The sequence below is a fragment of the Kitasatospora sp. YST-16 genome (assembly GCF_026802215.1).
GTDB lineage: Bacteria > Actinomycetota > Actinomycetes > Streptomycetales > Streptomycetaceae > Kitasatospora > Kitasatospora cineracea.
In genome coordinates this window covers 735205-791855 of sequence record NZ_CP113837.1, presented here as the reverse complement: position 1 = coordinate 791855, position 56651 = coordinate 735205, and the positions used below count along the sequence as shown (strand labels likewise).

The 56651-nt window shown below is 73.7% G+C and carries 49 protein-coding genes and 2 pseudogenes (2 of these 51 only partly in view); 29 read left to right on the top strand and 22 right to left on the bottom strand.

Features of this window, described 5'->3' with window-relative positions; all coding sequences use genetic code 11:
* Window positions 1–1264, bottom strand: a pseudogene (locus tag OU787_RS34760) (heavy metal translocating P-type ATPase); its annotated part reaches 32 nt to the left of the window's first position; the annotation flags it as partial.
* Window positions 1265–1370: 106 nt separating this feature from the next.
* On the opposite strand from OU787_RS34760, the gene OU787_RS03660 reads away from it, so the two are divergent.
* Window positions 1371–1802, top strand: a complete 432-nt coding sequence (locus tag OU787_RS03660; RefSeq protein ID WP_268658525.1) for an ArsR/SmtB family transcription factor — start codon at window positions 1371–1373, stop codon at window positions 1800–1802.
* A gap of 33 nt (window positions 1803–1835) precedes the next feature.
* Here the strand turns inward: OU787_RS03660 and OU787_RS03655 are convergent, their stop codons facing one another.
* From OU787_RS03655 to OU787_RS03645, 3 genes are all read right to left on the bottom strand, one after another.
* Window positions 1836–3101, bottom strand: a complete 1266-nt coding sequence (locus OU787_RS03655; RefSeq protein WP_268658524.1) for an APC family permease — start codon at window positions 3099–3101, stop codon at window positions 1836–1838.
* Window positions 3102–3285: 184 nt separating this feature from the next.
* Window positions 3286–4437 carry a hypothetical protein gene (locus OU787_RS03650; RefSeq protein ID WP_268658523.1) on the bottom strand — a complete coding sequence of 384 codons (1152 nt, stop codon included), beginning with the start codon at window positions 4435–4437 and terminating at the stop codon, window positions 3286–3288.
* A 67-nt stretch (window positions 4438–4504) separates the two neighbouring features.
* Window positions 4505–4843: a hypothetical protein gene (locus OU787_RS03645; protein WP_268658522.1), complete on the bottom strand. Its 339-nt coding sequence runs from the start codon at window positions 4841–4843 to the stop codon at window positions 4505–4507.
* Between the two features lie 424 nt (window positions 4844–5267).
* Between OU787_RS03645 and OU787_RS03640 the strand changes: the two genes are divergently transcribed.
* Entirely contained in the window at window positions 5268–6512 is a 1245-nt protein-coding gene (locus OU787_RS03640) for a S53 family peptidase (protein ID WP_268658521.1), read from the top strand.
* 63 nt (window positions 6513–6575) lie between these two features.
* On the opposite strand, the gene OU787_RS03635 is transcribed toward OU787_RS03640, so the two are convergent.
* Entirely contained in the window at window positions 6576–7424 is an 849-nt protein-coding gene (locus OU787_RS03635; protein WP_030463400.1) for an NmrA family NAD(P)-binding protein, read from the bottom strand.
* 86 nt (window positions 7425–7510) lie between these two features.
* Between OU787_RS03635 and OU787_RS03630 the strand changes: the two genes are divergently transcribed.
* Both OU787_RS03630 and OU787_RS03625 read left to right on the top strand, forming a co-directional pair.
* Window positions 7511–8227 (top strand): TetR/AcrR family transcriptional regulator, encoded by a 717-nt coding sequence (locus OU787_RS03630; protein WP_268658520.1) that lies wholly within the window; start codon window positions 7511–7513, stop codon window positions 8225–8227.
* Between the two features lie 224 nt (window positions 8228–8451).
* Window positions 8452–9219: an NPP1 family protein gene (locus OU787_RS03625; RefSeq protein ID WP_268658519.1), complete on the top strand. Its 768-nt coding sequence runs from the start codon at window positions 8452–8454 to the stop codon at window positions 9217–9219.
* A 103-nt stretch (window positions 9220–9322) separates the two neighbouring features.
* Here OU787_RS03625 and OU787_RS34755 read toward each other — a convergent pair whose 3' ends face one another.
* A complete protein-coding gene (locus OU787_RS34755) occupies window positions 9323–12766 on the bottom strand; it encodes a discoidin domain-containing protein (RefSeq protein WP_442788419.1) in 3444 nt (1147 codons plus the stop codon).
* A 79-nt stretch (window positions 12767–12845) separates the two neighbouring features.
* Window positions 12846–14627, bottom strand: coding sequence for a discoidin domain-containing protein (locus OU787_RS03610; RefSeq protein WP_268658518.1), 1782 nt, complete (start codon window positions 14625–14627; stop codon window positions 12846–12848).
* A 552-nt stretch (window positions 14628–15179) separates the two neighbouring features.
* On the opposite strand from OU787_RS03610, the gene OU787_RS03605 reads away from it, so the two are divergent.
* Window positions 15180–16403, top strand: a complete 1224-nt coding sequence (locus OU787_RS03605) for an MFS transporter (protein WP_442788621.1) — start codon at window positions 15180–15182, stop codon at window positions 16401–16403.
* A 333-nt stretch (window positions 16404–16736) separates the two neighbouring features.
* Window positions 16737–17177, top strand: a complete 441-nt coding sequence (locus tag OU787_RS03600) for an SMI1/KNR4 family protein (RefSeq protein WP_268658516.1) — start codon at window positions 16737–16739, stop codon at window positions 17175–17177.
* Window positions 17178–17196: 19 nt separating this feature from the next.
* Here the strand turns inward: OU787_RS03600 and OU787_RS03595 are convergent, their stop codons facing one another.
* From OU787_RS03595 to OU787_RS03580, 4 genes are all read right to left on the bottom strand, one after another.
* Complete coding sequence (locus tag OU787_RS03595) at window positions 17197–17703, bottom strand: nucleotidyltransferase domain-containing protein (protein WP_268658515.1); 507 nt, start codon at window positions 17701–17703, stop codon at window positions 17197–17199.
* Between the two features lie 80 nt (window positions 17704–17783).
* Window positions 17784–18371: a signal peptidase II gene (locus tag OU787_RS03590; protein WP_268658514.1), complete on the bottom strand. Its 588-nt coding sequence runs from the start codon at window positions 18369–18371 to the stop codon at window positions 17784–17786.
* A gap of 189 nt (window positions 18372–18560) precedes the next feature.
* Window positions 18561–19025, bottom strand: a complete 465-nt coding sequence (locus OU787_RS03585) for a hypothetical protein (protein WP_268658513.1) — start codon at window positions 19023–19025, stop codon at window positions 18561–18563.
* Window positions 19026–19169: 144 nt separating this feature from the next.
* Window positions 19170–21278: a cellulose binding domain-containing protein gene (locus OU787_RS03580; RefSeq protein WP_268658512.1), complete on the bottom strand. Its 2109-nt coding sequence runs from the start codon at window positions 21276–21278 to the stop codon at window positions 19170–19172.
* A 567-nt stretch (window positions 21279–21845) separates the two neighbouring features.
* Here OU787_RS03580 and OU787_RS03575 point away from each other — a divergent pair.
* Window positions 21846–23035: pseudogene (locus OU787_RS03575) on the top strand (IS110 family transposase).
* A gap of 8 nt (window positions 23036–23043) precedes the next feature.
* Here OU787_RS03575 and thpR read toward each other — a convergent pair.
* Together thpR and OU787_RS03565 are read right to left on the bottom strand one after the other, a co-directional pair.
* Window positions 23044–23631: an RNA 2',3'-cyclic phosphodiesterase gene (gene thpR / locus OU787_RS03570; protein WP_268658511.1), complete on the bottom strand. Its 588-nt coding sequence runs from the start codon at window positions 23629–23631 to the stop codon at window positions 23044–23046.
* Between the two features lie 58 nt (window positions 23632–23689).
* Window positions 23690–24238 (bottom strand): hypothetical protein, encoded by a 549-nt coding sequence (locus OU787_RS03565; RefSeq protein WP_268658510.1) that lies wholly within the window; start codon window positions 24236–24238, stop codon window positions 23690–23692.
* A gap of 524 nt (window positions 24239–24762) precedes the next feature.
* On the opposite strand from OU787_RS03565, the gene OU787_RS03560 reads away from it, so the two are divergent.
* Entirely contained in the window at window positions 24763–25947 is a 1185-nt protein-coding gene (locus OU787_RS03560; protein WP_268658509.1) for an ATP-binding protein, read from the top strand.
* A gap of 130 nt (window positions 25948–26077) precedes the next feature.
* Complete coding sequence (locus OU787_RS03555) at window positions 26078–26710, top strand: LuxR C-terminal-related transcriptional regulator (RefSeq protein ID WP_268658508.1); 633 nt, start codon at window positions 26078–26080, stop codon at window positions 26708–26710.
* 337 nt (window positions 26711–27047) lie between these two features.
* Here OU787_RS03555 and OU787_RS03550 read toward each other — a convergent pair whose 3' ends face one another.
* Complete coding sequence (locus OU787_RS03550; protein ID WP_268658507.1) at window positions 27048–27572, bottom strand: SMI1/KNR4 family protein; 525 nt, start codon at window positions 27570–27572, stop codon at window positions 27048–27050.
* A 307-nt stretch (window positions 27573–27879) separates the two neighbouring features.
* Here OU787_RS03550 and OU787_RS03545 point away from each other — a divergent pair, with 307 nt between their 5' ends.
* Entirely contained in the window at window positions 27880–28851 is a 972-nt protein-coding gene (locus tag OU787_RS03545) for an EcsC family protein (RefSeq protein WP_268658506.1), read from the top strand.
* 60 nt (window positions 28852–28911) lie between these two features.
* Here the strand turns inward: OU787_RS03545 and OU787_RS03540 are convergent, their stop codons facing one another.
* On the bottom strand, window positions 28912–29466 hold the full coding sequence (locus OU787_RS03540; protein ID WP_268658505.1) for a polysaccharide deacetylase family protein: 555 nt from the start codon (window positions 29464–29466) through the stop codon (window positions 28912–28914).
* 546 nt (window positions 29467–30012) lie between these two features.
* Window positions 30013–30705 carry a hypothetical protein gene (locus OU787_RS03535; RefSeq protein WP_268658504.1) on the bottom strand — a complete coding sequence of 231 codons (693 nt, stop codon included), beginning with the start codon at window positions 30703–30705 and terminating at the stop codon, window positions 30013–30015.
* Between the two features lie 337 nt (window positions 30706–31042).
* Between OU787_RS03535 and OU787_RS03530 the strand changes: the two genes are divergently transcribed.
* Window positions 31043–32374 (top strand): hypothetical protein, encoded by a 1332-nt coding sequence (locus tag OU787_RS03530; protein ID WP_268658503.1) that lies wholly within the window; start codon window positions 31043–31045, stop codon window positions 32372–32374.
* A 180-nt stretch (window positions 32375–32554) separates the two neighbouring features.
* On the opposite strand, the gene OU787_RS03525 is transcribed toward OU787_RS03530, so the two are convergent.
* Window positions 32555–32824 (bottom strand): GlsB/YeaQ/YmgE family stress response membrane protein, encoded by a 270-nt coding sequence (locus OU787_RS03525; protein ID WP_014134349.1) that lies wholly within the window; start codon window positions 32822–32824, stop codon window positions 32555–32557.
* Between the two features lie 283 nt (window positions 32825–33107).
* On the opposite strand from OU787_RS03525, the gene OU787_RS03520 reads away from it, so the two are divergent.
* From OU787_RS03520 to OU787_RS03500, 5 genes are all read left to right on the top strand, one after another.
* A complete protein-coding gene (locus OU787_RS03520) occupies window positions 33108–34103 on the top strand; it encodes a hypothetical protein (protein WP_268658502.1) in 996 nt (331 codons plus the stop codon).
* Window positions 34104–34237: 134 nt separating this feature from the next.
* Window positions 34238–35029: a hypothetical protein gene (locus OU787_RS03515; protein WP_030464280.1), complete on the top strand. Its 792-nt coding sequence runs from the start codon at window positions 34238–34240 to the stop codon at window positions 35027–35029.
* A 223-nt stretch (window positions 35030–35252) separates the two neighbouring features.
* The gene (locus tag OU787_RS03510) at window positions 35253–35696 is read left to right on the top strand and encodes a MarR family winged helix-turn-helix transcriptional regulator (RefSeq protein WP_268661798.1); all 444 of its coding nucleotides are present in this window, start codon (window positions 35253–35255) and stop codon (window positions 35694–35696) included.
* Window positions 35693–36550, top strand: a complete 858-nt coding sequence (locus tag OU787_RS03505) for an ATP-binding cassette domain-containing protein (RefSeq protein WP_030912994.1) — start codon at window positions 35693–35695, stop codon at window positions 36548–36550. The genes OU787_RS03510 and OU787_RS03505 overlap by 4 nt, the downstream gene beginning before the upstream one ends.
* Window positions 36510–37373, top strand: coding sequence for an ABC transporter permease (locus OU787_RS03500; RefSeq protein ID WP_268658501.1), 864 nt, complete (start codon window positions 36510–36512; stop codon window positions 37371–37373). Before OU787_RS03505 ends, OU787_RS03500 begins: the two co-directional genes overlap by 41 nt.
* 37 nt (window positions 37374–37410) lie before the next feature.
* Here the strand turns inward: OU787_RS03500 and OU787_RS03495 are convergent, their stop codons facing one another.
* Window positions 37411–37851, bottom strand: a complete 441-nt coding sequence (locus OU787_RS03495) for an SsgA family sporulation/cell division regulator (RefSeq protein WP_030464284.1) — start codon at window positions 37849–37851, stop codon at window positions 37411–37413.
* A 326-nt stretch (window positions 37852–38177) separates the two neighbouring features.
* Between OU787_RS03495 and OU787_RS03490 the strand changes: the two genes are divergently transcribed.
* A complete protein-coding gene (locus OU787_RS03490) occupies window positions 38178–39398 on the top strand; it encodes a PucR family transcriptional regulator (protein WP_268658500.1) in 1221 nt (406 codons plus the stop codon).
* A gap of 48 nt (window positions 39399–39446) precedes the next feature.
* Here OU787_RS03490 and OU787_RS03485 read toward each other — a convergent pair whose 3' ends face one another.
* Entirely contained in the window at window positions 39447–39917 is a 471-nt protein-coding gene (locus OU787_RS03485) for a hypothetical protein (RefSeq protein WP_268658499.1), read from the bottom strand.
* 168 nt (window positions 39918–40085) lie between these two features.
* Window positions 40086–40559, bottom strand: coding sequence for a hemerythrin domain-containing protein (locus tag OU787_RS03480; RefSeq protein WP_030463656.1), 474 nt, complete (start codon window positions 40557–40559; stop codon window positions 40086–40088).
* A gap of 95 nt (window positions 40560–40654) precedes the next feature.
* On the opposite strand from OU787_RS03480, the gene OU787_RS03475 reads away from it, so the two are divergent.
* The 3 genes from OU787_RS03475 (at window position 40655) to OU787_RS03465 (ending at window position 46479) form a co-directional block, all read left to right on the top strand.
* Window positions 40655–41893, top strand: a complete 1239-nt coding sequence (locus OU787_RS03475; protein WP_268658498.1) for an MFS transporter — start codon at window positions 40655–40657, stop codon at window positions 41891–41893.
* Between the two features lie 247 nt (window positions 41894–42140).
* Window positions 42141–45617, top strand: coding sequence for a carbohydrate binding domain-containing protein (locus tag OU787_RS03470; protein WP_268658497.1), 3477 nt, complete (start codon window positions 42141–42143; stop codon window positions 45615–45617).
* A gap of 73 nt (window positions 45618–45690) precedes the next feature.
* Window positions 45691–46479, top strand: a complete 789-nt coding sequence (locus OU787_RS03465; RefSeq protein ID WP_268658496.1) for a helical backbone metal receptor — start codon at window positions 45691–45693, stop codon at window positions 46477–46479.
* Between the two features lie 81 nt (window positions 46480–46560).
* Here OU787_RS03465 and OU787_RS03460 read toward each other — a convergent pair whose 3' ends face one another.
* Entirely contained in the window at window positions 46561–47331 is a 771-nt protein-coding gene (locus tag OU787_RS03460) for a TetR/AcrR family transcriptional regulator (RefSeq protein WP_232795188.1), read from the bottom strand.
* Between the two features lie 156 nt (window positions 47332–47487).
* Here OU787_RS03460 and OU787_RS03455 point away from each other — a divergent pair, with 156 nt between their 5' ends.
* The 6 genes from OU787_RS03455 to dmpG are packed head-to-tail and all read left to right on the top strand — an operon-like array spanning window position 47488 to window position 53680.
* Window positions 47488–49050 (top strand): bifunctional 3-(3-hydroxy-phenyl)propionate/3-hydroxycinnamic acid hydroxylase, encoded by a 1563-nt coding sequence (locus OU787_RS03455; protein ID WP_030463651.1) that lies wholly within the window; start codon window positions 47488–47490, stop codon window positions 49048–49050.
* 44 nt (window positions 49051–49094) lie between these two features.
* On the top strand, window positions 49095–50036 hold the full coding sequence (locus tag OU787_RS03450; RefSeq protein WP_268658495.1) for a VOC family protein: 942 nt from the start codon (window positions 49095–49097) through the stop codon (window positions 50034–50036).
* Complete coding sequence (locus OU787_RS03445; RefSeq protein ID WP_268658494.1) at window positions 50036–50878, top strand: alpha/beta fold hydrolase; 843 nt, start codon at window positions 50036–50038, stop codon at window positions 50876–50878. The genes OU787_RS03450 and OU787_RS03445 overlap by 1 nt, the downstream gene beginning before the upstream one ends.
* Before the next feature lie 17 nt (window positions 50879–50895).
* The gene (locus OU787_RS03440; protein WP_268658493.1) at window positions 50896–51729 is read left to right on the top strand and encodes a 2-keto-4-pentenoate hydratase; all 834 of its coding nucleotides are present in this window, start codon (window positions 50896–50898) and stop codon (window positions 51727–51729) included.
* On the top strand, window positions 51726–52673 hold the full coding sequence (locus OU787_RS03435; protein WP_268658492.1) for an acetaldehyde dehydrogenase (acetylating): 948 nt from the start codon (window positions 51726–51728) through the stop codon (window positions 52671–52673). The genes OU787_RS03440 and OU787_RS03435 overlap by 4 nt, the downstream gene beginning before the upstream one ends.
* Window positions 52670–53680, top strand: a complete 1011-nt coding sequence (gene dmpG / locus OU787_RS03430; protein WP_268658491.1) for a 4-hydroxy-2-oxovalerate aldolase — start codon at window positions 52670–52672, stop codon at window positions 53678–53680. The genes OU787_RS03435 and dmpG overlap by 4 nt, the downstream gene beginning before the upstream one ends.
* A gap of 3 nt (window positions 53681–53683) precedes the next feature.
* Here the strand turns inward: dmpG and OU787_RS03425 are convergent, their stop codons facing one another.
* On the bottom strand, window positions 53684–54361 hold the full coding sequence (locus OU787_RS03425) for a (2Fe-2S)-binding protein (RefSeq protein ID WP_268658490.1): 678 nt from the start codon (window positions 54359–54361) through the stop codon (window positions 53684–53686).
* 102 nt (window positions 54362–54463) lie between these two features.
* On the opposite strand from OU787_RS03425, the gene OU787_RS03420 reads away from it, so the two are divergent.
* From OU787_RS03420 to OU787_RS03410, 3 genes are all read left to right on the top strand, one after another.
* Entirely contained in the window at window positions 54464–54877 is a 414-nt protein-coding gene (locus OU787_RS03420; RefSeq protein WP_268658489.1) for a hypothetical protein, read from the top strand.
* 89 nt (window positions 54878–54966) lie between these two features.
* The gene (locus OU787_RS03415; RefSeq protein WP_268658488.1) at window positions 54967–55938 is read left to right on the top strand and encodes an aldo/keto reductase; all 972 of its coding nucleotides are present in this window, start codon (window positions 54967–54969) and stop codon (window positions 55936–55938) included.
* A gap of 74 nt (window positions 55939–56012) precedes the next feature.
* Window positions 56013–56651, top strand: partial view of an SOS response-associated peptidase gene (locus tag OU787_RS03410; protein WP_268658487.1) — the 5' portion only. It continues 105 nt past the right edge of the window; only the first 639 of its 744 coding nucleotides appear in the window; the start codon lies at window positions 56013–56015; the stop codon falls past the right edge of the window.

The following is a 56651-nucleotide window of genomic DNA, read 5'->3' as shown; positions in this document are numbered from 1 at the left end:
TGCGGCCCGCGACGGTGGCGGTGACGCCGACGCCGGGGGTGGAGGCGAAGTCCGCGGCCGGGACGAGGGCGAGGCCGCGGGCCCGGGCGGCGTCGACGACGGCGCGGGCCAGCGGGTGCTCGCTGGGGTGCTCGGCGGCGGCGGCCAGCGCCAGCAGCCCGTCCTCGTCCAACCCGGCGCCCGCCAGTGGGCGGACGTCGGTGACGCGCGGGGTGCCCTCGGTGAGGGTGCCGGTCTTGTCGAGTGCGACGGCGTCGACCTGGCCCAGGCGCTCCATCACCACCGCGGACTTCACCAGCACGCCGTGCCGCCCGGCGTTGGCGATCGCGGACAGCAGCGGCGGCATGGTCGCCAGGACGACGGCGCACGGCGAGGCCACGATCATGAACGTCATCGCGCGCAGCAGCGAGTCGGTGAACGCCGCGCCGACCAGCAGCGGGACCGCGAAGACCGCGAGCGTCGCGGCCACCATGCCCAGCGAGTACCGCTGTTCGACCTTCTCGATGAACAGCTGGGTGGGCGCCTTGGTCTCCGACGCCTCCTCGACCAGCTGCACGATCCGGGCGATCACCGAGTCCGAGGCGTCCCGCTCGACCTTCACCCGCAGCGCGCCGGTGCCGTTCAGCGTTCCGGCGAACACCTCGTCACCGGTCCGCTTGGCGACCGGCAGCGGCTCGCCGGTGATGCTCGCCTGGTCGACCTCGCTCACCCCGTCCAGCACCCGGCCGTCCGCGCCGATCCGCTCGCCCGGCCGCACCAGGACCAGGTCACCGACCGCCAGTTCCCCGGTCGGCACGCCCTCTTCGGTGCCGTCGTCCAGCAGCCGGGTCGCCACGGCGGGCGCCAGGTCGAGCAGGCCGCGCACCGAGTCCGCGGTGCGGGCGGTGGCGAGCGCCTCCAGCGCGCCGGAGGTGGCGAAGATGACGATCAGCAGCGCGCCGTCCATCACCTGGCCGACCGCCGCCGCGCCCAGCGCCGCGACGATCATCAGCAGGTCGACGTCGAGGGTCTTCTCGCGCAGCGCCTGGAGCCCGGCCCAGCCGGGCTCCCAGCCGCCGGCCGCGTAGGCGAGCGCGTACAGCGGGCCCCACGACCAGGCCGGGGCGCCGGCCAGTTGCAGCGGCAGCGCCAGCAGGAACAGCACCAGCGCGGCGGCGGCCCAGCGGGCCTCCGGCAGGGCGAGCACCCGGGTGCGCCGCCGGGGCGCGGCGGCGGCCGCCGCGGGCGCCTCGGCGGGGCGGGCGAGCAGGGTGGAGGAAGGCATGGCGGACAGGACCCTTCGCGCAGGCCGCGGGGCGGTGGGGGCGGACACTGCCGACGATACAGGAACACATGAACACCCATTCATTCGTCGTCTGTAGTATTGCCGCATGGGTCATGGAGCCGCCCCCGCCAAGAACGCCGTCCCGCGCATCAGCCTGGACGCGGACAACGCCGCCCGGGTGGCCACCACCCTCCAGGCCCTCGCCACCCCGTCCCGGCTGCTGATCCTCGCCCGCCTGCGCGAAGGCCCCTGCGCCGCCACCGAACTCGCCCACGAGGTCGGCATGGAGCAGTCCGCCTGCTCCCACCAGCTCCGCCTGCTGCGCAACCTCGGCCTGGTCGTCGGGCAGCGGCAGGGCCGCTCTGTCGTCTACGCCCTGTACGACAACCACGTCGCCGAACTCCTCGACCAGGCCGTCTACCACACCGAGCACCTCCGGCTCGGCCTCAGCGACGCCGCGGACGGCGACGGGGACGGCGACGGCGACGGCGGCAGTGGTGCGGACGGCGGCGGGACCGACCGTCCCGCTGCCCGGTAGCGGCCGGTCGACCACCCCCGGCAGCCCGGGCGTTCAGCCGCGCGCCGACACCTTCCGCACCCCGTAGGCGGCGGCGCCCAGCGCGAGCACGGCCGCGCCCCACAGCACCGAGGCGGCCGGCAGGGCGAAGGCCAGTACGGCGCACCCGGCGGCGCCGAGGACGGGCACGGCCCGGGGCGGGCGGCCCTCGGCGGGGGTGAGGGTCCAGGCGGCGGCGTTGGCGACGGCGTAGTAGGCGAGGACGCCGAAGGACGAGAAGCCGATCGCCCCGCGCACGTCCGCAGTGGCCGCCAGCACGGCGACGACGGCGCCGACGGCGAGTTCGGCCCGGTGCGGGACCCCGAAGCGCGGGTGGACGGCGGCCAGGACGTGCGGCAGGTGGCGGTCGCGGGCCATCGCCAGGGTGGTGCGCGAGACGCCGAGGATCAGCGCGAGCAGCGAGCCGAGCGCCGCGACCGCCGCGCCGGCCCGTACCACCGGGGCTAGGCCCGGCACCCCGGCGGCGCGCACGGCGTCGGCCAACGGCGCGGCGCTGCGGGCGAGTTGGTCGGGGCCGAGGACGGCGAGGACGGCGAGCGCGACGGCGGCGTAGACGACCAGGGTGATGCCGAGCGCGGTCGGGATCGCCCGGGGGATGGTGCGCTGCGGGTCGCGGACCTCCTCGCCCAGGGTGGCGATCCGCGCGTACCCGGCGAAGGCGAAGAACAGGAACCCGGCGGCCTGGAGCACGCCGTGCCACCCGGCGTCGGCGCCGATCCTCCAGTGGCCGGTGTCGACGGCCGAGCCGGTCAGGCAGGCGGTGACCACGGCGGCGAGCACTGCCAGGACCACCGCGACGATCGCCCTCGTGAGCCGGGCGGCCTTCTGCACGCCGACGTAGTTCACCGCCGTCAGCGCGACCACCGCCGCGACCGCCACCGCGTGCGCCCGGGCGGGCCACACGTAGGAACCGACGGTGAGGGCCATCGCCGCGCACGAGGCGGTCTTGCCGACCACGAATCCCCAGCCCGCCAGGTAGCCCCAGAAGTCGCCGAGGCGCTCGCGGCCGTAGACGTAGGTGCCGCCGGACTGCGGGTAGCGGGCCGCGAGGCGGGCGGAGGAGGTGGCGTTGCAGTAGGCGACCACCGCGGCCAGCGCCAGACCGAGCAGCAGCCCCGACCCGCCGGCGGCCGCGGCGGGGGCGAGCGCGGCGAAGACGCCCGCGCCGATCATCGAGCCGAGCCCGATCACCACCGCGTCGAACACCCCCAGGTGCCGCTCCAGCTCCCCCGGCCCGGCCGCTGCCGCCGACCTCCCCATTGTCCCGTCCTCCCGGTGACGCGCTCCGATACCGGCGCACGATATCCGAGCCCGGTGGCGGCCCGGTGAACACCCGGGGCCGCCGACCGCCGCCGACCGCCGCCGACCGCCGCCGACCGCCGCCGACTGGCACCGACGAGGGGAGGGGCGGGGCCGGCCGGGGCCGGTGATGGTGGGGGAGGGGTCAGGAGTGCAGGGCGGCGTCGGTGTTCTTCGCCCGCCGTTCGGGCGGCAGCGGCTGGGCGCCCGACCGCAGGACGGCCTCGGCGCGGGCCGCGTGGAACGCCTCGACCGGGTCGCCCCGGTCCGCCCACACCTGGGCGCCGCACCAGCGGCCGAGGAGCCGGAACTGCTCCAGCGCCTCCGCGTGCATCCCGGCCCCGCCCAGTCGGTGGGCCAGCAGGTGGCGCAGACCCGGGACCCGCTCGTCCTCGGGCCGGGCGGCGGACAGGGCCCGGGCGGCGGCCGCCAGCCGGGCGTTCGCGGCGGGGCCGGTCGGGAGCCCGGCGCCGCGCTCCTCCAGTTCGGACAGCGCGTGCAGGTAGATGCCCGCGAGCAGGCTGTGCGGCGGGGCGCCGTCCATGGCCTGCTCGGCGAACCGCATCATCTTCCCGTTGGTGCCGTACCACTTGGCGCACCAGTACTGCATGCCCTGCCAGTGGCCCTCGTAGTGGTGCGGGGCGCGGGCCACCAGGCCCTCCCACAGCGGCCGGAAGCGGTCGGGCTGGTACCGGGCGCCGCGCGCGGCCGTCACCAGCACCACCCACGGCGCCGGGTTCCCGGGGTCGAGCAGCGCGGCCCGGTGGGCGGCCTCGATCGCGGCGGGCAGCAGCGCGTGGAAGCGGGCCATGTTCTCGGCCGGTACTTCGTTCGCGTACCCGCGGCCCCGGATCGCCCAGGCCCGGTGGACCATCAGGTCGGCCTCCAGGGCGGCCGCGTCGCAGTCGCCCGGGTCGGCCTCCCGCCAGGCGGTCAGCCACCCGTCGTCCTGCCGGGCGATCGCGCGCAGCAGTTCGAAGCGCGACCAGCGCTCGTCCCAGTCGTGCCCGGCCGCGGCGACGTGCGTCGCGGCCGGGCGCCAGTCGCCCTGCCAGGCGGCGTCGGCGACGGCCTGCGACCGCCGGCGGTCCCGTTCCGGCGCGGGCGGACCCGGGCGCCGCGGGTCGAGCGCCTCGCGCGGCACCAGCCCGTACGCGGCGGCGTCGAAGGACACCGGCGCGCGGAGCGCCGGCTCCTTCGCGGTGCGTTCGGCCGGGGCGGCGGCGCGCTTGCTCCGCAGGTTGCTTATCAGGACGGCGACCAGGATCGGGACCGCCAGGACCAGGAGATGTGTCACGGCCGGAGATCATCTCGACCGCCGCCCGGAATGGCAACGGGAAATCCGCCCCGACCGCGAGGCGGGGTCAGTGGCGGCGGATCCGGCGGATGATCAGCCACAGCAGGACGGCGCCCACCACGACGACCAGGAGCACCACCAGCAGGGCGCCGATCAGGCCGCCCTTGGACTTCTTCTTTTTCTTCGCCTTGCTCTTCGCCAACTGGTTGGTGGCCTGGGCCCGTTGGCCGGCCGGCGCCTGGGCCTGCGGGCCGCCCGCGGTCGGCGTGGTGGCGGCGGGTGCCTGCTGGACGGCCGCGACCGGGGCGGTGCGGGGTGCGGCGGCGGCTGCCGGGCCGGTGGTCAGGGCGGTGCCGCCGACGGCCAGGGTCAGGGCGAGCAGGGCTCCTGCGAGTCGTGTTCTCATCCGGGTCACCTCGTTCTCGGCCGGGCCCCCGTGGCCGGCGTCGGCCCACTGTGACAGGCGGCGGCGGGGCGGCGACAGGGGCGCGGGAGGTCCCGTTCCCGGACTGTGACGGTGTAACAGGCCCGGGGGCGTCCGGTGGCGGCCGGGAAGCGGAGGCAAACGTTCCCCAGGCGAAGGGGAGTCGACCGACCAAGCGTCAGGGGGCTTGGGTAAAGGGCGGGTTCGGATCCGGGCCGACTCCTTGTTGGGCATGTGCATGCCCCCCTACCGTCGAACGCCAGTCCGACCTTTCCCGGACCCCCGGCCGAACGGCGGCCCCGAACCCCGCCGCAGAGCCCTGCCCAGCCGTGTCGGCGGACACCATCCGCTCGCGCGGCGAGGCATGCACCGCTTCCGGTCACCCCAGCCAAGGAGGCACCTCCGCATGCGCACTTCCCCCGCAGCCCGCCGTACGACCCTCGCCGTCGCGGGCACCGCCGCCCTGCTCCTGTCCGCCTTCACGGCCGTCGCCCCGGCGGGCGCGGCCACCGCCCCGCAGGCGGACGCCCGGGGCGGCACGTCCTGGGTCAGGGCGTGCGACACCCTCGCCCACGGCGACACCATGGCCTGCCACGCGCTGCGCGTGACCAGCACGGTGGAGGGGGTCCGGCAGTTCGGCGTCACCCCGAACGCCACCCCGTCCGGCTACGGGCCCGCCGACCTGCTGAGCGCCTACAAGCTGCCCGCCAACGGCGGCGCCGGGATGACCGTCGCCATCGTGGACGCCTACAACGACCCGAACGCCGAGTCGGACATGGCGGTCTACCGCTCCCAGTACGGGCTGCCCGCCTGCACCAAGGCCAGCGGCTGCTTCAAGCAGGTCAACCAGAGCGGCGGCAGCAGCCTCCCGGCGAACAACTCCGGCTGGGCCGGGGAGATCTCGCTCGACCTCGACATGGTCTCCGCGATCGCGCCGAACGCCCACATCGTCCTGGTCGAGGCGAGCAGCGCGACCATGGCCAACCTCGGCACCTCGGTGAACACCGCGGTCAGCCTGGGCGCCAAGTTCGTCTCCAACAGCTACGGCGGCGGCGAGTCCTCCGCCGACACCTCCTACGACTCCTCGTACTTCAACCACCCGGGCGTCGCCATCACCGTCTCCTCCGGCGACTCCGCGTACGGCGCCCAGTACCCGGCCGCCTCCAAGTACGTCACCTCGGTCGGCGGCACCGCGCTCAAGCGGGCCTCGAACACCCGCGGCTGGTCGGAGAGCGTCTGGCTGACCAACTCCACCGAGGGCACCGGCTCCGGCTGCTCCAAGTACGACGCGAAGCCGACCTGGCAGAAGGACACCGGCTGCAGCAAGCGCACCATCGCCGACGTCTCGGCCGTCGCCGACCCGGCCACCGGCGTCGCCGTCTACCAGACCTACGGCGGCAGCGGCTGGGCGGTCTACGGCGGCACCAGCGCCGCGGCCCCGATCATCGCCGGCGTCTACGCCCTGGGCGGCGCGCCGTCCAGCGGTTCCAGCCCGGCCTCCTTCCCCTACGCCCACACCTCCTCCCTCTTCGACGTGACCTCCGGGTCGAACGGCTCCTGCTCGCCGTCCTACCTGTGCACCGCCGGCACCGGCTACGACGGCCCGACCGGCCTCGGCACCCCCAACGGCACCACCGCGTTCAAGGGCTGACGCCCCGCCGGCCCCGTCCGCAGGCCGCCACCCCCACCGAGGGGGTGGCGGCCCGGTGCGTTTTCAGGCGGCGGCGAGCAGGTCGCGGACGGTGCGCGGGGCGCGGGGGAGCAGGGCGGGCAGCAGCGGGTCGGTGCCGGCGAAGCGGCCCTGGGCGGCGGCCAGGTAGATGCCGAGGGTGAAGCGGGCCATGAACTCCGGTGTGCCCTGGGCGACTTGACCGGCCACCCAGTCCTCGGGGTCGACCGTGACGCAGCGGACGGGGCGGCCGGAGAGCTCGCCGGCGAGCTCGGCGACCTGCTGGAAGGTGGGGGCCTCGGGGGCGGTGAGGGTGACCGGGCCGTCGTGGGCGCCGGGGTCGGCGAGCACGGCGGCGGCGGCCTCGGCGGAGTCCGCGCGGGCGGTCCAGGAGACCGGGCCGTCGGCGGGGACGGTGATGGTGCCGGTCTCCCGCCAGGGTCCGAGCAGCCAGGCCAGGCTGTGGGCGTAGAAGCCGTTGCGCAGCGCGGTCCAGGGGACGCCGGAGCCGGCGAGCAGGAGTTCGGTCGCGGCGTGGTCGCGGGCGGGCTTGAACGCGCTGTCGGGGTGGGCGCCCTGGTGGCTGGTGTAGAGGATGCGGCCGACGCCGGCCGCCGCGGCGGCGTCGATCGCGGTGCGGTGCAGGGCGACGGCGTCCGCGCCCGGGTCGCTGGCGGAGACCAGCAGCAGCTGGTCGGCGCCCTCGAAGGCGCCGGGCAGGGAGGCCGGGTCGGCGTAGTCGCCGCGGCGGACCTCGACGCCGAGGTCGGCGAACCGCCGGGCCCGGGCGGGCTCGCGGACGGCGACCGCGATCTCGCCGGCGGGGAGGCGTTCCAGCAGGTGGTCGACGGTGGCGCCGTTCAGCGCGCCGGTGGCCCCGGTGATGACGATCATGATCCACTCCTGTTGTTATCGGTGGTTCTGTTTTTACGTTAGCACTGGAAATTCATCGATAACAAACATGAGATACCATTGGAAACGTGAACGATGCCGGTCCCCGCCCCCCGCAGACCTCGCGCGACGCCGTGCGCACCCGGCTGGTCGAGGTCGCCGCCCAACTCCTCGCCGCCGAGGGCCCCGACGCGGTCACCACCCGCTCGGTGGCGCTCGCCGCGGGCGTCCAGGCGCCCACCATCTACCGCCTCTTCGGCGACAAGGACGGCCTGCTGCAGGCCGTCGCCGAACACGGCTACGCCGTCTACACGGCGCGCAAGCCCCCGGTCGACGCGGACGACGACCCGGTGCGCGGCCTGCGCGCCGGCTGGGACCTGCACATCGGCTTCGGACTGGTCAACCCGGCCCTGTTCCGGCTGATGCACACCATGGCGCCGGGCCCGGACGGGCGGTCCGCCGCCGACGCCGGGGTGCGGATACTGCGGCAGCGGGTCGCCCGGGTCGCCCGGGCCGGACGGCTGAAGGTCCCCGAACGGCGCGCCGTCGACCTGATCCGGGCGGCCGGCACCGGCGTCGTCCTCACCTTGATCGACCAGCCCGAGGCGGACCGCGACACCACCCTGTCCGACCTGGCCTGGGAGGCCGTCCGGGCCGCCGTCCTGGCCGACCCCCAGGAGCTCGCCCTCTCCGTCCCGGCCACCGCCGCGGTGACCCTGCGCGCCGCCCTGCCTGCGATCGAGGGGTTCACCCCGCACGAGAGCGCCCTGTTCGGCGACTGGCTGGAGCGCGTCGCCGGTACCTGAGCGTCGCCGGAGCCCGAGCGCCTCCGGTACCTGAGTGCCTCCGGAGCCCGAGTGTCGACGTTGCCGTCCCGTCGGGGGGCGGTGCCCGGGTCCTGTCTTATTTCACGCCTTGTCGGAAGTGGGCGCCGCCTCTAGATTCGCGGTGCCCGCACCCGCGCTGACTGCCCATCAGCCCGCCCGGCGCGGGCCCCCGTACCCGATCCGACGGCCGATCAGGAGTCATCATGCGCAAGCCGAGTTCCCCGGCCCGGGCCCTGCTCGGGCTGGCCGCCGCGACGGCGCTCGTCGTGGCCCTCCCGACCCCGGCCGGGGCGAGCGTGCTGACCCGGCTGCCGCAGAACGCCCCGGGGCTGGACCAGACCTTCTCCCCGGCGTACGACTACGACAAGGACGGCTGCTACGCCACCGCCGCGATCGGCGCCGACGGCACGATCAACCCGGGGCTCAAGCTCGGCGGCGACGTCAACGGCCACTGCCACGACTACGCCCAGCTCGCCGACTCCAACACCTACTCGCGCACCAAGTGCAACAACGGCTGGTGCGCCCTGATGTACGCCAGCTACTTCGAGAAGGACCAGGCCACCCTCGGCCCGGCCGCGATCGGGCACCGGCACGACTGGGAGCACGTGCTGGTGTGGGTGCACGACGACCAGGTGCAGTACGTGTCGGTCTCCCAGCACAGCGGCTACCAGGTCGCCGCCCGGTCGGCGATCCGCTTCGACGGCACCCACCCGAAGATCGTCTACCACAAGGACGGCGTCTCCACCCACGACTTCCGGTTCGCCAACGCCAACGACGAACCGGCCGAGAACGCCACCGGCAACTGGTTCTACCCGCGCCTGGTCGGCTGGGACGGCTACCCCGCCGGCTACCGCGACAAGCTGCTGTCGGCGGACTTCGGCGCCGCCACCATCAAGATCGGCGACGGCGCCTTCGCGTACGCGCTGGCGCACGCGATGCCCGCGGGCATCCCGTTCGACCCCAACGCCTGACCCTGCGGCCGGGAGTACCGGAGCCGGGAGCGCCGGAGTCGGGAGCACCGGAGCCGGGGGCGCCCGCGGGCGCCCCCGGCCGTGCGGCGGGGGTGGCCCCCGGTCAGTCCATCGCGTTCGCCACGACGGTGGCCGGGTTGGCGAGGCTGCCGGTCAGTGGCAGGTGCCGGGAGCTGTCGCCGACCAGGATCTGGTAACTGCCCGCCGTGGCGGTCCAGTTGCCGCTGCCGGTGTCCCAGTGCGCCAGGTCGTGCGCCGTCACGGTGAAGCTGACGGTGCCGGACGCGCCGGGGTTCAGGGTGATCCGCTGGAAGCCCTTGAGCTGGTGCGGGGGCTCCCCGGTGTCGGCGGGGGCGCCGACGTACAGCTGGGCGACCTCGGTGCCGACCCGGCTGCCGGTGTTGGTGACGGTCGCGGTGACGGTGGCCGTGCCGCCGCTGAGCGGGCCGACCTGGAGGCCGGAGAAGGCGAAGGTGGTGTAGGACAGGCCGTGGCCGAACGGGAAGAGCGGGGTGAGGTTGTTGGAGTCGTACCAGCGGTAGCCGATCTTCAGGCCCTCGGAGTACTGCACGGTGCCGCCGGTGCCGGGCCACTGGGCGGGGGTGTTCGCCGGGACCTGGGAGAGCGCGGCGGGGAAGGTGATCGGCAGGTGCCCGGACGGGTTGACGTCGCCGAACAGCAGCGCGGCGATGGCCTCGCCGAACTCCTGGCCCTGGTAGAAGCCCTCGAAGACGCCCGCGACCTGGTTCAGCCAGGGCATCATGACCGCCGAGTTGTTGCTGAGCACCACGATGGTGTTCGGGTTGGCCGCGGCCACCGCCGAGATCAGCGCGTCCTGGTTGCCGGGCAGGTCGAGGGTGGCGGTGTCGGCGGTCTCGTGGCCGTAGTTGTCGGCGGCGAAGACGATCGCCACGTTCGAGGACCTGGCGAGGGCGACCGCCGCGGCCTGGTCGGTGCCGTCGTCGTAGGCGACGGTGGTGCCGGTGCCCGCGGTGCGCTGCTGGAGGCCGTACAGCGGGGTGTAGGTGCCGGAGCTGGTGGCGTTGCCGCTGCCGCCGCCGGAGGTGAGCGTGCCGGGGCCGGCCTGGGTGCCGATCACGGCGATCGAGCGGCCGGCGTTGGCGTCGAGCGGCAGCAGGCCGTTGTTCTTGAGCAGCACGGTGCCCTCCTCGGCGCCGCGCAGGGCGACCGCGCGGTGGGCGGGGGTGGCGACGATGGCGGTCTTGGAGCCGCTGGGCGCCTTGTCGAACAGGCCGAAGCGGAACATCTGGGTCAGCACCCGGGAGACCATGGTGTCGAAGGTCGCCTGGCTCACCCGGCCGTCGGCGACGGCCTGCAGCAGCGGGGCGGCGAAGAAGCCGTTGAACGGCATCTCGACCGTCTCGCCCGCGTTGGCGGACGGCACGGTGGAGTGGATGCCGCCCCAGTCCGAGGTGATGAACCCCTGGAAGCCCGCCTGCTGGTACATCGCGACGTTCTCCAGCGCCGGGTTCTGGCAGGAGTACTCGCCGTTGACCATGCTGTAGCCGCACATCAGCGCCGCCGCGCCGCCCTTCTCGATCGCGGTCTGGAAGGCCGGCAGGTAGATCTCCTGCAGGGTGCGGGCGTCGACGATCTCGTTGCCGGGCGCCGAGGGCTGCTCGACGTTGTACGCGGCGACGTGCTTGACCTCGGCCATCACGCCCTGGCTCTGCATGCCCTGGACGTCCGCACTGGCGATCTGCCCGCTCAGGTACGGGTCCTCGCCGAAGGTCTCGTAGGCCCGGCCCCAGCGCGGGTCGCGCACCATGTTGATGGTCGGGCCGAGCGAGACGTGCACGCCCTTGCCGGCGAACTCCTGGCCGACCGCGACGCCGAACTCGTGCACGTAGTCCGGGTCGAAGGTGGCCGCGGACACCTCCCCGTCCGGGAACTGGGTGACGCCGCCGAGGCCGTCGCCGACGCCGCTCGGGCCGTCCTCCAGGTTGAGGTCGGGGATGCACAGCTCGGGCTGCCCGGCGATCTGCCCGATGTAGACGTCGGAGCCGTCGCCGTACAGCATCTTGTCCTTCTGCTCCTGGGTCATCGCGCCCATCAGCTGGGCGACCCGGGTGGCGACCGGCACGTCCGGCCGGTTCAGCCACGGGCAGCTGCCCGGGGCGGGCTTCGGCGCGGGCGGCGGGATGGTGACGGCCTTGTCGCCGACGGTGCGCACGGCCAGCTCCCAGAGCGAGACGCCGTACCCGGTGGCCCGGGCGGTGGTGTACAGCCGCAGGTAGCGGCCGGTGCCGGTGACGTCGACCTTCTGGGTGCCGCCGGTGCCGGTGGTGGTGGAGTAGACACTCGTCCACTTGGCGTTGTCGTCGGACAGCTCGATCCGGAACCCGGTGGCATAGGCGTTCTCCCACTGCAGCACCACCTGGCAGACCGGCAGGCTCCCGCCGAGGTCGACCACGATCCACTGCGGGTCGCCGACCGCGCTCGACCAGCGGGTCAGCGTGCTGCCGTCGGTCGCGTAGAACGCGTCGTACGCCGGGTCGGCGTCCTGGGTGGAGGAGCCGGTGGCGGGGTGCCCGAGCGCCGCGTTGACGGTGCCGCAACTCCCGTTCCCACCAGGGGAAGTGGGCGTGGGTGTCGGAGTGGGTGTCGGGGTGCTGCCGCCCCCGCCGGTGAAGACCTGGAACTCCCAGAGCGAGTAGCCGTACTGGGTGGCCCGGGCGGTGCCGTACACCCGGACGTAGCGGCCGGTGCCGGTGACGTCGAGGGTCTGGGTGCCGCCGGTGCCGGTGGTGGTGGAGTAGACACTCGTCCAGTTCGCCCCGTCGGCGGAGACCTGCACCTGGAACGCCGTGGCGTACGCGGCCTCCCAGGCCAGCGAGACCCGGCAGACCGGCAGCACCGCGCCCAGGTCGACCTGGAGCCACTGCGGGTCGGCGGCGGCGCTCGACCACCGGGTGCCGCCGTCGCCGTCCACGGCGGCCGCGGCCGGGAAGGCGGCGCTCTGCTCGGAGGAGGCGGTGACCGGCCGGTCCAGCGCGGCGTTCTGGGCGCCGCAGGCGGCGCCGCCCCCGCCCGTCCCGGCGGTGCCGTACACCTGGAACTCCCAGAGCGAGTAGCCGTACTGGGTGGTGCGGGCGGTCCCGTACATCCGCACGTAGCGGCCGCTGCCCGAGACGTTCAGCGTCTCGGTGCCGCCCGCGCCGGTGCTGGTGGAGTAGACACTCGTCCAGTTGGCGCCGTCGTTCGAGGTCTGGATCTGGTAGGACTTCGCGGCCGCGGTCTCCCAGCGCAGCACGACCTGGTCGAGCGTCGCGGCGGCGCCCAGGTCGACCTGGAGCCACTGCGGGTCGGCGGCGGCGCTGGACCAGCGGGTGCCGTTGTCGCCGTCGACGGCGGCGGAGGCGGGCGTGCCGGCGTTCTCGGCGGACGAGGCGGTCGCGGGCCGGCCCTGCGAGAGCAGCGTCGGTGCGGCCTGCGCGGCGGGCGTGCCCGCGACCAGCAGGGTGGTGAGCAGGGCCAGGACGGCGAGGGCCGCCGTCCACAGCGTGCTGACGGTGCGTCGGGGCACCGGGGCGGAGCCCGGTGGGCGTGCCGAACGTGCGTTCACGGTTCTCCTCGCGGACAGGGGGTGGGGGACGCGCCGGGGCTCAGTAGCCGACGGCGACCTCGAGCCACTGCGGGTTCGCGTGCGAGACGTACGAGGACTGGCCGGCGTAGTCGTCGTACGGGAAGCCGTACGCCAGGCCGTCGATCGCGCGGTCGTGCCAGAACTCGGCGTAGTAGTTGGCCGGGCCCGCCGCGTAGTACTTCGTCGGGTCGGACCACTGCGACTGCGGCAGCGTGGCGACGTGCCGGTTCAGCGCCGAGCACATGCCCGGGTCGGCGGCCATGCTGCCCGCGCAGCCGAAGATGTTCGAGGTGGACTCGTTGACGCCGACCGAACTCGCGTACGCCGTGAAGTAGTCGGCGTTCACCCCGCCGGTCCGGAAGCTCGGGTCGCTGCCCGGCGCGATGATCCGGTACGGGGCCTCGGTCTGCGCCAGCACCTTGAACTCCTGCGGCACGGCGTCCTGGAAGTCCTGGAACAGCTGCGCCCGGCTCTCGTCGAACACCGACCGGGCGTCACCGACCTGCACGTCGTAGCCGTCGGCGGCGTGCAGCCGCATCGCCAGCGGCAGCGCCCAGGCGTCCACCCGGGTGGTGTTGCCGTTGAAGACGTCCGGGCCGACGGTGAACTCGATGAAGTCGGCGTACTTGCTGGTCGGCGAACCGAGGGAGAAGTACATCCGGCCGGAGGAGTTGGCGGGCATGTCGAGGTACGGCTGCTCGGCGATCGAGTGCACCTGGCCGTTGAAGCTCCAGTACACCTGGCTGTCCGGATAGGCGCCGTTGGTGCGGTTCAGCACCTTCACCGTCAGCACGTTCTTCGCGGCCGGAATGCCGCCGGTGTCGCCCCAGAACGGGTCGGCGGGCGGCGTGCTGCTCGAACTCGGACTGGGGGAGGGCGAGTTGCTGCCGTCCACGGTGGTGAAGACCTGGAACTCCCAGAGCGAGTAGCCGTACGCGGTGGTGCGGGCGGTGCCGTACATCCGCACGTAGCGGCCGGTGCCGGAGACGTCGAGGGTCTGGGTGCCGCCGGTGCCGGTGGTGGTGGAGTAGACACTCGTCCAGTTGGCGCCGTCGTCCGAGGTCTGGATCTGGTACGCCTTCGCGGCCGCGGTCTCCCACTGCAACTGGACCCGGCAGACGGTCCGGCTGGAGCCGAGGTCGACCTGCAGCCACTGCGGGTCGCCGAACGCGCTGGACCAGCGGGTGCCGGCGTTGCCGTCGACGGCGGCCGAGGCGGGCGTCCCGGCGTTCTCGGCGGACGAGGCGGTGGCCGGGCGGCCCTGCGCGGCGTTCGACGTCCCGCAGCTGCTCGGCGCGGCGCCGTAGACCTGGAACTCCCAGAGCGAGTAGCCGTACTGGGTGGCGCGCTGGGTGCCGTACACCCGGACGTAGCGGCCGGTGCCGGTGACGTCGAGGGTCTGGGTGCCGCCGGTGCCGGTGGTGGTGGAGTAGACACTCGTCCAGTTGGCGCCGTCGTCCGAGGTCTGGATCTGGTACGCCTTCGCGTACGCGGCCTCCCACTGCAGGACGACCTGACCGACCGTCCGGCTGGAGCCGAGGTCGACCTGCAGCCACTGCGGGTCGGCGGCGGCGCTGGACCAGCGGGTGCCGGGGTCGCCGTCGACGGCGGCGGAGGCGGGCGTGCCGGCGTTCTCGGTGGACGAGGCGGTGGCGGGCCGACCCTGCGAGAGCAGCGCCCCGGCGGCGTGGGCGGTCGGTGCCGGGGCCAGGGCGAGCAGCAGGCTCGCCAGCAGGGCGGTGACGGCGAGGAGGGCGCACAGCGGCGCCCTCCAGCGGAGGTGGGGACGTGGCGCGAACATCTGACGGCTCCTCGGGTGCGCGTGCAGGTGGGGGAACGGGGTGTGCGGTCGCGCAGCGAGAGAGAGGGGAGCGCTGAGAGCGCTCTCTCGCCCCAGCAGTGTGATGACCTGGCAGAATTCATGTCAAGCGGGAGAGCGCTCTCCCATTTCGGCGCTCGCCGCCGCCCCCGAACCGGCACGTCGGAGCGGGGGCGGCCCCGCACCGGAAGCCGGGGTTCCGCCCCGCGCGGAGGGGCGGGCCGGGGCGCGGCTAGGGTGCGTGGGTACGCCAACCATCCCGGCCGGGCCGCCCCGCCCGGTTCCGGCCCTTCCTTCGTTCGTTCCGCCCTTTGTTCCGTTCCGGAGGCCCGCGTCCCGATGGAGTCCCGCCCGGCACCCCGCGTCCGCCAACAGCCCCGCGTCCGCCCGGCGTTCAGCGTGCGCCCGGCGTTCAGCATCCGTCCGAAGGCACGCGTCCGCCGGGAGCACCCTGAGCCCCCGGTCCGCCCGGAGCGCCCGGAGCGCCCGGAGCGCCCGGTCCGCCCGGAGCGCCCGGTCCGTCCGGAGCGTCGGCTGCCGGACCCGGCGGTCCGCCGGCACCGCCGGGCCCTGCAACTGTGCTTCGGGATACCCGGGTTCGCGCTCGCCACCTGGGTCACCCGGACCCCCGACGTCCGCGACCGGCTCGACGCCTCCACCGCCGAGATGGGCCTGGTGCTCTTCGGGATGTCGATCGGCTCGATGCTCGGCATCCTGGTGGCCGGTGCCCTGGTGGCCCGGTTCTCCACCCGGCCCGTCGTCATCACCGGCATGGCTCTGGTGCTGGCCAGTTCGGGCACCACGGCGCTCGGCGCGGCCCGCTCCTCCGCGCCGCTGGTCGCCTTCGGCCTGCTGCTGATCGGCGCGGGCATGGGCCTGTCGGAAGTCGCCAGCAACGTCGACGGCGCCGACGTGGAACGCGCGTACGGCCGCCCCGTCCTGCCCGCCCTGCACGGCTGCTACAGCCTGGGCACCCTGCTCGGCGCCGCCCTCGGCGCGGGCGGCGCGGCGATCGGACTCCCCGTCCCCTGGCACCTGGCCGCCGTCCTGCTCCTGACGTCCGCCCTGTTCGTCCTCGCCCTCCCGGGCCTACGGCCCGGCCTCGGCCGCGCCACCGTCGATCCCGCCGCCCCGGCGCCGGCAGGACGGCGGCCCGCCCTCGACCCGCGACTGCTGATGATCGGCGGCGTGGTGTTCGCCATGACGCTGGCCGAGGGCGCCGCCACCGACTGGCTGCCGCTGCTGATGGTCGACGGCCACGACATGCCGGCCAGCCTCGGCTCGCTGGTCTACGCCGGGTTCGCCGCCGCCATGGCCGCCGGACGCTTCGCCGGCGGCCCCGCCGTCGCCCGGTTCGGCCGGCCCGTGATGCTCGGCAGCGGCGCACTGCTCACCGCCATCGGCATCGCCCTGGTCTCCTTCGCCGACTCCCCGACCGCCGCGGGCTGCGCCGTCCTGCTCTGGGGCCTCGGTACCTCCCTCGGCTTCCCGCTGGCGCTCTCCGCCGCCGGCGAATCCGGCCCCGACACCACCGCCCGGATCACCTTCACCTCCCGGATCGGCTACGTCGCCCTGCTCGCGGGCCCCCCGTCCCTCGGCTTCCTCGGCGACCACCGCGGCCTGCGCACCGCCATGCTCCCGGTCCTCCTCCTCACCCTCGCCGCCGCCACCCTCTCCCCGGCCACTGGACCCCGCCCCACCCCGACCCCGACTCCGACCCCGACTCGGACTCCGGCTCCGGCTCCCGACGAAGCCTGAACGCCGCTGCACAAGGCGGTTCCGGGCCACCCCGGTCCGGTGCGATCCGGGCCGACCTCTTCTTGATCCGCGAGCCTCCGAGCCCGGGCACGGAGCGGGGCCCCTGGGACGCGCCGGTGTCATGAACGGCTACCGAGGCAGCGGGCCAAGAGCCCCGAGGCCAGGGCGCCGAGTGCCCCTCATACGCTCGTGACCTGCGAAAACAGCCAAGATCAGGAGAGCAGGTTGCAGACGACGTCGGTAACGGCCGCCGCTCGACCCGTCGGTTCGCCGCCGGAGCACGCATCCGAGTCCTCGGCCCGCCGCGTCGGACGTGTGAGGCAGGATGGCGCCATGAGCCAGCAGATCTTGCCCCCGTCGGAGTCGTGGCGCCGGATCGATGCCTGGCTGGCGGTGCATTCGGCTTCCGGCCTCGCGGTGCTCAACCCGCCGGCGACAGCGGACGAGGTCCGGGACGCGGAACGGGTCCTCGGCATCCAACTGCCCGGCGACCTCGCCGAGTCCCTGCGTTGCCACAACGGGCTGAGCACTTGGGTGACTCTCCTCCCCGAGCAGTCCCCACTGCCGGTGAGCGGAATCGTGGACCGCTGGCAGACCCGCATGGACGTCGCGACCGAGAACGACGGCCTGACCGCCCGCCCGTGGGACGACGAACCCTGGTGGCACCCTCTCCGGGTGCCCTGGGCCGAGAGCGCCGACGGCGTGGCACAGGTGATCGACCAGTTGAACGGTCAGCCACTGCGGCCGGCCCCGATCGGACTCGGACTGTCCTGACGGGCGGAACAACGGCCTTTCACGGCGAAGGTGTGTAATCGGGGGGAAGCTCCACTCCCGTGCCGGCGTGCAGCCGTTCCATGTCCTGGCGGTCCTTGGCCGTGGCTTCGTAGCCGAGGTGGCACCGCACCTGCGTTGCCGCGTCGACACACAGCACCTGGCGTCCGCCGATGGTCCCGGTCACCGGAGCCGGGTAGTGGAACCGTCCACCGTCCGGGAGGAGTTGCTGTCCGCCTTCGCGGGCGGACCCGAGCACGGGGTGCAGGTCGATCTCCCGGCCGGCACTGTCCGTGACGGCCAGCGCGGTGGGAAGCCAGTCCCGCAGGACCTCGGTGAACCCGGCTTCGAACAGAGCGTCCCGCACCACGTCGAGCTGGTCCGACAGGACGACCAGATCGAGATCCGAATGGATGCGGGTGGTCTCCCCGATCAGGGCATCCACGCCCCAGCCGCCGTCCACCCAGGCCGCCGCCCCCGCGCTCTTGAGCAGGTCCAGCACTTCGAGTACATCGGATTCGTTCAGCACCGGGGCACTCTGGCAGCGCAGACGGTCTGCCGCTACCGGGATTCGTGACGGCCCGGGGCACGGTCGTCCGGACCGGTCGGTCAGGACTCGGTCGGGGCGGCGGCGGGGGCAGGGGCGGGGGCGGTGCTCATGGGGGTGTTGCGGAAGGAGAGGAGGACGGCGAGGGCGCAGCCGCAGGTGAGGGACCAGTCGGCGAGGTTCATCACGCTGAAGTCGTTGACGGCGATGAAGTCGACGACGGCTCCCTGGAGGTGGCCGGGGGAGCGGAAGAGGCGGTCCGTCAGGTTGCCGAGGGCGCCGCCGAGCAGGAGGCCGAGGGCGATCGCCCAGGGGGTGCTGGCCAGGCGGCGGGAGAGGCGGACGACGGTGACGGAGACGGCGGTGGCGATCAGGGTGAAGACGATGGTGGTGGTCTCGCCGATGCCGAGCGCGGCGCCGGAGTTGCGCTGGGCCTGCAGCACCAGCCAGTCGCCGATCAGGTGGACGGGCGCGCGGCCCTCGAGTCCGGCGACCACCGCGATCTTGCTGGCCAGGTCGAGGGCGTACGCGGTGGCGGTGACCGCCCAGAGCAGCAGCAGGACGCGCCGGGGCGCGGGGGAGGCGGGAGGTGCGGGAGGTGCGGGGGATGCGGGAGGTGCGGGGGTGTCCGCCGGGTCGCTGGCTGTCATGTCCGGTCTGCTCTCCTCGGGTTCCTGGCCCCCGCCGGGCTGCGGGTGGTTCTCTCCTGGGAGGAAGGTATCCGGGGCGCTCCGGGCCCGGCCGCCCGGCCCCGGGCGGGAACCGGTGCGGCGAGGCGGCGAGGCGGCGGTGCGGCAGGGCGGCGGGGCGGCCGAGCCCCGGAGCGCGGGCCGCGGGGGTCAGGACTCCGGCTGGCTGACGGTCAGGCCCCAGTGGACGTCCGGGGTGGAGGTCTGGACGCCGACGTAGAAGGAGCGGCCCTGTTCGGGCGTGACGGTGGTGGTGGCGGTGGTGGTCGTGCCGGGGAGGCAGGGGGTGGTGAAGGTGACGGGGGTGGGGTCGCCGTACTGGGCGGTGAAGGTGACGCGGGCCTCGGCGGGGGCGTCCGTGGTGAGGCAGGCGAGGGTGACGGTGACGGGGAGGCCGGCGGGGTTGGCGCCGCCGGTGACGGCGCCGCCGTCGCCGATCCACTCGGGGATCCAGATCAGGCCGTCGGGGCCCGGGTAAGGGATGACCTGGCCGGTGCCCGGGGTGCCGTGGGCGGTGGCGGCGGGGGAGGGCGAGTCGGCGGAGGCCGTGGTGACGGCGGTGGCGGTGAGCACGGCGGCGGCAGCGGCGGTCGCGGCGAGACGGGTGCGCTTCATGGTGGTGTTCCCCCTCGGTGGCGCCGGGAGCGGGCTCCCGGCGTGACGGCTTCCAGACGTGTGCGAACAGTATCGTTCGGCACGGACACCGGCACCTGAGTACGGGTACTCAGGTGCCGGAGCGGAACGCCGTTGCGGGGAAGGTCAGCTGACGGTGCGGCAGACCGTGCCGTTCAGGCGGAACACCGTCGGGGACGGGTTGGCGCCGTTGTTGGCGCCGACGAAGCCGAACTCGGCGGAGCTGCCGCCGTTCGGCGCCAGGTGGGCGTTGTACTGGCCGTTGGTGACCCGGACGTGCTGGCCGGTGGAGGTGATGTCGGCGTTCCACCAGGAGCTGACGGACTGTCCGGTGGAGGGCCAGTCGAAGTCCACGGTCCAGCCGTTCAGGTCCGCCGGGCCGAGGTTGTTCACCACCACGTCGGCCACGAAGCCGTTGCCCCAGCCGCTGGTCACCTGGTACGAGACGGTGCAGGTGCTGGTGGCGGGGGTGCCGGTGGTGAAGGTGAGCGGGACGGAGGGCCGGGAGAGGTGGCCGGCCTGGTCGCGGGCCAGCACGTTGACGGTGTGCCGGGAGCCCGGCGGCAGGTTGTAGAGGGTGGCCGAGGTGCCGGTGGACGAGCCGAGCAACTGGACGGTGGTGCCCAGCTGTTCGTAGACCTCGTAGCGGTCCACGGCGCCGGTCGCGGCCGGCCAGCTCAGGGTGGCGGTGGCGGCGTCCACGGCGGTGGTGCGCGGGGTGCCGGGGGCGCCGACGGTGGCGGCGGCGGAGCCGGTGCCGGCCGCGGGGTGCACGGTCAGCACGGTGAGCGAGTACGGGGCGAGGGTCGCCGAGGTGGCGGTGGCGGTGCCGGTGGCGTCGACCAGGCCGGTGTCACCGGGTGCCCAGCGCTGCACCGCGGGGGCGGCGGTCCCGGCGGTGAAGCCCAGGTAGCGCAGGTCCACGGTGCGGGCGGCGGTGGCGTTCTTGTTCAGCAGCAGCACGCTGAGGTCGCCGTCGGCGCGCAGCACCGCGTGCGAGGAGACCTCGGGGCCGGAGGCGGCGGAGGCCACCATGGTGTCGCCCGGGTCGCTGAGCGCGCCGAGCGCCTTGATGCCGTAGTACGGCGCGAACGGGGTGTTCACGGCCGGTTCGCAGACGCTGCCGTTGCAGGCGCCGCTGGACAGCATGCCCATGTCGCCGTAGTCGGTCTCGTCGCCGACGGTGGTGATCGGGCCGACGCCGTTGTGGGTGTCCCACCAGTCGACGGTGAAGACGCCGTTCTCCAGCGCGGTGCTCATCGCCTCCGCCGCGAACAGGCCGTTCGGGCGGCTGGTGAGGGCGCCGTTGCCGGACTCGGAGTTGACCTCGGTCATGGCGATGCCGATCTTCGCCGAGTCGGCGCCCGCGTACCGGTCCAGCAGGTTGCGCACCTCGCGCAGCTCGCCGGGCAGTTGCCGGACGGCGGCCAGCGCCCCGTCGCCGCCGCCGGCGTTCGGGTACCAGTGGACGCTGACGAAGTCGACGTCGTGCGCGACGGCGGCCAGCACGGTGTGGTTCCAGTCGCCGCTGTCGCCGCCCGCGACGATGCCGTCCGGCCAGTTGCCGGGCATGGTGAGCACCGCGCCGATCTTCACCGTCGGGTCGACGGCCTTCATCGCCGCGGCGTACGCCTTGACCTCCCGGGCGTACTGGTCCGGGGTCTTGTCGGCGTGGGTGTCGTTCTCCCAGCCGCTGCCGTAGACGCCGTTGCCGTAGATCTCGTTCCCGATCTCCCAGTACTTCGCGCCGTAGCCCTTGGTGACATTGGCGTACCGGACCCAGTCCGCGGCCTCCTGGGCGGTGCCCGAGCCGTAGTTGGCGATCAGGATCGGCTGGGCGCCGGTGGCCTGCACCGTCCCCATGAACGCGTCGAAGCCGGTGCCCGGGGCGACGTAGCCGCCCGGCGCGCTGTTGTCGATCCAGTGGTAGATGTCCGCGTACGAGCCGCCCGGGTAGCGCAGCGCGCCGATCCCGGCGTCCCGGTAGAGCGAGGCGACCTGGGGGTCGTTCATGTGCGAGTCCCAGATGGCGGTGTTGGCGCCGAGCGCGGCCTGGCCGACGGTGCCCAGGCCCGCGGCGGCGTTCACCGTGACGGTGGTGTCCGCGGCGGGGGCGGGGTCCGCAGCGGCGGCGGGGGCGGACAGCGGCAGCGCCGCCGCGAGCACGGCCAGGGCGGCCGAGACCGTCGCGGCGAGCGGGCGGCGCAGCCCGGCGGATCTCCTGCGGAACAGCATGGGGGTGGTTCCTCCCGGGTGGGGCGCCGGCTCGGGGCCACGCCACGGAGGCCACCGAGCCGGACGGGGACGGGGGACGGCCGGGCGGCGTACGGTGCCGCGGCGGCCGGCGCTTGGGAGCGCTCCCATGGTGGGAAGGGGCGGCGGACCTGTCAATCCGCGGCCCGGGCCGCCGGACGTCCCCGCAGCTCCTGGGCCCGCGCGGGGCGCTGAAACGTTCGCGGAGCGGTGAACGAGGCGGCGAACGAGGTGGTGGACGGGGCGGGGTGCATGGCGGAGCACGGGGGTTGATGCCGCGTCAGTACGGGCCAGGAGGGCGGCCGGTGTCAGGCGGTCCTACGTTGTTGGTGGGTTGGACGGGCCGTCGTAAGGTCCAGAGATCCAGAGGCGCCGGGTATGGCTTTCAGGCGGTTGCACGCGATGGCTCCCATCACCTGGCCGCCCGGCGTCTCACGACGACTCGACCGCTGATTAGGAGCTGCGGGCCCCTCGGGTGCACCGCTGAGTAGGACCACGCCGGCGAGGTCGTCCGGACGAACAGCGCGCATCGAACGACCGGAGGAGCAGGTGGCCCAGATCTGGGCGGGCACGGACATCGGCAAGACCCACCACCACTGCGTGGTCCTGGATACCGGGGGCAGGAAGCTGCTCTCGCGCCGGGTCCTGAACGACGAGCCGGAACTGCTGGACCTGCTCGCCGACGTGCTGGCGCTGGACGAGGACGTTCTCTGGGCGGTCGATGTCGCCGACGGCATGGCAGCCCTGCTGGTCAACGTGCTCCTCAACCACGGCCAGCAGCTGGTCTACATACCCGGCCTGGCCGTCAACCGCGCCTCGGCCGGCTACCGGGGCATGGGCAAGACCGACGCGAAGGACGCCGTCGTCATCGCCGACCAGGCCCGGATGCGCCGGGACCTGGCCGTCATCCGGCCCGACGACGAGCACGCCGTCGAACTGCGGATCCTGACCGACCGGCGCTCCGACCTGACCGCCGACCGCACCCGCAGGATCAACCGGCTGCGCGGCCAACTCACCAGCATCTTCCCGGCGTTGGAGCGGGTCCTGGACCTGGGCAATGTCGGTCCGCTGGTCCTGCTGACCGGCTACCAGACCCCGGCCGCCCTGCGCCGGACCGGCCGCGGCCGGCTGGAGACCTGGCTGCGCAACCGCAAGGTCCGCGGCGCCGACACCCTGGCCCGGGCCGCCCTGGAGGCGGCCGAGCGCCAGCACACCAGCCTTCCCGGGAGAAGATCGCCGCGCAGGTGATCCACACCCTGGCCAAGGAGGTGATGGGCCTCAATGAGCAGATCGCCGAGATCGACAAGCTCATTGCGGCCCGGTTTCGCGACCACGACCTCGCCGAAGTGATCGCCGGCATGCCCGGCATCGGCCCGCTGCTGGGCGCCGAGTTCCTGGCCGCCACGGCCGGCGACATGAGCCGCTACGGCAGCGCCGACCGCCTCGCCAGCTTCGCCGGAGTCGCCCCGGTGCCCCGCGACTTCGGCAACATCAGCGGCAACCTGCACCGCCCCCGGCGCTATCACCGAGGCCTGCAGCGCGTCTTCTACACCTCCGCCCTCATCAGCATCCGCAGCTGCGAGGAGTCCCGCCGCTTCTACGAACGCAAGCGAGCCGAAGGCAAACGACACACCCAGGCCGTCCTCGCCCTGGCCCGACGACGCGTCAACGTCCTCTGGGCCCTCATTCGTGACGGGAAGCACTACGAGCATGCACTCCCCGTCACATCAGCTGCTTGACAACAACATTAGGAGGTGGTGGTGGTGAAGGGCCAGGACTCGATGTCCCGGTAGCGGATCGGGCCCGGGCCGCGGGCGGTGTTGCTGCCGACCAGGTGGAGGCGGGCGGTCCACCAGCTCCGGCCGGTGAAGCCGGCCAGCACGGCCGCGCTGGCCGGGACGGCGGTGGCGTCGTCGCGGCGGGCCCGGGCCAGCGTCAGGTGGGGGTGCAGCGGGCGGTCCCGGAAGCCGATGCCCTGGGCGCGCACCAGGGACCGGACCTCGTCGGCCAGCCGGTGCAGGCCCGCCAGGTCCCCGTCCACCCCGCTCCACAGCAGCCGCCCGTCGAAGTGGCCCCCGCCCCGCAGGCCCAGCCGCAGGGCGGGCTGCCCGACCGCCGTCCCGGCCAGCACCGTACGCAGCAACGGGACGGCGGTGGACGGGAGTTCACCGAGGAACGCCAGCGTGATGTGCCAGTCCTCGATCCGGTTCCAGCGCAGCCCGGGGTACGCGTCGTACGCGGGCCGCAGCGCCCGGGCCAGTTCGTCCTTGGCCTCGTCGGGCGGCGCGAGCGCCACGAAGGCGCGCAGGGCCGGGGGTTCGAGGGGATCGTCCACCAGGGATTTCTAGCACCCCGTCCGGCTCCGGCCCGCGCACCCCACCCGCCGGGGGAGGTCAGCTGCGGACGGCGGTGATGGTCAGCGGCTTCTGCGGGCGGGAGTCGGCGGGGCCGACGGTCAGGGTCAGGGTGCCGGACTCGGCCGTGTAGCGGGCCTGGATCCGGTCCGGGTACTTCTCGCGGCCCCGGTAGGTCCAGGTGAAGGCGGCCGAGGCGTCGCCCGCCACGTCGGCCGGCACGTCGGCGGCGGTGCCGCCGCCGTCGTCGACGGTGAGTTGGAGGCGCTGCCCGGCCAGCGACCAGGTGCCGGACCTGCTGGTCGGGTCCTGGTCCGGCTCGTCGACGAACTCGCCCGTCCAGGTGCCGGATTCGGTCACGGTGAGGGTGGCGTCGTGGTAGTGCGCGCCGGGGGCGGAGACCTTCCAGGTGCCAGCCGCGAACTTGCCCAGCGCGACCACGCCGATGCCCGCACCGCCCGAGCCCGGCAGGGACTTCCCGCTGCACGCGGCGAGCGCGGCGGTGACGGCGGACGCGCCGAGCAGGCGCAGCGCGGTGCGGCGGGGCAGGACGGCGGTGACGGCGCGCCAACTGGCGAGTGGTCCCAAGGGAGTTGCTCCTTGCTTCGAGGAACGGGCAGGGGGCGGGCGGCGGGACGGAGCGACCGGACAAAGCGGCCGGACGGAGCGATCGGACGGAGCGGCCGGACGGAGCGGCCGGACGGAGCAGCCGGACCGGGGCCGCATGCGCCGGTCCGGCCGCCGGCGGTGCGCGGGGCGTCCGCCCGCCCGCACCGGCCGGTTCCCTCCCCGCCGGGCCCCCGGTACCCGTCGGTGTGGTGGGGACCAGCATGGCCGCGCGCCGGGCCGGGCTGAACCCGGATTCGTCCGGGGTCCGGCCGCCGCCCGGCTGCGGCAGGATGGGGCCCGTGCCCGCCCCGCCACCGCCCGTACCGCCTGTGCCCGTACCGCCTGCGCCCATGTCCTCGCCCATGCCCTCGCCCCCCGCTGCGGCCGTGCGCGGGGCGTTGTGCGCGTTGCGCGCGTTGAGCTCGCTGCGGGGGTGGCGGCCGTGGCGGCCGTGGCCCGGTTCCGGGGGGCTGTCGACCACGGCGGCGGGGGCGGAACTCGCCGTGGTGATCGCGTTCGTGCTGATGCGGGCCGGGACGCTGCTGGAGATCCTGCCGGCCGCCCCGCGCGGGACGGCCCGGGCGACGGACCCGGTGCTGGACGGGCTGCTGATGGCCGTCGCGTTCGCGCAGTCGCTGGCCATGTGCGTGGTGGCGGTGCGCCGGCGGCAGTACCCGGCGGGCGGGTGGGCGTGGGCCGACGTGGCGGTGGCGATGGCCGTGCTGCTGGCCCAGCCCTGGTACCTGGCCCCCGAGGACTGGGTGGGCACCTGGACGGCCTGGGGTGGCGCGCTCAGCGTGAACGCGGTGTTCGGTGCGGCGATCGGCCTCCCGACCCGCGGGCAGACCGCCGCCGCGACGGCCGCGGTCGCCGCGGCGTACGCGGTGCCCGGCGTCGTCCTGTCGCACGCGCACGCCTCCACGGCGGCCAGCAACCTGATCGGCTACCTGGTGTTCGCGGTCGCCGCCCGGTCCTCCGCGACGTTCGTCCGCCGCCTGGGCCGGGACGCCGACGAGGCCCGCCGGCAGGCCGCGGTGCTGGCCGCGGAGGCCGAACGGGACCGGCACCGGCTGCTGCTGCACGACCAGATCACCATCATGCGGCTGCTGGCCGAACCCGGCCTGGAACCGGGCCTGGTGGAGGTGCTGCGCCGACAGGCGGCCGCCGGGGCGGCCCGGGTGCGGCACTTCCTGGAGCAGTCCGACGCCGACCTGACCGGCGCCTGTCCGGCCGACGGCGGTCGGGCTGACGGCGGTCGGGCCGAGGACGGTCTGCCGGTCGGGGAGCGGCCGGAGGTGATGCTGGCGGAGCTGGTGCGGCAGGCCGGGGAGGGCTTCACCGACCTGCCGATCGACTACGCCGTCGACCTGGCCGCCGACGTGCCCGTCCCGCCCGCCGTGGCCGGTCCGCTGCGGGCGGCGCTGGCGACGGTGCTGCACAACGTCCGGGCGCACGCCGCCGCCGGGCAGGTCGTGGTGCACGCCGACGCCCCGCCAGGGCTGGGCCGTTGGGAGGTCAGCGTCCGCGACGACGGCCGCGGGTTCGACCAGGACCGCCGGCCGCTCGGCTTCGGCCTGCGGGTGCAGGTGAGCCGGGCGCTGGCCGAGGTCGGCGTGGAGTCCGAGATCCGCTCCGCGCCGGGCGCGGGGACGGTCGTCCTGCTGCGCGGCAGGCCGGCCGAGCGGTGAGCGCCGACCGGCGGGCAGTCAACCATGCTGCCGATAAAGGGAGTTGTCGAGTGAGCGGAAGGACGGACTCGGAGTGACCCCTTCGCGTGGACCCAACTCCCCGGCGGGGGCAGGCAGTCGGGTGGCCGTGGTGGACGACGACACGGTCATCCGGGAGGGACTGCCGTACCTGCTGCCGGAGTTGCGGGTGGTGCTGGCGGTCAGCAGCGTGGAGGAACTGCTGGCGGCCCGGCCCGCGGCGGACGTGGTGCTGCTCGACCTGGTGCTGACCGGCACCGGCCGGACCGGGGTGCGGCAGGGCGCGGCGGCGGTCGAGGCGGTGGCCGCGGCCGGGCACCAGGTGCTGATCTACACCAACGAGCGCCGCCGCGAGGTGCTGGTCGGCTGCATGGCGGCCGGGGCGCGCGGGGTGGTGCACAAGGCAGAGCCGCTGCCCGCGCTGGCCGGGGCGGTCGCCGAGGTGGCGGCCGACCGGGTGGTGATCACGCAGGCCCTGGTCGGCCTGGCCGAACTGGCCGAACGACGCGGCGGGCTACCGAGTCTGACGGCCCGTCAGCGCGAGGTGCTCTCGGCCCGGGCCCGCGGCGAGGCGTTCCGCAGCATCGCCGAGCGGCTGTTCATCAGCAAGAAGACCGCCGAGGAGCACATGTCCGTGGTGACCGCGAAGTTCGCGGACTTCCTGCGCGACCACTCCCCGGCCGACCTGGAACGCGAACTCGGCCTCGGCCCGGGCGACTTGCTGGACCCGCGCCGACCCCGCTGACTCCTATTCCCGTCGCGTTGCCGTCACGGCCTTGAGCTCGGGAAGGCGAAGCGGGCAGCTGTAGTGGGATGTCATGGTGCCCACGCATCTCATGCATGGCCGGGGCGCGGGTCAGTTTCTCTGGTGGGGCCGTAGGGAGCGTCAGGTCGCGGATCGGCGAGCAGAGCGGAGTTGGAGATACTGCCGATGCGGTGGAGATGCCGCGTTCGGCGGCGAGCGAGAGGAGATGGAGGCTGGAGGTGTGCAGATACTCACGTCAGATGGCCGTCACCGTCGCGGAGCCGTCCAGGTCTCAGCAGCACTGTTGTTGTGGTGCCCGCCCGAAGGCGACGGGCGGTTACGGGGTCCAGTTGATCTCACTCGGGTCATAGGACACTGCCCAGCGGAAGAGCTGCCGTAGGTCGGAGTAGAAGCAGAGGTCCCCGTGTGAGAGCCAGAAGATCCGGCCCCGTCGGTCGCCGGGCGGGATCATGAAGACTCCCGACGTCCGGTCCTCCTCCATGGAGATCGGGATGATCTCTGCTCCGTCGGGGATCCCGACGTCGAGCCGGAGGATGTTTTTCAAGACCTGGAGGAACTCCTCGGACTCCTCCTCGGCCCGGCCGCTCAGCCAGTCGCGGCTGCCGTAGACGGGCCTCCCCAGTGCGAAGTTCTCCATCCCGTCCGAGTGCCGCAGGAACTCGACGTAGTGCTCCTTCAAGGGCTGGGAGAATCTCGCCCGCAGTCGCGTGATGTCCTCTTCCGTTGCCCCGGCCCGCAGGATCGGCGGGCCGAAGATCCCTTCGTCGTCCGGGCTCTCGACGAACTCCCTCCTCCTGGCATCAAGGACATCGCCGATCCAGCCGGGGAGACCCATGGACATGCCCTTCCAGTATGAACTCGCAACAGCGTCACGGTACCTGCCGGTTGAGACGTCGCCGGCAGATGAGTCCGCAGGCCAGTGAGACGGAGGCGTTGTGGAGGTCGAGGCGCCGTTCCCGGCGGACGGCGAGATGCTTGGATCGGTGGAGTTGGGCGAAGGCAGGAAGCTGGCAACAGATGCGTGACGGACGGTTCCAGGCCCGGGAGCGGACGCCAGCTGGTAGAACATCCTCGGCCCAGTGGCACAGCCGAATTGGAGAATCCTTGTGAGCGTTCACGCCGTCCTGTCCGTCGACGGTGGGGCCCCGATGAGTGAGTACGAGGAGCAGGTGTGGAAGGCGCTCAACGAGCACTGGCAGCGTCGCAACAATCGCCGGAGCTTGCCGAATTGGGCGAGCAATGCACTTGGTCGGACCGGCGCGGTCGCGGGCAGCGCGGTGAACAAGATAGTGGAGGTGGTGCCGGAATCAGTCAAGGAACCGGTTCGTCGCGCGGGCGACGCGGTTGCGGACAAAGCGGTTCGTCCGGCCCTCGGGGCCGCAGCGTCGCTGCTTGAGTTGGTCAATGATTGGGCCCTGGAGCTCAACGATCCGAAGAACGTCGAGAAGATTGCCCACAAGCGGGGTTTCGACATTGACAGTTTCGTCGAGTTGCGGCAGCAGGATCTCAAGACCTGTGACCGGCTGCTGGCCTTCAACACCCTCACATGGCGAACCGCCGGAGCACTCGAAGGCGGAGCCATGGGTCTGTTGGCGATGGTTCCCGTCGCAGGCATACCGGTTGCGATGACGGCGGACATCCTCGTTGTTCAAGTCCTGAGCGCGTCGATTGCGGCGCGTATCGCCTACTCCTACGGCTACGATGCCAAGGATCCCCAGGAGCAGGCATTCATCCAACGGATGGTGCACCGGTCCTTCTCGGCGCAGGCTGCCAAGGTAAAGCCGATACACGAGGCCGCGCAGGCGGCCAACGCGATCAAGGGGCGCGTTCGATGGTCGGATAAGCTCCGTCAGGACCACCGACTCCTGGCTGCCATCGAGAAGCTGCTACAACAGTTGGGTCCAGAGGGCTCCAAGGTGTCGGTCAAGAGCGTCGCAAAGGTCGTGCCGTTCGTGGGAATCCTCATCGGAGCCGGTGTGAACGCCGCGGTCCTTGGACGGGTGGCTCATGATGCCCAGAGGTATTGCCAGACTCGGTTTTTGTGTGACAAGTACGGATTGCCGCTGCCGGCCGCGTTGACAGCAGACGGAGCGGACGAGCCCGGGGATGACATCGGGTGAGTGGTGTGCTGTTCATGAGAGAAACGCACTGGGCTCGTCTGCTGACGAAGTGCCGGCGCGTCAGCTGACGGGCAGCGCGCCGACGTGGGCGGCGAGGGCCTCGATGACAGCGGGGAGGGCGGCGACGGTCTGGGAGCGGTCGCCGCCGCCGTTGTGGAGCAGGACGAGCGCGCCGGGCCGGGCCTGGTCGAGGACGGCGCGGGTGATGGCCGCGGCGCCGGGCATCGACCAGTCGCAGGGCTCGATGGCCCACGGGGCGACGGCGGCGCCGGACTCACCGATCCAGCACAGCACTTCGGGTGTCCGCCCGCCGTAGGGCGGGCGGAACATCAGCGGGCCGGTGTCGCTGCCGACGGCCTTGGCGACGGCCTCGTCGGTGTGGGCGAGCTGGGCGAGCAACTCGGTGCGGGACAGGTCGGGCAGGTACGGGTGGGACCAGGTGTGGTTGGCGATCTGATGTCCGGCGGCGGCCATCCGTTCGAGTTCGGCCCGGTGGGCCAGGGAGTGCAGGCCGACGCAGAAGAAGGTGGCGGACACCGGGTATCGGTCGAGGACGTCGAGGATCTGCCCGGTGTACGGCGGGTGCGGGCCGTCGTCGAAGGTGAGCGCGACCACCGGCGGTCCCCGGTGTTGTCCCACAGGCAGCGCCCGGCGTCGATCATCCGGGCCAACTCGGGTGCGCTGGTGGTGATGTCGGCGGCCATCTCGGCGGAGCGCCCGCCCAGCGTGCCGGTGCCGAGGTCGAGCCGGACGACCGCGCCGAGGTCGTCGCGGGCGGCGCGGACCAGTTCCGCGGCGGGGACGGAGCCGAACGCGGGGCGGGTCGGCAGCACCCACGGGTCGGCCCGGTACACGGCCAGCCCGGCGGCCGTCAGCCCGCCGTCCAGCATGCCGTTGGTGGAGTCGATCACCGTGACCAGCTGCTCGCCGGCGGCCGCCCACTCCCGCTGCGTGCGCAGCAGGTGCGTGGTGAGGGCGCCGAGCTGCCCGGCCGCGAACCGAGCCGCGGGCGCGCCTTCGCTGCCGGTCTCGGCCCGACTGCCGCGAGAATGGTCAGGAAGATTTTCGAACCAACTGGGCATCAATGTCCTTGGAAGAAAAGGAGGGTTGATGGTATATCAGCTGCTTCGCGGGCCACCCATGGCCGCCGATGGCCGGACGTCAGTGCTCCAGGTCGGCGCGCATCAGGACGAACTGCTCGGCGGCGTCGGCCGGAGCGGTGCCGGGGAACAGGGCGACACCGGCGGTGCTGCTGTCGACCCAGCCGCACAGGGCGTCGGAGCCGAGCGGGAAGCACTCCAGGTTGCCGCCGAGCGGGCCGGCCTGGTACTGGGCGGAGCCGCCGGGGTCGCCGGTGGAGCCCTCGCCGCGCGCGTAGTCGATCAGGCCGCGCCACAGGTGCTCGCGGCGCTTGCTCGGGTCCTCGGGCACGTTGTCGACCCCGGCGAACAGCACCGAACGTCCCGAACCCCCCGCCTTGGGGCGGTAGTTGGCCTCCACCAGGGTCATCCCCTCGCGCATCTCGCCCGGGTCCACCGGCACGTCGCTCAGCTGGGCGTCCCCGGTCGCCCGGGCCAGCCCGCCGGCCGTGCGCGCCTCGGTCAGGGTGTGCTTGCCGCCCGGTGGGACCGGTCTGCTGGACGAGGGCGCGGCCCCCGTGGACGGCGGCGCGGCGGGCGAGGACTTCGGCGCCGCGGGCGAGGACTTCGGGGCACTCGCCGCGGGCGAGAGCGCGGGCGAGGCCGCGTCCCCGCCGTCCGTCCCCTCCGGGTCGCAGGCGGCGAGGGCGAGCACCGCGACCAGCGCCGAGGCGGCGAGCAGGGCACGGGCGGCGAGTGGCTGACGTCCGGTCATGACGGGAGTTCTCCTGTGTGGGGTGCGTACGGGGCGGAGGACGGTGCGGCCGGGCTGCTGGACCCGGGCACCGGTCACGGGCACAGGACGCTACGGGCGCCGGACCTGCGGCCGGGGCGAAGACGCCGTTTCCGGACCGCATCGGGACCGGACGGTGACACGTCGCCGCCCGCCCGCGCCCGGGGCGGCGGAAACCGTACGGCCCGGGGCGGCGGAAAACCGGTTGGCCCGGGGGCGGCCGACGGCGATGATCGGGCGGGCGCGCGCCGGCGGGGCCGGAAGTGCCGCGCGCACCCGATCCCGAGAAGGACTCCGAACGACTCCAGGAGGAGACTGCGTGCACCCCGATCTCGCCAAGGCCCGTGAACTGCTCGACGCCGGTGACCCGCAGGGCGCCGTGCGGGAACTGCGGGCCCGGGCCGAGAGCCTGACGGCCGGTGAACTCGCCCCGGCCGTCGCGGCGTTGGCCGAACTGGCGGGCATCGACGAGCTGGCGGCCGCGGCCGCCGCGCTGGCCGCCGACCCGGCCGGGCCCGGCCCGCTGTACGCGTACGGGTACGCCTGCATCGAGCACGGCCTGTCCGAGTTCGCCGTCCCCGCGCTGCGCCAGGCGCTGCGGGCCGGCACCGGGCCCGCCGCCGAGGAGCCCCGGCGGCGGCTGTTCGGCCGCTCCCGCCCGGCCGGGCCGGCCGTCTCCCCGCGGCAGGTGCTGCTGGAACTGGCCGTCGCGCTGGAGGACGGCGAGCGGCACGCCGAGGCCGTGCAGCTGCTCCGGGAGCACGACGGGATCACCGGCGACTGGCCCGACCGCTACCTGCTGGTGCACAACGCGCTGATGGCCGGGGACCTCCCTCTCGCCCGCGAGGTCTTCGCCCGGCTCGCCGCCCCCGACGACACCTGGCAGCCGGCCGCCGACCGGATCCGCCGCACCCTGGCCCGGGCCGCCGCCGTCCCGCCCGCCGGCCCGGCCGACCTGCGCGGCTGGCACCACGTCCTGACCGGCGGCCTGCTCGCCACCCTCTCCCCGTTCGGCCACGACGCCGGGATGACCGGCCGCTGGGCGTACCTGCAGGGCGGCTGGGACGACTGCCGGCTCGGCCTGGAGCGGCTGCGCCTGGTGCTGGAGGCCACCGGCCGCCGCCCGGCCGCCGTCGCGCTGCTGCCCGACCGGGGCAGCCGGGCGCTCGGCCTGGCCGCGGCCGAACTGCTGGGCCTGCCCGCCGCCCCCTACCGGCCGGGCACCCCGGACGCGCTGGTGCTGGCGTACGACCTGAACGAGGTGGACGGGGAGCTGCTCTCCGCGCTGCACGAGCGCGCCCCGGGCGAGGTGCTGTACGAGCACGCCACCTGCTGGACCGACACCCCCGCGGTGTCCGCGGACGTCTGCGGCCTGCTGGTGCAGCGGATCGTCGCGCCCTGGGAGCCGCGGATGGCGATGGGCGAGGACGGCGAGGTCACCCGTTCCCCGGCCGACGACCGCCCGGCCGAGGAGCTGGCCCGGGAGGTCCTCGCCGCCTCCGCCGAGCCCGACCCGGGCGACGGGGCGACCCCGCCGGACCCGGACGCGGCGCTGGCCGACTTCGCGGCCCGGGCCGCCGCCACCTGGGCGACCGGCAGCCGGGACCGGATCCGCTCGGCGGGCCCGGTCCGCAGCTCCCGCTTCGCCTGACGGCCGGAGCCTGCCGGGGCCGTGCCAGGGCGTGCCGAGACCGTGCCGGGCCGTGCCGGGGGCCTGCCGGGGACGCGCCCCGGCAGGCCCCCGGCGCGCCGCCGCCCGCCGGGCCGGGGGCCGGGCGGGCGGTACGGGTGTCGGGGTCGGTGTCGGGGTCGGTGTCGGGGAGAGGGGCGGCTACCTGCCGGGTCGGGACTTGCTCCAGGCCGGAGCCACGAAGGCGACCAGCACGACGGCGAAACCGATCTGCAGGAAGTGCCTGATCCAGTCGATGCCGCCGGTGTGCCGCACGCCGATCCAGCCGGCCACCAGGTTTCCGAGCAGGGCGCCGGCCGCGCCGAGCAGCATGGTCAGCCACCACGGGATGGACTGCGGCCCGCGCAGGATCAGTTTGGCCAGCACGCCCAGCACGAAGCCGATCAGCAGAATCCAGAGGAGTTGGAACATCGGAGCCCAGCCTTTCCGGTCGGGTGCCGGCAGCCGGCCCGCACCTCGGCCGGTCGGTCGCGGAGAACCGTGCGCGGGGCCGCCGGCGGGACGGTCCGCACCAGCCATGATCGCGCGCCCCGGGCGCTCGGGCATCTCGGCGAACACCCGTCCGGCAGGTTTGCAAAGCCTCGGCAAAGGGTAGCGGCGGTAGTCGAACCGACGGGTCCGGTGATTGCGTCCGGACCGGGTGTGATGGGATAAACGACCTGAGCAGACATCAAGTCCTACGGGGGGACACAGGATGGCAGCGGGCTTCGGCTACCAGGCGGGCGAACTGGCGAAGATCCAGAAGGACTTCCAGGCGATCCAGCAGCGGATGGGCGAACTGTCCCAGCGGACCGGCCAGATCAAGGACGTGATGGCCAGGGCCGTCACCACCGACCTCGCGGCGGGCGCCCTCGGCGGCATCATCGGCTTCGGCGCGGTGGTCGCCCAGGTGCGCGAGCGGGTCAGTGCGATCGAGCAGCAGATGGCGGCCCTGGAGGCCACCAAGAACCAGCTCACCAAGAACCTCGGCAGCGACGTCAGCAAGCTCGGCGCCGTCGCCAAGGAGTACGCGGAGGCCGAGCGCCGGGCCCGCGAGGGCGTCGAGAAGCCCGGCAAGGGCGGCCACCCCGGGCAGCCGGCCGGCCCGAAGAAGCCCACCGGCGGTGGCGGCAAGCACGAGACCAAGCCCACCGGCCCGAAGAAGCCGATGCCGCACGGCCCGAAGAAGCACGACGGGGACGGCGGTGGCGGCCACGGCCAGGACCCGACGCCGACGGTCTCCCACGAGGGCGCGATCAAGGTCGGCGAGGTCACGTACGGCGGCGCGGGCAAGTACAAGAGCGGCGAGGCCGCCTGCCGCGAGTACATCGCCAAGGCGCTGGACGCGATGGGCGTCACCGACCCGCAGGCCCGCGCGGCCTGGACGGAGGGCATGCTGACCATCGCCTCCCGCGAGTCCTCGTACAACGCGCCCGGCTCGCAGATCAACGCCTGGGACAGCAACGCCCACGGCGCCATCGTCGGCGACGGCAAGCCCGCGAACTGCTCGCGCGGCGGCTGGCAGTGCATCCCGAGCACCTTCGCGGCCAACCACGTCAAGGGCACCTCCACCGACATCTACGACCCGGTGGCCAACGTCGCGGCGTCCATGACGTACATCCGCAGCCGGTACCACGTCTCGCCGGACGGGCACGACCTGGCCAGCAAGGTGCCGCAGGCCAACCCGCACCACAAGCCGCAGGGCTACTGATCCGGTCCGCCCCCGCCGCGGCCGTCCCGTCCGGGGCGGCCGCCGCCCGGCCGGGTGGCCACACCGGCGCGGACCGGGCCCGTCCCGCTCCGCGCCCCCCTTCCGCCGTCCTCGAACTCCCAGGGATTGAATCCGTGCGTTCGCTCCGCCTCACCGCCGCCGCGGTGGCCTGCCTGTCCGCCGTCGCCGTCCTGACGGCCTGCGACCCCGAGGGCACCGACACCGGTGACAGCGCCGCCTCCGCCGCGCCCTCCACCGCGTCCACCGCCGCGCCGTCCGCGGCCGGCTCCGCGTCGCCCGCCGCGTCCAAGAGCCAGGGCGCCCCCGAGGCCACCCCCGGGAAGGCCGGGCGGCTGCCCGCCGGGGTGTGGATCGACCCGAAGGCCGTGCCGCTGAACTCCGCCCTGCACTGGAAGGCCGGCCCGGCGAAGGTGCTCGGCGAGAAGGGCCGGCTGCGGATCGAGGAACTCTGCAAGATCCCGCGCGAGGACTCCTTCGCCGAGGTCCCGATGGTGGAGACCGCCGCGCTGGGCGGCGCCGCCGGCGACTGGGCGGCCGACGAGACGATCGCCAGCTTCGGCTCCTCCGCCAAGAGCAGCGGCGCCGCGCAGAGCGCCTACGGCCTGCTCTCCGGCGTCACCGAGGGCCTGAAGGGCTGCGCCTCCACCGTGCCGGGCGCCACCGTCAAGGTCACCGTCGAGGACGGGATGACGGTCGCCGCCACCCTCACCGTGCCGCAGTCCGGCGGCGGCAGCACCGAGGTGCACGAGTACCTGACGGCGAAGGACGGCACGCTCGCCGAGCTGACCCTGCACGCCCAGCTGCCCAAGGGCGGCCACCCGAAGACCGCCTGGGCCGGCGGCTCCGACGACGCGGTGCTGAACCCGCTGGCCGCCCCGGTCTGCACCGCCTTCGCCGACTGCTGAGACCCGCCCCCGGCACCGGGCCGGTCCGCGCACCCGCGCGGGCCGGCCCGGCGGCGTTCCCGGAACCTTGCGGAATTCTTCACCGGACACCCCTCGATCCATACCTCTCATTCAGAGCTAAAATCGGAGGGTGAGCGAACAACCGGCGCGAGCCCCGGAGAACACCGAGAACACCGAGACCGTCGAGGCTGCCGAGCCCGAGGAAGCCGCCGAGGCCGAGGAACTGGCCGCGCTGCTGGTCGGCATCCAGCGGCTGATCCGCCGCCAGTTGCGCACCGGGCTGGCCGGGCCGCGGCTGCGCGGCGCCCAGGTCGAGCTGCTGCGGCTGGTCGCGGACACCCCCGGGATGCGGGTCTCCGAGGCGGCCGAGGAGCTGTTCCTGGCCGGGAACTCGGTGTCCACCCTGGTCAACCAGCTGGTCGGCCAGGGCCTGCTGCGCCGCGAGAGCGACCCGGCCGACGGCCGGGCGGTGCTGCTGCACGCCACCGGGGAGGCCGTCGAACGGCTGGCCGCCTGGCGGGTCCGGCGGGCCGAACTGGTCGGCGAGGTGGTGGCGGAACTCGACCCGGCGGACCGGGCGGCCCTGACGGCCGCGGTGCCCGCCCTGCGTGCGGTCGCGTCCGGGCTGCGGGCCCGGGCGGCCGCGGAGGGGAGTGCGGAGGGATGAGCGAACCGGATCAACCGGCCGTCGAGTGCCGGGAGTTGGTGTACAGCTTCGGCCACGGCCGGGGGAAGGGGCCGGTCACCCGGGCGGTGGACGGCGTCGACCTGGAGGTGCGCCCCGGCGAGGTGTTCGGGCTGCTCGGGCCGAACGGCGCGGGCAAGACCACCACCATCCGGGCGATCACCACCCTGCTGCCGACCGCCCGCGGCATGGTGCGGGTGTTCGGCCACGACTGCGCCACCGACCGCACCGGGGTGCGGCGGCTGCTCGGCTACGTCCCGCAGGCGCTGTCCGCGGACGCCGGGCTGACCGGGCGGGAGAACGTCGCCCTGTTCGCCCGGGTCTTCGACGTGGCCCGGGCCGAGCGCGCCGAACGGGTCGCCCAGGCGCTGGCCGCCGTCGACCTGACCGAGGCCGCCGACCGGATGGCCGGGACGTACTCCGGCGGCATGGTGCGCCGGCTCGAACTGGCCCAGGCCCTGGTCAGCGCGCCCCGGCTGTTGGTGCTGGACGAGCCCACCATCGGCCTGGACCCGATCGCCCGGGCGGGCGTCTGGGAGCGGGTCGAGGCGGTCCGCCGGGCCACCGGCATGACCGTGCTGGTCACCACGCACTACATGGACGAGGCCGACCGGCACTGCGACCGGATCGCCCTGATGGACCGCGGCCGGATCCGCGCGCTCGGCACCCCCGAGGAGCTCAAGGCCCGGGTCCGGGCCGAGGACCCGGCCCAGGACGCGCCCACCCTGGACGACGTGTTCCGGCACTTCTCCGGCCGGGCGCTGACCGACGACGCCAAGGAAGGGGAGTTCTCGGATGTCCGCCGCACCCGCCGCACCGCCAGCCGAGTCGGCTGAACAGCCCGATCCCGCACCGGAGTTGGGACTGCTGCTGGTCCCGCCGAAGGCCCGCACCGGATGGCGGGTGGTCCCGGCCCGGGTGGTGGCGATGTGCACCGTCGAGCTGCAGAAGCTGCGGCACGACCGCACCGAGCTGTACACCCGGGCGATCCAGCCCGCCCTGTGGCTGCTGATCTTCGGCGAGACCTTCACCCGGCTGAAGGCGATCCCCACCGGCGGCACCCCGTACCTGGACTACCTGGCGCCGGGCATCATCGCGCAGTCCGCGATGTTCATCGCCATCTTCTACGGCATCATGATCATCTGGGAGCGGGACTCCGGGGTGCTCACCAAACTGCTGGTCACCCCGACCCCGCGGGCCGCGCTGGTCACCGGGAAGGCGTTCGCCGCGGGCGTCAAGGCGGTGATCCAGGCCGCCGTGGTGGTGGTGCTGGCCGCCGTGCTCGGCGTCGGGATGACGGCCAACCCGCTGCGGCTGCTGGGCGTGGCGGTGGCGGTGGTGCTCGGCTCGGCGTTCTTCTCCTGCCTGTCGATGACCATCGCGGGCATCGTGCTCACCCGGGACCGGCTGATGGGCATCGGACAGGCCATCACCATGCCGCTGTTCTTCGGCTCCAACGCGCTCTACCCCGTCGACCTGATGCCCGGCTGGCTGCAGGCCGTCAGCCGGGCCAACCCGCTCAGCTACCAGGTCGACGCCCTGCGCGGCCTGCTCATCGGCACCCCCTCCCACCTCGCCCTGGACTTCGGCGTGCTGGCCCTGGCCACCGTCGCCGGGATCACCGCGGCCTCCGCGCTGCTGGGGCGGCTGGCCCGCTGAGGGCCCGGCCGGGCGGGAAGGCCGAGCGCGACCGGGCTCAACAGCCGGGCTCGGACGCCCCGTTCGCCGCGAACAGCGCGTCCAGCGCCCGGTCCACCCGGGCGCGCTCGGCCTCCCCGCCCGGCCGGACCAGCTGCAGCGTCCGCCGCACCCAGGCCGCCACCAGGGCGGCGGGGGCCTGCAGGAAGGCGTCGCCCTCCGGGGAGCAGAGCATCAGGGTGACCATCCGCCGCCCGTCCACCACGGCCGGCCACACCCGCACGTCCCCCAGCCCGGTCGGCCGCAGCAGCCCCTGCACCAGCAGGTCCCGGGCGAAGAACCAGCCGATCGGCTGCGCCGAGTCGACGTGGAAGGCGATGTGCACCGCGTACGGGTCGTCGGCGCAGTACACCAGCCGCGCCGGGACCGGGAAGGCCTCCTCCGGCGACAGCAGCAGATCCATCACCAGGTCCAGGCGCAGCTCGGCGGGGCTCTCCATCACGGGTGTCTTCTCCACTCGGTCCGGCCCGGCGGGTCCGGGCTGGTCTGAGCAGGAGACTAGAGCCGCCCGGCGCACCCCGGACGCCGCCGGGCGCCGCCGGGCGCCAACGCTGTCCGGACGAACAGCCGGGCCCCGGTCCGGCCTGTGGGCGGCGACAAAACCCTCCCCCCAACGGCCTGACGCACCGTCAACACCCGCCCCCGCCCTCACCCGGGGAACGCCCGTGCGGGAGCCGCCCGTCCCGGCACCCCACGGCGTGTGCGCCGCCCGGCACGCCCCCGCGCCGACCGGACGCGCCGCCGCGCGCCGCCTAGGCTCACCGCATGGGCACCCGACTCACCGACGCGCCGGTCGACTCGGCCGCGCGACTGGCCGGCCACCTGCTGAACCGACTCACCGAGATCACCGAGGAAACGGTCCGCCGGATCCGCGGCGGCATGAGCGTGTACCGCAGCGCCGGGCCGCTGCCCGCCGGGGACCTGAGCGAATCCGTCCGCAGCAACATCGAGTTCACCCTGCGCCGGCTCGCCCACGAGGACGGCCTCTGCCTGGAGGCCCCCCGCCGCACCGGACGGCTGCGCGCCGAGCAGGGCGTCCCGCTGGCCACCGTGCAGTCCGCGTTCCGGATCGGCTTCGCCAACCTCTGGGAGACCATGGCCGCCGAGTCGCTGCGCCACGGCCTCGCCACCACCGAGGAGTTGGTGCAGATGGCCACCGACGTCTGGCGGTTCAACGAAGAGTCCACCAACGCCATGATGAACGCCTTCAACGAGACCACCGCCCTGCTGATGGTCCGCCGCGACCAGGAACGCTCCGCCCTGGTCGACGTGGTGCTGCGCGGCGGCATGGGCAACCCCGGCTCTGTCCTCGAAGCCGCCGACATGCTCACCCTCCCGTACGACGGCACCTTCGCCGTGGTCGTCGCCCACGCGCCCGGCCTCGCCCGGCAGGCCCTGCCCGACATCGAACCCACCCTGCGCGAGCACGACATGGGCTCCGCCTGGCGGCTCACCCCCGACGCGCACATCGGCATCGTCTCGATGCGCGCCGCCGCCGCGATCGACCTGCTGGTCGACACCCTGCGCAGCCAGACCGTCCGCCGGGCCGGCGTCAGCCCCTGCTACACCCGCCTCGACCAGACCCCGCAGGCCCTGCACCTCGCCCAGGTCGCCCTCGCCAGCTCGGGCCGGCCCGACGAGACGGTCACCCTGTTCGACGACAACCCGCTGCCCATGCTGGTCGCCTCCGCGCCCTCCACCGCCTCCCGGATCGGCAACCAGGTGCTCGGCCCCGTCATGGAACTCCCCGACGGCCAGCGCGAACAGCTCCTCACCACCATGTCCACCTGGTTCGCCGTCGACGGCTCCGCCGACAAGGCCGCCAAACTCCTCTACTGCCACCCCAACACCATCCGCTACCGGCTCCGCCGGATCGAACAGCTCTCCGGCCGCTCCTTCGAACGCCGCCTGGACTCCGCCGAGTTGTACATCGCCCTGCAGGCCGTCCTGCACCTGCCCGAAGTGGTCCGCGACCCGCTGGAGTGACCCCGGCGGGCCGCGGCCGGGGGCGGGGGGCGGTCGGCGGCGGCGGGTTCAGTAGCCGCCGGTGACGTAGCGGGCGATCGCGCCCTGGAGGTAGAGCTCCACCTGGTCGCGGGAGAAGCCCTCGTAGCGGGTGGTGAACTCGGCGATCAGCCGGGACTGGTAGACCACGGCGTCGTTGACCGGGAAGCCGGAGCGGCCCGGGGGCGGGGCGCCGGGGCCGATCTGCTCCTGGACGAAGACGGCCATCGGCTCCGGCTGGAGGACCCGGAGCTCGACGGGGTAGGCGCGCTGGAGCTGGAGCAGGTAGGCGTGGATGTGCTCGACCGGCTCGGAGCCCTCGAAGACGTACTCCATGACGTTGCGCAGGAAGGCGTTCAGGACGCCGAACATCGCCGGGCCGGCGGCGGCCACGTCGGCGGGCAGGTCGCGGGCCGGACCGCCCTCGACCAGGGTGTGGTGGAGCACGCGGTGGGCGGCGCTGGCCGCCGCGAACAGTGCCCGCTCCGACGACTTGCTCATGAGGCCCCCGTGTCCTGCGGCCTGACGCCGCGTCATGAGACGTACTGTCAGTAGAGGGTCGCACAGGGCGGGGGCGCCGAACAGGTGCGTGCGGGAACGGACGCCGAACGGGAACGCGCAAGGACGCGCGGGGACGGACGCCGGTCGGTCGGTCATCAGGTCATCAGGTCAGCCGGGCGGGGCGGGGCGGCGGTCGGGGTGGGCGGCCTGCCAGGCGGCCATCGAGGTGTTCCAGTCGGCGGCGGTCAGGGCGATCAGGGAGGCCGGGAAGAGGCCGTCCTCCTCCTTGGCGATGTGTGCGTGCAGCTCGTCGAAGGCAGCCAGCAGGACCGACCGGTCGGCGGGGGAGGCCAGGTCGGTGGCGGCGAGGAGTTCGGCGAGGCCGCGGTGCTCGGCCTCCAGGGCGTCGATGTACGCCGCGAACTCCGGGTCCGCGCGCATCACCCGGAACAGGCCGTCCTCCTCGCCCCGCCAGTGCGAGGCCAGTTCGGCGGCCAGCGGCGCCAGCAGCGCGCCCGCCGCGGCCGGGTCGCCCGCCTCCAGCAGGCGGGCGATCTCCCCGGTCAGGTCGGTGGCCGCCTCGTGCTCCCGGATGAAGTCCTTGATCAGCGGGATCTCGCGGCACCCGCAGTAGTGGCACATCCCGCCAGTCTGGCCGCCCGCCCCGGCCGCACCCCCACGGCACGCCGGGCCCGGACTTGCCCTCGACCGGGTCGAGGCTCCTACCGTCGCCCGCCATGGAAACCGCCACCGCCGCCACTACCTCTGCCGCCGCCCTGCCCCGGACGTACCTGTGGTGGCTGGCCGGCACCCGGGCCTCGGCCGCCGGGGACGCCGCCCTCGCCACCGCCCTCGGCTGGGCCGCCGCCGCCCACGGCGGGACGGCCGCCGGGCTGGTGCTGACCGCGGTCACCGTGCCGCGCACCGCCCTGCTGCTGCTCGGCGGCGCCGTCGCGGACCGGTTCGGCGCCCGCCGCACGGCGCTGCTCGGCGACACCGCGATGCTGGCCGTCGTGCTGGCGCTGGCGGCCGTCGACCGGACGGCGGGCAGCACCCCGTGGACGCTGATCGGCTTCGCGCTGCTGATCGGCACCGTCGACGCCTTCCAACTCCCCGCGAGCGGCGCCCTGCCCCGCCTGCTGGTCGCCCCGGGCCAACTGCCCCGGGCCCTGGCGCTGCGGCAGGCGGGCGGCCAGGCGGCCGTCCTGCTCGGCGCCCCGCTGGGCGCGTTCCTGGTCGCGGGCACCGGCCTGGCGGGAGTGGCGGTCGCCGACGCGGCCACCTTCCTCGCCGTCCTCGCGGTGACGCTCCCGCTGCGGGTGGCCCAGGAGCGGACCGGCGGCGGGCTGCCCGCGGGCATGGCGGACGGCCTGCGGGCGGTGCGGGCGAGCCGGACCCTGCGGGCGGCGCTCCCGGTGGCGGCCGTCGCGGCGGCCGGGGTGCTGCCGGTGGTCGGGCTGCTCGGACCGCTGCTGGTGCGGGCGCACGGCTGGGGCGCGGGCGCGGCCGGCCTGTTGGCCGGGGGACAGGCGCTCGGCGTGCTGGGCGTCTCGCTGGTCGCGGCCCGCCGGGGCGTGCTGCGCCGCACCGGGCGCGGGGTCGCGCTGGGCCTGGCCGCCGCCGGGCTGGGCACCGCCGCGCTCGCGTCGGCGCCGTCCCCGGCCTGGGCGGCGGCGGCCGCGGTGGCGGTCGGCGCCGGTTCGAGCGCCTTCGCCTGCCACCTGGGCCCGCTCGTGCTGGCGGGCGCCCCCGCGACCCACCTCGGCCGGGTGCAGGCGCTCCTCGCCCTGGTCCAGAGCGCGGCCCTGACCGCCGCCAACCCCGCCTGGGGCGCCCTCGCCGGGGCGTTCGGCCCACGGGCGGTGCTGCTCGGCTGCGCGCTGCTCACCGGGACGGTGGCCGCGGCGGCGGCCCGCGTACTGCGCGAGCCGCCGTCCACGGGCGGTCGGGGCGACGGGTGGAGGGGCGGCGAGTGAAGGGGCGACGGGTGAAGGGCCGCCAGTTCCCCTGCCCGGATTGGTACTTGCGGAAAGATCTTTCGGCAAGTGGGGCGGATTTCGGCCGCAATGTCCGCCGATGGGTGACGTCAAGGAGTCTTTACAGGCAGGTCATGTCTCAGTAACCTCCTGGAAGTTCTTTCAAGCTCTTGCGCAAGACCCCCCACCCACCCCCTGCCGCAAGGCAGTTCCCCACCGCCTGCGGCCCCGTACGAGGGACACTCCCTTGACCAGACGAGCACGGCACCGGCGGCGCCCCATCGCCGCCGTACTGACCGCAGTGGCGGCGCTCACCGCCGGCCTGCTGTCCACGGCTCAACTAGGCGTCACCGCGAGCGCGGCGACCGACACCACGGCGGGCAGCAACACCGCCACCGTCTTCTACTACACCAAGACCAGCAACTGGTCGACGTACAACCTGCACTGGGCCCCGGACGGCGGTAGCTGGACCACCGTGCCGGGCACCGCCATGCAGGCCGCCTGCACCGACTGGGTGAAGAAGACCGTCGACCTGGGCAGCGCCACCGGCCTGCAGGCGACGTTCAACAACGGCTCCGGCACCTGGGACAACAACGGCGGCAAGAACTACGCCCTGGGCACCGGCACCGTGGTGGTCAAGGACGGCGTGATCGCCCACAGCGACCCCTGCGGCACCGACAACGGCGGTACCGCCAGCCCGAGTTCGAGCCCCAGCCCGAGCCCCGGCCAGTCGTCGACCGGCGCGAGCACGACCGTCTACTACTACACCAAGACCCGCAACTGGTCGGCCTACGACCTGCACTACGCCCCCAACGGCGGCACCTGGACCACCGTGCCGGGCGTGGCGATGGAGGCCGCCTGCACGGACTGGGTGAAGAAGACCGTCGACCTGGGCACGGCCACCGGGCTGCAGGCGACGTTCAACAACGGCTCCGGCACCTGGGACAACAACGGCGGGAAGAACTACGCCCTCGGGACGGGCGTGGTGACGGTCAAGGACGGCGTCGTGGGCAGCACCGCGCCGTGCGCCACCGACAGCCCCAGCCCGAGCGCCTCGGCTTCGGCCAGCCCTAGCCCGTCCGCGTCCGCCAGCGCTTCCGCGTCCGCCAGCGCTTCCGCGTCCGCCTCGCCGTCGCCGTCCGCGAGCAGCAGCACGCCGGCCGGGAAGAGCGCCACCGTGTTCTACTCGACCGCGGTGGTCGGCTGGAGCATCGTCAACCTGCACTACGCCCCGGCGGGCGGGTCGTGGACGGCGGTGCCCGGCGTCGGCATGCAACTGGCCTGCCCCGGCTGGTACAAGCGCACCGTCGACCTGGGTTCGGCGGCCACCATGGCGGCCACGTTCAACAACGGCAACGGCACCTGGGACAACAACAACGGCGCCAACTACGTCGTCCCGGCGGGCGTCAGCACCGTGCAGAACAGCAAGGTCACCGCGAACGCCGCCGACCCGTGCGCGGCCGTCGTCCCCGACACCACCGCGCCGAGCGCGCCGGGCAGCGTGGCGGCCAACGCCACCGACACCTCGATCGTGCTGACCTGGGAGCCGTCCACCGACAACGTCGGGGTGACGGGCTACCAGGTCACCCGCAGCGGCGGCACCAAGGGCACCTCGGTGATCAACGTCGGCTCGACGGTGTACTCGGACAGCGGCCTGGAGGCGCGCACCGTCTACACCTACACGGTGAAGGCGCTGGACGCGGCCGGGAACGTCTCCGCGGCCTCCGCCGCCGCGGTCGCCACCACCGGTGACGCCCCGCCGGCCGCCAAGCCCGGTGAGATGATCGGCACCGACCCGCGCAAGGACCCGATCTACTTCGTGCTCACCGCCCGGTTCTACGACGGCGACACGTCCAACGACCGGGGCGGCAACCAGGACGTGAAGTCCGGCAACGCGGCCAACAACGACCCGATGTTCCGCGGCGACTTCAAGGGCCTGGTGCAGAAGCTCGACTACATCAAGGGCCTGGGCTTCTCGGCGATCTGGATCACCCCGGTGGTGCTCAACCGCTCCGACTACGACTACCACGGCTACCACGGCTACGACTTCTACAAGGTCGACCCGCGGCTGGAGTCGGCCGGCGCCTCCTACCAGGACCTGATCAACGCCGCCCACGCCAAGGGCATCAAGATCTACCAGGACGTGGTCTACAACCACAGCTCCCGCTGGGGCGCCAAGGGCCTGTACGTGCCCACCGTGTACGGCGTCCGGGACGCCCAGTGGTCCTGGTACTACGACGAGAAGCAACCCGGCTTCGAGTACGACGGCCTGACCGTCGAGCCGAAGAGCGGCAAGTCGTACTACAACGGCGACCTGTGGTCGACCACCCAGCCCGCCGGGCAGACCTGCGTCGGCTGGGGCACCCCGACCCAGTACAAGAGCCCCGAGGGCTACACCATCTACAACTGCCAGTGGCCGAGCCCCACTTCGGGCATGTTCCCGTCCAAGTACTACCACCAGTGCTGGATCGGTAACTGGGAGGGCGAGGACTCGCGCTCCTGCTGGCTGGCCGACGACCTGGCCGACTTCAACACCGAGAACGCCGAGGTGCAGAACTACCTGATCGGCGCCTACAACAAGTACATCGACATGGGCGTGGACGGCTTCCGGGTCGACACCGCCGTGCACGTCCCGCGGGTCACCTGGAACCGGCGCTTCCTGCCCGCCATCCAGCAGCGGGTCACCCAGGACTGGGGGCCGGCCAAGGCGCAGAACTTCTTCGTCTTCGGCGAGGTCGCCGCGTTCGTCAACGACAAGTGGAACCGCGGCTCGGTCAACCACTCCGCGCAGTTCTACACCTGGAAGGAGCGCAAGGACTACACCAGCGACGACGTGCAGGCCGCCCTCGACCAGTACAACTACGAGGAGCAGCTGGGCACCGGCAACCAGCCGACGTCCACCAACGCCTTCCTGGACGGCAACACCTACCACGCGCCCGACCACTCGAAGTTCTCCGGCATGAACATCATCGACATGCGGATGCACATGAACTTCGGTGACGCGCACAACGCGTACAGCAACGGCAAGGACTCCGACGACTCCACCAACGACGCCACCTACAACGTGGTGTACGTGGACAGCCACGACTACGGGCCCAACAAGTCCAGCGTGCGCTACACCGGCGGCACCGACGCCTGGGCCGAGAACATGGCCCTGATGTGGACCTTCCGCGGCATCCCGACCCTGTACTACGGCTCCGAGATCGAGTTCCAGGCCGGGAAGCAGATCGACTGCGGCCCGTCCTGCCCGCTCGCCACCACCGGCCGCGCCTACTACGGCGACCACGTCGAGGGCACCGTCACCGCCTCCGACTTCTCGGTGGTCTCCTCGGCCAGCGGGGCCGTCGCCACCACGCTCCAGCAGCCGCTGGTCAAGCAGGTGCAGCGGCTCAACCAGATCCGCCGGGCGATCCCCGCCCTGCAGATGGGCCAGTACTCCACCGAGGGCGTCAGCGGCGGCATGTCCTTCAAGCGCCGCTACACCGACGCCGCCAGCGGCGTCGACTCCTTCGCCCTGGTCACCGTCACCGACGCCGCCACCTTCACCGGCATCCCGAACGGCACCTACAAGGACGCCGTCTCCGGCGACGTCCGCACCGTCACCAACGGCACGATGTCCATCGCCGCCCCCGGCAAGGGCAACCTGCGGGTCTACGTCCTCGACCTGGGCGGCCAGAACGCCGCCCCGGGCAAGATCGGCACCGACGGCCCGTACCTGAAGTAACGCACCACCGAAGCAACATGCCGCCAGCAGCGGTCGGCGGGTCCACCCGTCGGCCGCTGCTAGCGTTTTCCGCATGGACGCGCAGCGGCAGTCGACGGACGACGAGGGCAACGAGGTGCGCCTGCCGCGCACCGTCCGCCGCGTGGTCTCCCTGGTCCCCTCGCTCACCGAGGCGGTCGCCGTCACCGCTCCCGGCCTGCTGGTCGGCGCCACCGACTGGTGCACCCACCCCGCCGGGCTGGACGTCGCCCGGATCGGCGGCACCAAGAACCCCGCGGTGGCGGCCGTTTGCGCGCTCCGCCCGGACCTGGTGGTCGCCAACGAGGAGGAGAACCGCGCCCCCGACCTGGCCGCGCTGCGCGCCGCGGGCCTGCCCGTCTGGACCACCCGGATCCGCGACCTCGACCAGGCCCTCGACTCGCTGCACCGCCTGCTCGTGGACGCCCTGCAACTCCCGTGCCCCGGCTGGCTGGTGGCGGCCCGTCAGGCCTGGGCGTTCGCCCCGCCGACCCGCACCGTGCGGGCCGTCGCCCCGATCTGGCGCCGCCCCTGGATGGTCCTCGGCCGGGACACCTTCGCCGCCGACCTGCTCCGCCGGCTCGGCGTCGACCTGCTCCCGACCGGCAACCCCGACCGCTACCCGCGCCTGTCGCTCGACGAACTGCGGTCGCTGCGGCCCGAGTTGCTGCTCCTCCCGGACGAGCCCTACCGCTTCACCGCCACCGACGGCCCCGACGCCTTCCCCGGCCTGCCGTACGCGCTGCTCTCCGGCCGCCACCTCACCTGGTACGGCCCGTCGCTGGCGGAGGCCCCGGCCGTCCTCGGGGCCCGGGTGGCGGTCAGCTCGCGCAGTGCGGGTTGACCGCCCAGAAGTAGCGGGTGTCGGTGTCGGGGTCCAGCAGGAAGCGCGGTGTGATCGGTTCCGGGTGCCCGGGCGGCGGGTTCACTGCGCCGCGAGGGCCTTGTGGCGGGCGACGGCGGCCTCGCCGAGGGCGACCATGGCGTCGGTGAGGCGGGCCATCTGGGCGGCGATGGTGCGTTCGGGGTCGGCCTGGGAGGCGATGAAGGCGCCGTCGAAGCCCGCGATGGTGAAGAAGTCGAGTTCGGCGGCGACGGCTTCGGCGATCTCGGGGCCCTGGTCGGCGAAGGCGGCGGAGATCATCACCCGCATGTAGGCCCGGCCCTCGTCGCGGACCTGCTGGTTCATCTCGGCGACCTCGGCCTCGGCGGCCTCGTCGCTGAGCAGCAGCAGGAAGTGCAGCCGCATGAACTCCGGGTTGGTGGCGAAGACTTCGGCGGTCCGGTCGAGGTACCAGGCCATCCGTTCGCGGTGGGTGCCGCCCGCGGGGGGATCGGCGTGGGCGGCGCGCATGGCGGCGAAGAAGCCGCGGGCGCCGCGGGCCATCACGGCGGAGAGCAGGCCGCCCTTGGAGTGGAAGTGGTGGTAGATCGCGCTGCGGGGGAGCCCGGTCTCGGCGGTGATGGTCGAGATGGTGGTGCCCGCGTAGCCCCGTAGGGCCATCACCCGGGCGGTGGCGTCGAGGATCTCCTCCTTCGAGCGCCGGCCGCGCCGGTTGCCGGTCGGTTCTCCGGCCGCTTCCCTGAGCGGCGGCTCGGCCGCCGTCCGGCCCGCCGTCCCGCCTGCCGCCGGGCCCGCCGTGCTGCGCGGGGCCTCGCTGGCCGTCCTGTCCGGTGTGTTCGTCCCACTTTCCACTCGGTGAGTTTAGGGCGCCCGGCGGCGCCCGGGGTGGATATCCGGCGGTAGGCGGATCGTCGCGGACCTATTGACGTGCTGTCGAACACGTGCCAGCGTGCAGTATTGGACGGAACGATCGGTCCAAAAGTTAGGCAGCGATCACTGGAGATCGGCATGACCAACGACAGACAAGCCGGCTACGACACCGACGTGGCGGTCATCGGCTACGGCCCCACCGGCCTGGTCGGAGCGCTCACCCTGGCCGCCAAGGGCGCCCGCGTCACCGCGTTCGAACGGGACCGGGACATCTACGCCCGGGCCCGCGCGGTGACCGTCAACGACTGGACGATGCGGATCTTCCAGGAACTCGGCATCGACCGGCGGATCGAGCAGGTGATCGAGCCGCAGCGCGCCCTGCGCTGGGTCACCTACGCCGGCCACGAGGTCATGCGGGTCGAGCACCCGCCGTCCACCCTCGGCACCCGCAACACCAAGCCGCGCTTCTACAACATCTACCAGCCCGCCATGGAGGCCGAACTCCGCCGCTGCGCCGAGGAACTGCCCGGCCTCGACGTCCGCTACGGCACCGAGGTCACCGCCGTCGAACAGGACGCCGACGGCGTCACGGTCACCGCCCGCGACCGGGAGAGCGGCGCCGAGACCACCACCCGCGCCCGGTACGCGATCGCCGCCGACGGCGGCTCCAGCGCCACCCGCAAGCTGCTCGGCGTCCCGATGCTCGGCGACACCGCCGAGACGCTGTGGATCGTCATCGACTGCAAGGTCAAGCGCTGGTGGCCGGACCGCGACTTCCTCACCTTCTGGACCGACCGCGAACGCCCCGTCGTCGACATCGCGCTCTCCGCCGGCAACCACCGCTGGGAGATCCCGCTCAAGCCCGACGAGACCGAGGCCGACTTCGCCACCGACGAGCAGGTCTGGCCGCTGCTGCGGGCCCTCGGCGTCACCGCCGAGGACGTCGACATCCACCAGTACGCCTTCTACCGCCACCACGTCCGGGCCGCCGAGACCTGGCGCCGCGGCCGGGTCTTCCTGGCCGGCGACGCCTGCCACCTGATGCCGCCCTGGGCCGGCGCCGGCATGCAGACCGGCATGCGCGACGCCCACAACCTGGGCTGGAAGCTCGCCCGCGTCCTCGACGGCACCCTCGACGCGCGCTGGCTCGACACCTACGAGGCCGAACGCCGCCCCAGCGCCGACTTCTACACCCGCCTCGCCGTCGGCCTCGGCCGGGTCATCAAGCAGGAGGCCACCGAGGAGGAGATCGCGGCGATGAACACCGTCCCCGCGGACACCGTCACCCCCTGGGAGCCCCCGCTGACCGCCCCGCCCGTGCTCGCCGCCGGCTGGCTGCACGGCGCGCAGGGCGACGCCAGCGCCGTCGGCCGGATGCTCCCGCAGCCCGTCTGCGGCGACACCGTCGGCACGATGGCCCGCCTCGACGACCTGCTCCCCGACGGCTTCGTGCTGCTCGGCGCCGACCTCGACCCGGCCGGCCTGCTCACCCCGGAGCAGAAGGCCGGCTGGGACGCCCTCGGCGCCCGCTACCTCGCCGTCCGCCCCCGCACCGCCCACACCCGGAGCTCCGGCGAACTGGTCGACCTGGAGGACACCCTGCTCCCGTGGCTGGCCCGCTACGGCGCCCGTGCGGTCGCCGTCCGCCCCGACAAGTTCGTCGCCGCCGCCGACCCCGACCTGACCGTCCCCGCGCTGTGACGCGGCCACCGGAGAAACCGAAGAAACCGGAGAAGGAGACACCCGTGACGGGAGTGCAGGAACTCGCCTACGTCGTGTACGAGGTCGGCGACCTCGCCGACTGGGAGCACTTCGGCGTGACACTGCTCGGCATGCAGGTCGGCGAGCGCACCGCCGACGGCTTCACGCTGCGCACCGACGAGAAGGCGCACCGCTGGATCGTCACCGAGGGGCCCGCCGACGACCTGGTCGCCAGCGGCTACCAGGTCGCCTCGAACGAGGCCCTGGACGCCCTGGTCGACCGGCTCACCGCCGCCGGCGTCCCCGTCGCCGAGGGCGGCGCCGAACTGGCCGCCGCCCGCCGGGTCGAGCGGCTGGTGCAGGTCACCGACCCGATGGGCAACCCGGTCGAACTGGTCACCGGCCTCGCCGACGCCGCCACCCCGTTCCGCTCGGACGCCCTGCTCGGCTCCTTCGTCACCGGCACCGGCGGCGCCGGCCACCAGGTGCTGCTGTCCAAGGGCGTCGAGCGCGCGGAGTACCTGGCCTTCTACGAGGGGCTGCTCGGCTTCCGGATCAGCGACCGGATCGTCGAGGAGCTGGCGCCCGGCGTCTTCGCCGACCTGATCTTCCTGCACTGCAACCCGCGCCACCACAGCGTCGCGTTCGGCGACATGCCGCACCCCAAGAAGGTTCACCACTTCATGGTCGAGGTCACCGACATCCGCGACGTCGGCCGCGCCTACGACCGCTGCATGGACGCCGGGCAGCCCTTCGAGATGACGCTCGGCATGCACCCCAACGACCACATGTTCAGCTTCTACGTCCGCACCCCGTCCGGCTTCTCGGTCGAGTACGGCTGGGGCGGCCTGCTGATCGACGAGGCCACCTGGCAGGTCACCACCCTCGACCGCCTGCACAGCTGGGGCCACCGCCCGCCCGAGCTCGTCCACGAACTGCTCGGCCGGGCCCCCCGCACCAACCACCTCCCCGGGAGTGAGCACTGATGGCACTGGAGCCGCACGAGATCGCGAAGTTCGTCCGGACGCCCGACTGGAACATCCGGGTGCACGAGGCCGGGCAGGGCCACCCCGTGGTGCTGCTGCACGGCGGCGGCCCCGGCGCCACCGGCTGGAGCAACTACTCGCCCAACATCGAGGCGCTCTCCCGGCACTTCCGGGTGATCGCCCCCGACCTGCCCGGCTGGGGCGAGTCCGACCCGGTCGACTTCGCCGACTACGACCACGTCGACGCGGTCTGCCAACTGCTCGACGCGATGGGCATCGAGAAGGCCGCGTTCGTCGGCAACTCGATGGGCGGCCACACCGCGCTGCGCCTGGCCGCCGAGCGCCCCGAGCGGGTCTCGCACCTGATCACGATGGGCCCGCCGATCCAGATGAAGCCCTTCCTGTTCGGTGCGGGCGGCGGCCCCACCGAGGGCCTGAAGATCATGTACCAGACCTACTCGGACGCCTCGCCCGAGGGCATGCGCCGGCTGGTCGAGATCATGGTCTACGACAAGGCCCGGTTCGCCACCCCCGAACTGTGCGAACTGCGCTCCGAGGCCGCGCTGCGCCGCCCCGAGCACCTGGCCAACATCGCCGCCGTCGCCCCGAAGGCGCCGATCCCGATCTGGCTCGACCTGACGAAGGTCTCCGGGATCACCGCGCCCGCGCTGCTGATCCACGGCCGCGACGACCGGGTGGTCTCCTTCGAGTCCACCCTCTTCCTGGCCGCCAACATCCCGAACTCCCGCGCGCACCTGATCAACCGCTGCGGCCACTGGGCCCAGTTGGAGCACGCCGACGAGTTCAACCGCCTGGTGACCGACTTCGTCACCCACCACTGAGGCCACCGGAGCACCAGATGAGCCACCCCACCCCGGCCCCGGCGGACGCCGTCACCGCGGCCGCCGACCGCCTCCTCGCCGCCCAGGCCGCCGGCGTCCCGTGCCCGCCCGTGCGGGACCTGATCGGCCGCACCGACGTGCACGCCGCCTACGCCGTGCAGCAGCGCGTCGTCCGGGCCCGCACCGCCGCCGGCGGCCGGGTGGCGGGGCGCAAGATCGGCCTCACCTCGCCCGCCGTCCAGGCCCAACTGGGCGTCGACCGCCCCGACTTCGGCGTCCTGTTCGCCGACATGCAGTACCCGGACGGGGCCGCCGTCCCGGCCGGATCGATCCTCCAGCCGCGCGCCGAGGCGGAGATCGCCTTCGTCCTCGGCGCCGACCTCGCCGACGGCGACCTCACGCCGGAGCAGGTCCGGGCCGCCGTCGACCACGCGGTCGCCGCGATCGAGATCTGCGGCAGCCGGATCGCCGGCTGGGACATCAGCTTCGCCGACACCGTCGCCGACAACGCCTCCGCCGGCGCCTACGTGCTCGGCACCGAGCGCCGCCGACTGGACGGACCGGACGCCTTCGAGCCGCGCGAAGCCGCCATGACCATGAGCGTCGACGGCGAGCAGGTCTCCACCGGGGACGGCGCCGCCTGCCTGGGCGACCCGCTGCTCGCCCTGCAGTGGCTGGCCCGGCAGGCCCGCGACCTCGGCGACCCGCTGCGGGCCGGGCAGGTCGTGCTCTCCGGCGCGCTCGGCCCGATGCGCGCCATCACACCCGGCAGCACCGTCGAAGCGGTCGTCGCCCCGCTCGGCACCGTCCGGTTCACCCTCAGCGGACCCACCGAAGGAGCACAGCGATGACCAGGACCAAGGTTGCGATCATCGGGTCCGGCAACATCGGCACCGACCTGATGATCAAGGTGATGCGGACCTCGCAGCACCTCGACATGGGCGCCATGGTCGGCATCGACCCCGACTCCGACGGCCTGGCCCGGGCCCGCCGCCTCGGCTTCACCACCACCGCCGAAGGCGTCGAAGGGCTCATCGCCCTCCCCGAGTTCGACGAGATCGGCATCGTCTTCGACGCCACCTCCGCCAAGGCCCACCAGCACCACGCGGCCCGGCTGCTGCCGTACGGCAAGCGGCTGATCGACCTCACCCCGGCCGCCACCGGCCCGTACGTCGTCCCCGCCGTCAACCTGGACGACCACCTCGACGCGCCCGACGTCAACATGGTCACCTGCGGCGGCCAGGCCACCATCCCGGTGGTCGCCGCGATCTCCCGGGTCGCCCCGGTGCGCTACGCCGAGATCGTCGCCTCGATCGCCAGCCGCTCCGCCGGGCCCGGCACCCGCGCCAACATCGACGAGTTCACCGAGACCACCTCGGCCGCGATCGTCGAGGTCGGCGGCGCCGAACGCGGCAAGGCGATCATCGTCCTCAACCCGGCCGAACCGCCGCTGATCATGCGCGACACCGTCTTCGCCCTGGTCGACGCCCCCGGCGAGGAGACCCGCGAGGAGATCCGGCGCAGCGTGGAGAAGATGGTCGCCGAGGTGGCCGGCTACGTGCCCGGCTACCGGCTCAAGCAGCAGGTGCAGATCACCCCCGTCGACGCCGACCAGCCCGTGCACACCCTGCTGGCCGATGGCGCCCCGCGCCCCACCCACCAGGTGTCGGTGTTCCTGGAGGTCGAGGGCGCCGCGCACTACCTCCCGGCGTACGCGGGCAACCTCGACATCATGACCTCCGCCGCCCTGCGGGTGGCCGAGCGCATCGCATCCCGGAAGGCAGGCCAGCCGTGAGCACCCCGATCTTCGTCCAGGACGTCACCCTGCGCGACGGCATGCACGCCGTCCGCCACCGGATCACCCCCGCCGACGTCAAGCGGATCGTCGCCGCGCTCGACGAGGCGGGCGTCGACGCCATCGAGGTCGCCCACGGCGACGGCCTCGCGGGCGGCTCGCTCACCTACGGGCCCGGCTCGAACAGCGACTGGGAGTGGATCGAGGCCGCCGCCTCGGTGCTCAAGCGGGCCCGGCTGACCACCCTGCTGCTGCCCGGCGTCGGCACCATCCACGAGCTCGAGCGCGCCTACGAGCTCGGCGTGCGCTCGGTCCGGGTCGCCACCCACTGCACCGAGGCCGACATCTCCGCGCAGCACATCGCCGCCGCCCGCGAGATCGGCATGGACGTCTCCGGCTTCCTGATGCTCTCCCACCTGGCCCCGCCCGAGGAACTCGCCCGCCAGGCCAAGCTGATGGAGGGCTACGGCGCGCACTGCGTCTACGTCACCGACTCCGGCGGCCGGCTCACCATGAACGACACCGCCGCCCGGGTCCGCGCCTACCGGGACGTCCTCGACCCCGGCACCGAGATCGGCATCCACGCCCACGAGAACCTCTCGCTCTCGGTCGCCAACTCGCTCACCGCCGTCGAGCACGGCGCCGTCCGGGTCGACGCCTCGCTCGCCGGGCACGGCGCGGGCGCGGGCAACTGCCCGATCGAGGCGTTCGTCGCGGCCGCCGACCTGTCCGGACTGGAGCACGGCTGCGACCTGTTCAAGCTCCAGGACGCCGCCGACGACCTGGTCCGCCCGCTCCAGGACCGCCCGGTCCGGGTCGACCGGGAGACCCTCACCCTCGGCTACGCGGGCGTCTACTCCTCCTTCCTGCGGCACGCCGAACGGGCCGCAGGGCAGTACGGCGTCGACATCCGCGACATCCTGATGGAGTGCGGGCGCCGCCGCCTGGTCGGCGGCCAGGAGGACATGATCATCGACATCGCGCTCAACCTGGCCGCCCGCGGCTGAAGTTCACCCTCCCGGCGGCCGGGTGAACACGCAGTCACCGCACAGGCCGCCGGACGGCGTCCGGTAGTACAGGCAGCACGACGCCCGGCGGAACCCCAACGGCCCGCCGGGCGCCGTCGCCCGTCCGGTGCCCGCCAGCGCCGGACCGGCCAGCAGCTCCCGCGCCAACGCGGCCGCCGGGGACCGCAGTTGCGGGACGGTCCCCAACTGCCGGGCCGCCCCCACCAGCGCGGACGCCGCGTTGCCCGCCAGCAGGCCCGGCGCGAGCGGCGCGACGGCGCGGACGGCTGCCGCCAGCGGCGCCAACTGCCCGTCCAGCACCGCCCCTTCCAGCGCCCCGGCGGTGGCCGCGGGCCCGTCCGCCGCCGGCACCCACAGGTCGAACGGCCCCTGCGGCGGCAGCGCGAACCACGCCCCCGCCAGGTCCGGCACCCGCCCGGTCGCCACCGCAGCCCCCAGCGCCACCGACCACAGCCGCGCCGCCAGCCCCAGGTGCGCCGTCGACGCCGCCACCCGCGGCTCGCCCGTCCGCAGCACCCGCGCCACCTCGGCGATCCGCGCCGCCAACGGCCCCCGGACGTCGTACAGTTCGGCCAGCGGCCGGAAACCCGGCGGCGGCGCCGGGCCGGTGCGGACGGCGAAGTACGGGCCGAGCACGGCGAGCGGGTCGGCGGCCGTCATCGGCGGGCCGGGGCTTGCGAATCGCAGGTGAGGGGCACGTAGCGGAGTGTAATGTGACAAGCCGCCCGACCAGGGCGGCAGCCGGAGGGGAAGGGGCGGACGATGGACCCGATTCTGCTGGGATCGCTGGCGGCAATGGCCGGAGGGGCGGGCGGGGAGCTCGGAAAGCAGAGCTGGAACGCACTGGTTGCCCTCGTCCGGCGCCCGTTCCAGCGCGCGGGCCGCAGCAGTGGCGAAACCGAACTGGCGGCCCTGGAAGCCGACCCGCAGAACCCCGAACTGGCCGTCCGGCTCGAACGGGTGCTGGACAACCGGGCCGCGGCGGACCCGGAGTTCGAGGTCGCGCTGGAGGAGTGGCACGGCCAGGCACAGGCGGCAGTGGCGGGCACCACCATCAACAACAACAGCAACACGATCAGCGGCAACGCGCGCTTGGGGAACGTCATCCAGGCGGGCACCATTTACGACGGCAACCACATCCACTACCACGGCAGCGCTCAGCCGCCGTCGGCCTGACCCCGCCGCCCGTAATCCCCTGGCGCCCGCCCGCCCCGCCGCCTAGGGGCCCGTCCCGGAACGGCCGGCTCGAACCAGGAGGACCACGGATGAAGTACCGGAAGCTCGGGCGCAGCGGCGTCGAGGTGTCGGAGGTCGGGTACGGGGCGTGGGGGATCGGGGCGTCCAACTGGGTCGGCGCCCGGGAGGACGAGTCGCTGGCGGCGCTGCACCGGGCGATCGACCTCGGGGTGGACTTCATCGACACCGCCCGCGGCTACGGGGAGAGCGAGCGGCTGGTCGGCCGGGTGGTGCGGGAGCGGGCGGCCAACGGCGAACGGGTGCGGGTGGCGACCAAGGTGCCGCCGCTGAACCGGCAGTGGCCCGCCCGGCGCGGGGTCGACCCGGCCGAGACCTTCCCCGGTGCGCACATCCGGGAGAGCCTGCGCACCTCGCTGGAGGCCAGCGGCCTGGAGCGCTTCGACCTGCTGCAGTTCCACGTGTGGAGCGACGACTGGCTGGGCCGCGGCGACTGGCTGGAGACCGTGCAGGAGCTGAAGCAGGAGGGTCTGATCGGCCTGTTCGGCGTCTCGGTCAACGACCACGAGCCGCACAGCGCCGTCGAGTTGGTGCGCAGCGGCGCGGTGGACGCGGTGCAGGTGATCTTCAACGTGTTCGACCAGTCACCGCTGGACGAGCTGTTCCCGGCCTGCGAGGAGCACGGCGTCGGCGTGATCGTCCGGGTCGCCCTGGACGAGGGCGGACTGACCGGCCGGATCACCGCCGACAGCACCTTCCCCGAGGGCGACTTCCGGCGCCGCTACTTCCGCGACGACCGGCCCGCCCAGGTGGCCCGCCGGGTCGCCGCGCTCACCGCGGACCTGGGCATCACCGACGGTCAACTCGCCGAGACCGCCCTGCGGTTCGTGCTCAGCGCACCCGCCGTGTCCACCGTCATCCCGGGCATGCGCTCGGTCCGCAACGTCGAGCGCAACGCGGCGGTCGGCGACGGGGTCCCGCTCGGCGAGGAGCAGCTGAAGGTGCTGGCCGGCCACCGCTGGGAGCGCAACTTCTACTCCTGAGCTCCTCACTCCCGGGCCCGCGGCCCGAGTGTCGGCGGGTGCGGTTGTCGGGGGTCGGTGGCAGGCTGGGACGCATGTGCGGCCGTTTCGTCTCCACCACCCCACCCGCCGAGCTGGCCTCCCTGCTCGGCGTGACCGACTGGGATCCGACCGAGGCCCTGGCGCCCAGCTGGAACGTGGCCCCGACCGACCGGGTCGCCGCGGTGCTGGAACGGGTGGACGCCGACACCGGCGAGGTGGCGCGCCAACTGCGGCCGCTGCGCTGGGGGTTGGTGCCGTCCTGGGCGAAGGACCGGTCGGGCGCGGCCCGGCTGATCAACGCCCGCTCGGAGACCGTCGACCAGAAGCCCTCGTTCCGCCGGGCCTTCGCGGTCCGGCGCTGCGTGATCCCGGCCGACGGCTACTACGAGTGGCGCCAGGTGCCCGCCGCCGACGGCCGCAAGGCGTACAAGCAGCCGTACTTCCTCTCCACCGGCGAACTGATGCTGATGGCCGGGCTGTACGAGTTCTGGCGGGACGCCGACCTGCCGGAGGACGATCCGGCGGCCTGGCTGGCGACGACCACCATCCTGACCACCGACGCCACCGACCGGGCCGGACGGGTGCACGACCGGATGCCGATGCTCGTCCCCCGCGACGAGCTCGACAGCTGGCTCGACCCGGCGAACACCGACCGGGCCGACCTGCACGACCTGCTACACCGCCCCGCCGAC

What these genes read in the sequence shown, in the direction of transcription:
- OU787_RS03420 (WP_268658489.1), top strand. Translation starts at nt 54,464, where the DNA reads ATGGACCCGATTCTGCTGGGATCGCTGGCGGCAATGGCCGGAGGGGCG.
- OU787_RS03505 (WP_030912994.1), top strand. Translation starts at nt 35,693, where the DNA reads ATGAGCGAACCGGATCAACCGGCCGTCGAGTGCCGGGAGTTGGTGTAC.
- OU787_RS03520 (WP_268658502.1), top strand. Translation starts at nt 33,108, where the DNA reads ATGGCAGCGGGCTTCGGCTACCAGGCGGGCGAACTGGCGAAGATCCAG.
- OU787_RS03415 (WP_268658488.1), top strand. Translation starts at nt 54,967, where the DNA reads ATGAAGTACCGGAAGCTCGGGCGCAGCGGCGTCGAGGTGTCGGAGGTC.
- OU787_RS03500 (WP_268658501.1), top strand. Translation starts at nt 36,510, where the DNA reads ATGTCCGCCGCACCCGCCGCACCGCCAGCCGAGTCGGCTGAACAGCCC.
- OU787_RS03455 (WP_030463651.1), top strand. Translation starts at nt 47,488, where the DNA reads ATGACCAACGACAGACAAGCCGGCTACGACACCGACGTGGCGGTCATC.
- OU787_RS03550 (WP_268658507.1), bottom strand. Translation starts at nt 27,572, where the DNA reads ATGTCCATGGGTCTCCCCGGCTGGATCGGCGATGTCCTTGATGCCAGG.
- OU787_RS03655 (WP_268658524.1), bottom strand. Translation starts at nt 3,101, where the DNA reads ATGGGGAGGTCGGCGGCAGCGGCCGGGCCGGGGGAGCTGGAGCGGCAC.
- OU787_RS03660 (WP_268658525.1), top strand. Translation starts at nt 1,371, where the DNA reads ATGGGTCATGGAGCCGCCCCCGCCAAGAACGCCGTCCCGCGCATCAGC.
- OU787_RS03625 (WP_268658519.1), top strand. Translation starts at nt 8,452, where the DNA reads ATGCGCAAGCCGAGTTCCCCGGCCCGGGCCCTGCTCGGGCTGGCCGCC.
- OU787_RS03525 (WP_014134349.1), bottom strand. Translation starts at nt 32,824, where the DNA reads ATGTTCCAACTCCTCTGGATTCTGCTGATCGGCTTCGTGCTGGGCGTG.
- OU787_RS03440 (WP_268658493.1), top strand. Translation starts at nt 50,896, where the DNA reads ATGAGCCACCCCACCCCGGCCCCGGCGGACGCCGTCACCGCGGCCGCC.
- OU787_RS03640 (WP_268658521.1), top strand. Translation starts at nt 5,268, where the DNA reads ATGCGCACTTCCCCCGCAGCCCGCCGTACGACCCTCGCCGTCGCGGGC.
- OU787_RS03580 (WP_268658512.1), bottom strand. Translation starts at nt 21,278, where the DNA reads ATGCTGTTCCGCAGGAGATCCGCCGGGCTGCGCCGCCCGCTCGCCGCG.
- OU787_RS03445 (WP_268658494.1), top strand. Translation starts at nt 50,036, where the DNA reads ATGGCACTGGAGCCGCACGAGATCGCGAAGTTCGTCCGGACGCCCGAC.
- OU787_RS03585 (WP_268658513.1), bottom strand. Translation starts at nt 19,025, where the DNA reads ATGAAGCGCACCCGTCTCGCCGCGACCGCCGCTGCCGCCGCCGTGCTC.
- OU787_RS03495 (WP_030464284.1), bottom strand. Translation starts at nt 37,851, where the DNA reads ATGGAGAGCCCCGCCGAGCTGCGCCTGGACCTGGTGATGGATCTGCTG.
- OU787_RS03545 (WP_268658506.1), top strand. Translation starts at nt 27,880, where the DNA reads ATGAGTGAGTACGAGGAGCAGGTGTGGAAGGCGCTCAACGAGCACTGG.
- OU787_RS03435 (WP_268658492.1), top strand. Translation starts at nt 51,726, where the DNA reads ATGACCAGGACCAAGGTTGCGATCATCGGGTCCGGCAACATCGGCACC.
- OU787_RS03635 (WP_030463400.1), bottom strand. Translation starts at nt 7,424, where the DNA reads ATGATCGTCATCACCGGGGCCACCGGCGCGCTGAACGGCGCCACCGTC.
- OU787_RS03485 (WP_268658499.1), bottom strand. Translation starts at nt 39,917, where the DNA reads ATGAGCAAGTCGTCGGAGCGGGCACTGTTCGCGGCGGCCAGCGCCGCC.
- OU787_RS03535 (WP_268658504.1), bottom strand. Translation starts at nt 30,705, where the DNA reads ATGACCGGACGTCAGCCACTCGCCGCCCGTGCCCTGCTCGCCGCCTCG.
- OU787_RS03425 (WP_268658490.1), bottom strand. Translation starts at nt 54,361, where the DNA reads ATGACGGCCGCCGACCCGCTCGCCGTGCTCGGCCCGTACTTCGCCGTC.
- OU787_RS03490 (WP_268658500.1), top strand. Translation starts at nt 38,178, where the DNA reads ATGGGCACCCGACTCACCGACGCGCCGGTCGACTCGGCCGCGCGACTG.
- OU787_RS03610 (WP_268658518.1), bottom strand. Translation starts at nt 14,627, where the DNA reads ATGTTCGCGCCACGTCCCCACCTCCGCTGGAGGGCGCCGCTGTGCGCC.
- OU787_RS03475 (WP_268658498.1), top strand. Translation starts at nt 40,655, where the DNA reads ATGGAAACCGCCACCGCCGCCACTACCTCTGCCGCCGCCCTGCCCCGG.
- OU787_RS03465 (WP_268658496.1), top strand. Translation starts at nt 45,691, where the DNA reads ATGGACGCGCAGCGGCAGTCGACGGACGACGAGGGCAACGAGGTGCGC.
- OU787_RS03590 (WP_268658514.1), bottom strand. Translation starts at nt 18,371, where the DNA reads ATGACAGCCAGCGACCCGGCGGACACCCCCGCACCTCCCGCATCCCCC.
- OU787_RS03600 (WP_268658516.1), top strand. Translation starts at nt 16,737, where the DNA reads ATGAGCCAGCAGATCTTGCCCCCGTCGGAGTCGTGGCGCCGGATCGAT.
- OU787_RS03480 (WP_030463656.1), bottom strand. Translation starts at nt 40,559, where the DNA reads ATGTGCCACTACTGCGGGTGCCGCGAGATCCCGCTGATCAAGGACTTC.
- OU787_RS03645 (WP_268658522.1), bottom strand. Translation starts at nt 4,843, where the DNA reads ATGAGAACACGACTCGCAGGAGCCCTGCTCGCCCTGACCCTGGCCGTC.